This window comes from Butyrivibrio sp. XPD2002, from assembly GCF_000423945.1.
Classification (GTDB): Bacteria; Bacillota; Clostridia; order Lachnospirales; family Lachnospiraceae; genus Butyrivibrio.
The window spans coordinates 115,343-173,013 of record NZ_AUIY01000004.1; the positions used below are offsets into that span (position 1 = coordinate 115,343).

General features: G+C 39.6%; 47 protein-coding genes, 2 pseudogenes and 1 riboswitch (2 of these 50 running past the window's edge). Of the genes and pseudogenes, 38 read left to right on the forward strand and 11 right to left on the reverse strand.

What is annotated here, in order from left to right; translation table 11 throughout:
• On the forward strand, positions 1 to 1,922 hold the 3' portion of the coding sequence (locus tag G587_RS0103450) for a beta-galactosidase (protein WP_026491107.1). It extends 109 nt beyond the left edge of the window; only the last 1,922 of its 2,031 coding nucleotides appear in the window; its start codon lies beyond the left edge, outside the window; its stop codon occupies positions 1,920 to 1,922.
• 9 nt (positions 1,923 to 1,931) lie between these two features.
• Positions 1,932 to 4,106: a glycoside hydrolase family 3 protein gene (locus tag G587_RS21210; RefSeq protein ID WP_051200660.1), complete on the forward strand. Its 2,175-nt coding sequence runs from the start codon at positions 1,932 to 1,934 to the stop codon at positions 4,104 to 4,106.
• An 847-nt stretch (positions 4,107 to 4,953) separates the two neighbouring features.
• Here G587_RS21210 and G587_RS0103460 read toward each other — a convergent pair.
• The 5 genes from G587_RS0103460 to G587_RS0103480 are packed head-to-tail and all read right to left on the reverse strand — an operon-like array spanning position 4,954 to position 10,399.
• The gene (locus G587_RS0103460; RefSeq protein WP_026491108.1) at positions 4,954 to 6,630 is read right to left on the reverse strand and encodes an ABC transporter substrate-binding protein; all 1,677 of its coding nucleotides are present in this window, start codon (positions 6,628 to 6,630) and stop codon (positions 4,954 to 4,956) included.
• Positions 6,627 to 7,502, reverse strand: coding sequence for a carbohydrate ABC transporter permease (locus G587_RS0103465; protein WP_026491109.1), 876 nt, complete (start codon positions 7,500 to 7,502; stop codon positions 6,627 to 6,629). Before G587_RS0103465 ends, G587_RS0103460 begins: the two co-directional genes overlap by 4 nt.
• Before the next feature lie 14 nt (positions 7,503 to 7,516).
• On the reverse strand, positions 7,517 to 8,416 hold the full coding sequence (locus G587_RS0103470) for a carbohydrate ABC transporter permease (RefSeq protein WP_026491110.1): 900 nt from the start codon (positions 8,414 to 8,416) through the stop codon (positions 7,517 to 7,519).
• 6 nt (positions 8,417 to 8,422) lie between these two features.
• Positions 8,423 to 9,553, reverse strand: coding sequence for an ABC transporter ATP-binding protein (locus G587_RS0103475; protein ID WP_026491111.1), 1,131 nt, complete (start codon positions 9,551 to 9,553; stop codon positions 8,423 to 8,425).
• A 27-nt stretch (positions 9,554 to 9,580) separates the two neighbouring features.
• The gene (locus G587_RS0103480; protein WP_035785623.1) at positions 9,581 to 10,399 is read right to left on the reverse strand and encodes a PHP domain-containing protein; all 819 of its coding nucleotides are present in this window, start codon (positions 10,397 to 10,399) and stop codon (positions 9,581 to 9,583) included.
• A 1,219-nt stretch (positions 10,400 to 11,618) separates the two neighbouring features.
• Between G587_RS0103480 and G587_RS21215 the strand changes: the two genes are divergently transcribed.
• On the forward strand, positions 11,619 to 12,407 hold the full coding sequence (locus G587_RS21215; protein ID WP_051200662.1) for a hypothetical protein: 789 nt from the start codon (positions 11,619 to 11,621) through the stop codon (positions 12,405 to 12,407).
• Positions 12,408 to 13,443: 1,036 nt separating this feature from the next.
• Here G587_RS21215 and G587_RS0103495 read toward each other — a convergent pair.
• A complete protein-coding gene (locus G587_RS0103495; RefSeq protein WP_242830027.1) occupies positions 13,444 to 14,358 on the reverse strand; it encodes a hypothetical protein in 915 nt (304 codons plus the stop codon).
• A gap of 286 nt (positions 14,359 to 14,644) precedes the next feature.
• Here G587_RS0103495 and G587_RS0103500 point away from each other — a divergent pair, with 286 nt between their 5' ends.
• From G587_RS0103500 to G587_RS0103515, 4 genes are all read left to right on the forward strand, one after another.
• Positions 14,645 to 15,460, forward strand: coding sequence for a hypothetical protein (locus G587_RS0103500; protein WP_026491115.1), 816 nt, complete (start codon positions 14,645 to 14,647; stop codon positions 15,458 to 15,460).
• A 114-nt stretch (positions 15,461 to 15,574) separates the two neighbouring features.
• Entirely contained in the window at positions 15,575 to 18,100 is a 2,526-nt protein-coding gene (locus G587_RS0103505; protein ID WP_026491116.1) for a glycosyltransferase, read from the forward strand.
• Between the two features lie 87 nt (positions 18,101 to 18,187).
• Complete coding sequence (gene gmd / locus G587_RS0103510; RefSeq protein WP_026491117.1) at positions 18,188 to 19,231, forward strand: GDP-mannose 4,6-dehydratase; 1,044 nt, start codon at positions 18,188 to 18,190, stop codon at positions 19,229 to 19,231.
• Positions 19,231 to 20,361, forward strand: coding sequence for a glycosyltransferase (locus G587_RS0103515; RefSeq protein ID WP_026491118.1), 1,131 nt, complete (start codon positions 19,231 to 19,233; stop codon positions 20,359 to 20,361). The genes gmd and G587_RS0103515 overlap by 1 nt, the downstream gene beginning before the upstream one ends.
• A gap of 49 nt (positions 20,362 to 20,410) precedes the next feature.
• Here the strand turns inward: G587_RS0103515 and pseC are convergent, their stop codons facing one another.
• Complete coding sequence (gene pseC, locus G587_RS0103520) at positions 20,411 to 21,616, reverse strand: UDP-4-amino-4,6-dideoxy-N-acetyl-beta-L-altrosamine transaminase (RefSeq protein WP_026491119.1); 1,206 nt, start codon at positions 21,614 to 21,616, stop codon at positions 20,411 to 20,413.
• 158 nt (positions 21,617 to 21,774) lie between these two features.
• Here pseC and pseB point away from each other — a divergent pair, with 158 nt between their 5' ends.
• On the forward strand, positions 21,775 to 22,776 hold the full coding sequence (pseB, locus tag G587_RS0103525; RefSeq protein ID WP_026491120.1) for a UDP-N-acetylglucosamine 4,6-dehydratase (inverting): 1,002 nt from the start codon (positions 21,775 to 21,777) through the stop codon (positions 22,774 to 22,776).
• A 139-nt stretch (positions 22,777 to 22,915) separates the two neighbouring features.
• Here pseB and G587_RS0103530 read toward each other — a convergent pair whose 3' ends face one another.
• The gene (locus G587_RS0103530) at positions 22,916 to 23,860 is read right to left on the reverse strand and encodes a GDP-mannose 4,6-dehydratase (RefSeq protein ID WP_026491121.1); all 945 of its coding nucleotides are present in this window, start codon (positions 23,858 to 23,860) and stop codon (positions 22,916 to 22,918) included.
• Between the two features lie 181 nt (positions 23,861 to 24,041).
• Between G587_RS0103530 and G587_RS0103535 the strand changes: the two genes are divergently transcribed.
• From G587_RS0103535 to G587_RS0103630, 19 genes and pseudogenes are all read left to right on the forward strand, one after another.
• The gene (locus tag G587_RS0103535) at positions 24,042 to 25,247 is read left to right on the forward strand and encodes a UDP-N-acetylglucosamine 4,6-dehydratase (RefSeq protein ID WP_026491122.1); all 1,206 of its coding nucleotides are present in this window, start codon (positions 24,042 to 24,044) and stop codon (positions 25,245 to 25,247) included.
• 176 nt (positions 25,248 to 25,423) lie between these two features.
• A complete protein-coding gene (locus G587_RS21220) occupies positions 25,424 to 25,594 on the forward strand; it encodes a type II toxin-antitoxin system HicA family toxin (protein ID WP_035785626.1) in 171 nt (56 codons plus the stop codon).
• Positions 25,595 to 25,641: 47 nt separating this feature from the next.
• A complete protein-coding gene (locus tag G587_RS0103545) occupies positions 25,642 to 26,067 on the forward strand; it encodes a type II toxin-antitoxin system HicB family antitoxin (protein WP_026491123.1) in 426 nt (141 codons plus the stop codon).
• A gap of 216 nt (positions 26,068 to 26,283) precedes the next feature.
• Positions 26,284 to 28,167 carry an AAA family ATPase gene (locus G587_RS0103550; protein ID WP_081679318.1) on the forward strand — a complete coding sequence of 628 codons (1,884 nt, stop codon included), beginning with the start codon at positions 26,284 to 26,286 and terminating at the stop codon, positions 28,165 to 28,167.
• 158 nt (positions 28,168 to 28,325) lie between these two features.
• Positions 28,326 to 30,011, forward strand: coding sequence for an SWIM zinc finger family protein (locus G587_RS0103555; protein WP_026491125.1), 1,686 nt, complete (start codon positions 28,326 to 28,328; stop codon positions 30,009 to 30,011).
• Between the two features lie 205 nt (positions 30,012 to 30,216).
• Positions 30,217 to 31,329 carry an AAA family ATPase gene (locus G587_RS24090; RefSeq protein WP_026491126.1) on the forward strand — a complete coding sequence of 371 codons (1,113 nt, stop codon included), beginning with the start codon at positions 30,217 to 30,219 and terminating at the stop codon, positions 31,327 to 31,329.
• The gene (locus G587_RS0103565; RefSeq protein ID WP_026491127.1) at positions 31,316 to 31,885 is read left to right on the forward strand and encodes a hypothetical protein; all 570 of its coding nucleotides are present in this window, start codon (positions 31,316 to 31,318) and stop codon (positions 31,883 to 31,885) included. Before G587_RS24090 ends, G587_RS0103565 begins: the two co-directional genes overlap by 14 nt.
• A gap of 369 nt (positions 31,886 to 32,254) precedes the next feature.
• A complete protein-coding gene (locus G587_RS0103570; RefSeq protein ID WP_026491128.1) occupies positions 32,255 to 32,761 on the forward strand; it encodes an AAA family ATPase in 507 nt (168 codons plus the stop codon).
• 211 nt (positions 32,762 to 32,972) lie between these two features.
• Positions 32,973 to 34,235 (forward strand): AbiH family protein, encoded by a 1,263-nt coding sequence (locus tag G587_RS0103575; protein ID WP_026491129.1) that lies wholly within the window; start codon positions 32,973 to 32,975, stop codon positions 34,233 to 34,235.
• A gap of 70 nt (positions 34,236 to 34,305) precedes the next feature.
• A pseudogene (locus G587_RS26715) lies at positions 34,306 to 34,830 on the forward strand (dTDP-glucose 4,6-dehydratase); the annotation flags it as partial.
• Positions 34,831 to 35,304: 474 nt separating this feature from the next.
• On the forward strand, positions 35,305 to 35,625 hold the full coding sequence (locus G587_RS0103585; protein WP_026491130.1) for a helix-turn-helix domain-containing protein: 321 nt from the start codon (positions 35,305 to 35,307) through the stop codon (positions 35,623 to 35,625).
• A gap of 44 nt (positions 35,626 to 35,669) precedes the next feature.
• Positions 35,670 to 36,479: an ImmA/IrrE family metallo-endopeptidase gene (locus G587_RS0103590; protein ID WP_081679319.1), complete on the forward strand. Its 810-nt coding sequence runs from the start codon at positions 35,670 to 35,672 to the stop codon at positions 36,477 to 36,479.
• Entirely contained in the window at positions 36,472 to 37,155 is a 684-nt protein-coding gene (locus G587_RS0103595; RefSeq protein ID WP_026491132.1) for a hypothetical protein, read from the forward strand. Before G587_RS0103590 ends, G587_RS0103595 begins: the two co-directional genes overlap by 8 nt.
• Positions 37,156 to 37,180: 25 nt before the next feature.
• Positions 37,181 to 37,642 (forward strand): hypothetical protein, encoded by a 462-nt coding sequence (locus tag G587_RS0103600; RefSeq protein WP_026491133.1) that lies wholly within the window; start codon positions 37,181 to 37,183, stop codon positions 37,640 to 37,642.
• A gap of 250 nt (positions 37,643 to 37,892) precedes the next feature.
• Positions 37,893 to 38,201 (forward strand): annotated as a pseudogene (locus G587_RS21235) (VOC family protein); the annotation flags it as partial.
• A gap of 77 nt (positions 38,202 to 38,278) precedes the next feature.
• Positions 38,279 to 38,353, forward strand: a riboswitch (cyclic di-GMP riboswitch).
• Between the two features lie 62 nt (positions 38,354 to 38,415).
• Positions 38,416 to 38,673, forward strand: a complete 258-nt coding sequence (locus G587_RS0103615) for an Ada metal-binding domain-containing protein (protein ID WP_081679322.1) — start codon at positions 38,416 to 38,418, stop codon at positions 38,671 to 38,673.
• 169 nt (positions 38,674 to 38,842) lie between these two features.
• Entirely contained in the window at positions 38,843 to 39,073 is a 231-nt protein-coding gene (locus G587_RS0103620) for a hypothetical protein (RefSeq protein ID WP_026491135.1), read from the forward strand.
• A complete protein-coding gene (locus tag G587_RS0103625) occupies positions 39,063 to 39,617 on the forward strand; it encodes a zeta toxin family protein (RefSeq protein WP_035785628.1) in 555 nt (184 codons plus the stop codon). Before G587_RS0103620 ends, G587_RS0103625 begins: the two co-directional genes overlap by 11 nt.
• 21 nt (positions 39,618 to 39,638) lie before the next feature.
• Positions 39,639 to 40,181: a hypothetical protein gene (locus tag G587_RS0103630; RefSeq protein ID WP_026491137.1), complete on the forward strand. Its 543-nt coding sequence runs from the start codon at positions 39,639 to 39,641 to the stop codon at positions 40,179 to 40,181.
• 70 nt (positions 40,182 to 40,251) lie between these two features.
• Here G587_RS0103630 and G587_RS0103635 read toward each other — a convergent pair whose 3' ends face one another.
• A complete protein-coding gene (locus G587_RS0103635; protein WP_026491138.1) occupies positions 40,252 to 41,118 on the reverse strand; it encodes a hypothetical protein in 867 nt (288 codons plus the stop codon).
• Positions 41,119 to 41,720: 602 nt separating this feature from the next.
• Here G587_RS0103635 and G587_RS0103640 point away from each other — a divergent pair.
• On the forward strand, positions 41,721 to 43,316 hold the full coding sequence (locus G587_RS0103640; protein ID WP_026491139.1) for an AAA family ATPase: 1,596 nt from the start codon (positions 41,721 to 41,723) through the stop codon (positions 43,314 to 43,316).
• A gap of 275 nt (positions 43,317 to 43,591) precedes the next feature.
• On the opposite strand, the gene G587_RS24985 is transcribed toward G587_RS0103640, so the two are convergent.
• Entirely contained in the window at positions 43,592 to 44,071 is a 480-nt protein-coding gene (locus G587_RS24985) for a helix-turn-helix domain-containing protein (RefSeq protein WP_242830030.1), read from the reverse strand.
• On the opposite strand from G587_RS24985, the gene G587_RS26095 reads away from it, so the two are divergent.
• The 7 genes from G587_RS26095 to G587_RS0103680 all read left to right on the forward strand — a co-directional run bounded on the left by G587_RS26095 (position 43,958) and on the right by G587_RS0103680 (position 50,687).
• Complete coding sequence (locus G587_RS26095) at positions 43,958 to 44,509, forward strand: hypothetical protein (protein WP_051200666.1); 552 nt, start codon at positions 43,958 to 43,960, stop codon at positions 44,507 to 44,509. The two genes, G587_RS24985 and G587_RS26095, sit on opposite strands and share 114 nt — an antisense overlap.
• Positions 44,510 to 44,722: 213 nt before the next feature.
• The gene (locus G587_RS0103655; protein ID WP_026491141.1) at positions 44,723 to 46,813 is read left to right on the forward strand and encodes an AAA family ATPase; all 2,091 of its coding nucleotides are present in this window, start codon (positions 44,723 to 44,725) and stop codon (positions 46,811 to 46,813) included.
• Positions 46,785 to 47,945, forward strand: coding sequence for an HNH endonuclease signature motif containing protein (locus G587_RS0103660; RefSeq protein WP_026491142.1), 1,161 nt, complete (start codon positions 46,785 to 46,787; stop codon positions 47,943 to 47,945). Before G587_RS0103655 ends, G587_RS0103660 begins: the two co-directional genes overlap by 29 nt.
• Before the next feature lie 311 nt (positions 47,946 to 48,256).
• Positions 48,257 to 48,853, forward strand: coding sequence for an IS1634 family transposase (locus G587_RS21245; RefSeq protein ID WP_442855748.1), 597 nt, complete (start codon positions 48,257 to 48,259; stop codon positions 48,851 to 48,853).
• A gap of 146 nt (positions 48,854 to 48,999) precedes the next feature.
• Positions 49,000 to 49,839, forward strand: a complete 840-nt coding sequence (locus tag G587_RS21250; RefSeq protein WP_035785630.1) for a S1 family peptidase — start codon at positions 49,000 to 49,002, stop codon at positions 49,837 to 49,839.
• A gap of 40 nt (positions 49,840 to 49,879) precedes the next feature.
• Positions 49,880 to 50,023 (forward strand): hypothetical protein, encoded by a 144-nt coding sequence (locus G587_RS25315; RefSeq protein ID WP_155829411.1) that lies wholly within the window; start codon positions 49,880 to 49,882, stop codon positions 50,021 to 50,023.
• 211 nt (positions 50,024 to 50,234) lie between these two features.
• The gene (locus G587_RS0103680; RefSeq protein ID WP_026491143.1) at positions 50,235 to 50,687 is read left to right on the forward strand and encodes a hypothetical protein; all 453 of its coding nucleotides are present in this window, start codon (positions 50,235 to 50,237) and stop codon (positions 50,685 to 50,687) included.
• Positions 50,688 to 51,383: 696 nt separating this feature from the next.
• On the opposite strand, the gene G587_RS0103685 is transcribed toward G587_RS0103680, so the two are convergent.
• Positions 51,384 to 53,114, reverse strand: a complete 1,731-nt coding sequence (locus G587_RS0103685) for an IS1634 family transposase (RefSeq protein ID WP_026491144.1) — start codon at positions 53,112 to 53,114, stop codon at positions 51,384 to 51,386.
• A gap of 282 nt (positions 53,115 to 53,396) precedes the next feature.
• On the opposite strand from G587_RS0103685, the gene G587_RS0103690 reads away from it, so the two are divergent.
• The 3 genes from G587_RS0103690 to G587_RS0103700 form a co-directional block, all read left to right on the forward strand.
• The gene (locus G587_RS0103690; RefSeq protein ID WP_026491145.1) at positions 53,397 to 54,797 is read left to right on the forward strand and encodes an exopolysaccharide biosynthesis polyprenyl glycosylphosphotransferase; all 1,401 of its coding nucleotides are present in this window, start codon (positions 53,397 to 53,399) and stop codon (positions 54,795 to 54,797) included.
• Positions 54,798 to 54,819: 22 nt separating this feature from the next.
• Positions 54,820 to 56,133: a DegT/DnrJ/EryC1/StrS family aminotransferase gene (locus tag G587_RS0103695; protein WP_196812498.1), complete on the forward strand. Its 1,314-nt coding sequence runs from the start codon at positions 54,820 to 54,822 to the stop codon at positions 56,131 to 56,133.
• 292 nt (positions 56,134 to 56,425) lie between these two features.
• Positions 56,426 to 57,671, forward strand: partial view of an NACHT domain-containing protein gene (locus G587_RS0103700; RefSeq protein WP_026491147.1) — the 5' portion only. 1,310 nt of this gene lie beyond the right edge of the window; 1,246 of the gene's 2,556 nt are visible here — the first part of the coding sequence; the start codon lies at positions 56,426 to 56,428; the stop codon falls past the right edge of the window.

Sequence of the window (57,671 nt, forward strand, 5' to 3'; positions counted from 1 at the left end):
GGATTGACACCGTTACGCTGAACGTCTTTTCATGGGCATCGCTTCAGCCTTCTGAGGATGAGTACGATTTTGAGAGACTTGATAAGATCGTTAAGCTGGTCACTGATAATGGCATGAATATAATCATGGCGACATCAACAGGCGCTCATCCTGCATGGATGGCTAAGCGTCACCCGGATATTTTGAGAACGGATTTTGAGGGCAGAAAGAGAAAATTTGGCGGACGCCACAACTCATGTCCCACAAGTCCCACATACCGCATGTACGCAGGAAGACTTGCTTCAAGACTTGCTGCTCAGTATAAAAATCAGAAGAACATAATAGCATGGCACATTTCCAACGAGTTTGGCGGCGAGTGCTACTGCGAGTCCTGTGAAAAGGCCTTCAGAGAGTGGGTTCAGGACAGATATAAGACAATCGAAGAGGTTAATAAGGCCTGGAATACATCCTTCTGGGGACATACATTCTACGATTTTGATGAGATAGTTCTTCCCAATGCGCTTTCGGAGGAGAGTGTATGGGGCGGAAGACTTCATACGGATTTCCAGGGAATTTCCATTGACTATAGAAGGTTCAATTCCGATGCGATTCTCTCATGCTATTGCCTTGAGAGAGACGAGATAAAGAAGGTCATACCTGATGCTAATATCACCACGAACCTCATGGCATTTTTCAAACCGCTGGATTACCGCAAGTGGGCTAAGGAGATGGACTTCGTTTCATGGGATAACTACCCGCAGCCTACGGATTCTCCCGCAAGGATTGCAATGAGCCACGACCTCATGAGAGGTGTTGGCGACGGCGCACCCTTCGCACTTATGGAGCAGACACCCAGCGTAACTAACTGGCAGCCCTACAACTCACTTAAGAGACCTGGCGTCATGAGACTTTGGAGCTATCAGGCCATGGCACACGGAGCTGACAGCGTGCTCTTTTTCCAGATGAGAAGGAGTATCGGTGCCTGTGAAAAATACCACGGAGCAGTGATTGACCATGTAGGCACAGGTAATACCAGAGTTTTCAGAGAGATCACAGAGCTTGGAAAAGAGCTGTGGGAGATTGGCAGATGCTCTATCGGAATGGAGACAAAGTCTGAGGTTGCAGTGATGTTCGACTGGGATAACTGGTGGGCAACGGAGCTATCAGCAGGTCCCACAAATGAAATGAACTACAGAGAGACCATCACCCAGTACTACGAGTCTCTTCGTAAGCTCAACGTGAACGTGGACATCATCTCTCAGGACTCAGACCTTACAAAATATAAGGTTGTTATCGCGCCTCTTCTTTACATGATAAAGGACGATCTTGATCAGAGAATAAGAGCCTTCATCGAGGGCGGCGGAAGCTTCGTGACAGGTGTGTTCAGCGGATATGTTCAGGAAAGTGACCTTGTTATAACAGGCGGTTACCCCGGAAAGCTCCGCGATATTCTTGGCATCTGGGTTGAGGAGACGGACGCTTTTCCTCCTGAAAAGCACAACCACTTCAGCTATCACGGACAGAGGTACTTCGCAAGAAAGATGTGCGATCTGGTACACCTTGAGGGTGCCAAGATGCTGGATGACTACGGATACCTGGAGGACTTCTATCAGGGAATGCCTGTAATCACTTCAAGAAAGCTTGGCGGCGGAAGAGCTTACTACGTTGCGACCGAGTCTGACGAGGATTTTAGGGCAGTATTTTTATCAGATGTTCTCGGAAAAGCCGGTGTTCACCCGCTTACCTTTACATCAAGCGATGTGGAGGTCACCAGCAGAGAGAACGACGAGGAAAAGATTCTGTATGTTCTGAACCATGGCGAAAGTGAAGGAATCTACGAGCTTCACGAGGATGGTACAGAGCTTATAAGCGGAATAGAGCTTGCATCCGGAATGCATAGAATTGCACCGAAGGATGTACATATTATCAGAAGACCGAAATGAGGATAAGAAATGGAAGGATCAATACAAACACTTAAATACCGTGCAGAGGAAATACTTGAAGCGCTGACACTTGATGAAAAGATCGGAATGATTCACGGTAATGAATTTTTCAAGACTAAGGGCGTTCCGCGTCTGGGAATACCGCCGCTTTCCATGTCCGATGGACCTATGGGAGTTCGTGCGGAGTTTCATCCCTCGGAGTGGATTCCTGTAGGAAACACTGATGACTATGTGACATATCTGCCCTGTAACAGCGCAGTTGCAGCCACATGGAACCGCAACCTTGCTTCCAGAACGGGAAACGTTCTCGGCGAAGAGGCAAGAGGTCGCGGCAAGGACGTGATTCTTGCGCCCGGAATGAATCTGAAGAGATCACCTCTCTGTGGAAGAAATTTTGAGTATTTTAGTGAGGATCCTTTCCTGACCTCTGAGCTCGCCACTGAATATGTAAAGGGTGTTCAGAGCTGGGATGTGGCTGCCTGCCTTAAGCACTTTGCTTTAAATCATCAGGAGACCCAGAGACTTGAAGTGGATGAGGAGATTGATGATGAGGTACTGCGCGGCCTGTATCTTCAGGTTTTCAAGGATGTAATTGATAATTCGAATCCTTACAGTATCATGGTGGCCTATAACAAGCTAAACGGTGAGTACTGCAGCCAGAGTAAGTACCTGCTCAATGACATCCTGAGAAAAGAGTGGGGCTACGAGGGTTTTGTAGTGTCCGACTGGGGCGCTGTCCATGACACAGTTAAGGCAGCAGAGGCTGATATCGATTGTGAGATGTCAGTTACAGATGATTTTGATGACTATAAGCTTGCTAATCCGCTTAAGGAGAAGGTCCTTAGCGGAGAGGTGGATGAAGCGCTGATTGATAAGAAGGTGCTGAGAATCCTTATTCTTATGCTTCGTCTCAACATGCTTGATGATGATATGATGATAAGAAAGGATGCTCCTTACAATTCTTTCGCAGCAAGACAGGATTGCCTCGACATAGCCCGCGGAAGTGTTGTACTTCTGAAAAATGAGGACAACACACTTCCTATTGGACGCTACAATATCAAGACAAAGAAGATTCTTGTTATCGGTGAAAACGCCAACAGAATTCATTCAAATGGTGGTGGAAGTGCTGAGATCAAGGCTCTTTATGAGATATCACCTCTCATGGGACTTAAGTCTCGTATCGGCGGTGCTGCTCAGGTTGATTACCTTCGCGGTTATGCAAGTACAATTGTTGAGAATGTTGCTCCTAACGGAACAAACTGGCAGGCACTCAGCCTTGAGGACGGCGGTGGAAAGACCGCTGATGGTGAGGGTGCAGATCAGGGTAATTGCGGATGCGAGGGTGCTGGTGGAAATGGTAATGCCGGTAGTGCAGGGGTGAATGGTAGTGGCGATGGTACTTGGAAGGATATCGCTGAATATAGGAAGCATCTGCGCAAGGAAGCTCTGGCAGCAGTTGATGACTATGACTACGTTGTATTTGTAGGTGGTCTTAATCACGATATTGATTCTGAGGGAATTGATAGAAAGAACATCGATCTTCCTTATGAGCAGAATGAACTTCTTGAGGCTCTTTTAGATAAGCGCCCTGACACAGTTGTTGCCATGATCGGTGGCGGCGCCGTGGATATGACAAGATGGCTTGATAAGTGTAAGGCACTTATCTGGATGTACTACAACGGCATGGAGGGTGGAAACGCCCTTGCTGAGGTAATCCTTGGCGACATCAATCCCTGTGGACATCTTCCGGAGACCTTTTACTGCAAGGCTGAAGACTCCTCCGCTCTTAGCGTTGGTGACTTCGGTGACCCTGAAATGGTTCATTACCGCGAGGGCTTCCACATCGGCTACAGACATATTTACAAGGAGAACATTCCGGTTCAGTTCCCCTTCGGATATGGAATCACTTACTCAGACTTTGAGATAAGCTCACCTTCCTTTAATCATGCAAAGCACACCGCTAAGGGTAAGCTTACCAACAAATCTGATGTGGACGGCGCTGAGATTATCCAGGTTTACCGCCTCCCCGACGAGCATCAGGACTATCTGGAGCTTGTAGGCTTTGAGAAGGTTTACATCCGCGCTAACTCTGAGATAGAGTTTGAGGTTCCTGTGCGAGACAGGATTGGAGTTGGCAAGTATGCTGTTGGATTTAACAGTAGGGATTTGATAGAGATAGAGTAATGATGAGATAGAGTAGAGATGCTGCCCTGCGGGGCAGCATTTTTTATTCAATAGCTTCCTTCGGATTTCCTATTGAATAAAAAGCGCTCCGCTATGGATGCGACTGGTGCGCAGATGAATTTTGCAAGCTAAAGCTTGCGCGCACCAGCGCGCAAAGAGTCGCAAGCGACTCTTTGTTCTTTTATGGTGGTTTGAGAGTGTGTGGGGTATTGTACGGTATTGTGCCTCGCTTCGCGGGTGGTGTGGGTGGGGTGGAGTTACGTCTATGCGCGAACAATTTTAGATACTGTCTGAATGCGTGTGAAGCTGAGATTTTGTGGTTGCGTCTAGGGGGGATTTGTTCGCGGATTGACGTAACGGCTAACGGTAGGAATTACCCGCGGTTGGACCGGAAGAGTCTAGTGTGGTCATATTGGATGAACTTCTCAGGGGCTTCAAAGGTGGCTGTTCAACCAGCGATGCACAATAAGCGCAAATTGGTTGATGTGCGGGAAGAGTGTCCAGGAATGAGTTACGTCAACCCGCGAACAAATTAGATCATAGGCGTAGTTGAGTCAATAAAGTTGGTATGAGTGTGCAACCGATATTGAGGAAAACAATCCTACCGGTGTAACACTCCCCAAAAAGCAATAAAATAGTTCAACCGGTAGGAAAGCAAGTTCGCGAATAGACGTAACGGCGCCGGAAGATAGCTCCCGCAGAGTAACCAGTATAAAAGCAAGTTCGCGAATAGACGTAACGGCGTCGGAAGATAGCTCCCGCAGAGTAACCAGTATAAAAACAAGTTCGCGAGTAGACGTAACCACCCCCAAAACACTACTCCCGCGTAAAACACAAAAAACAAGGCTCATTCAGCCTTGTTTTTTCTTCCATACACTATATATATTCCGATAATCACCCACACGATGATAAGTATCTCTATGAGCCTTTTGGATTCCTTCGGCAGTGGACCAAGGTCCGTTTTTCCGGTCATGACAGCGCCACTCTGGTTTAGGTGATAGAGATTCATGGTGTCAGAAAAAAGCTGCTCCATGTAGGAATCGTCAACTGTTTTCTTTCTGCGGACGGACTTGGTAACATTTTCAATGAGCTGTCCCGCAGCATCTCGAAGAGAGGTCGATCCGCTAAAGACATTGGTTACAAATGTATACTGTTGATTTTCAAGAAGAAGCTTTGTAGCATCTATCTTCACCTGATAGTGAGTGGTGTTGTCCTCTCCGCCTCTTGATAAGTAATCCTGATATTCCTCGGAATTCTGGGCCTTAGAGGTTACAGGTACATAGCCTTCGGTCTCAGCATAGCCTGTCTGTACGTCATTAGTGAGCATGTACTGTGCAAAGAGCCATGAAGCAAGAACCTCCTGCGGATCCTTCTTATTGAAGATACATATTGAAGGTCCCTGAGAAATCATGGCGTACTGCTTATTCCCTGTAGTCTGATTCTTAGAATCATCAGCGCCAGCATTTGCAGTACCATCACTTCTACTCTGCATATCAGAAGCTCCCCGTTCCACAAACTGTGGAACAGGATAAACCACTGTCTCAAAGTCAACAACCTTATCCTCAGCGATGTCAGAAAGCGGCGCATTGGTGCCCATCCAGGTGGATCCGGCAGTTGAGTCCACTGCAAATATGCACTGCCCCGCATTTAGGAAGTTTGCAGGATATCCCGAAATCTTGAAGGTTGAAAAAGCACCTGTCTTAGCGTGTTCCACGATGGTTTTAAGATCCTGCTTTGTCACATCATTGAAAAGAAGAATGTTGCCCTGGGCATCTGAATAGTCAGCCCCTTGTTGTTTTAGCATCTGAATCATCATATTGTCGGTTGACTTATAAATGAAAGGAATCAAAACCTTCTGTCCATTTAGCTTGAAGGTTCCGTCCTCATTTTTCGCCATAGCTGCCTCAGAAACCTCCCACACAAAATCCCAGGTGAGGGTTTGTGGCATCTCGTATCCCAGCTTCTCAACAAAATCCTTGTTGACGTAGCAGGCCTCTGTGGACCTCATGTAAGGCACAGCGTAATGGTTCTCGCCAATCATGCACTCCATCAAAAACTCAGGAATTATCTCATCCTGCTTTGGTGCATCATACTTTAGCTCTGTTCCGCCAAGTCCATATTTTTCATCCGCGAAAAGATCATCCAAAGGTACTACCGTATCAGCTCCCGTCAGATAAGTTGCGATGTGATCAGGATAAGTAATGCAGACATTTGGCGTAGTATCTGTGGAGATATTTGTAATTACGTCATTATAAATTTTACCGTAATCTGTGTATAGACGAATCTTTACATCGATATTTGGATATAGCTTTTCAAAATTATTGATCGCTTTTTCGTATATCTTTGTCTGGGTTTTATTGGTATCATTTTTAGCCCAGAAGGTAATCTCATAATTTTTCGACTCATCAAAATTTTCGGGTATCTCAAAGCCTTTTGCTTCTTTACTTCCATGACAAGCAGTCAAAACCGTAGTAGAAAATAGTAACGCAAAAATCGTCCCTATAATATGTATATTTTTCTTCATCCCTTCGTGCCTCCTCTTGCAACACCTTCCATAATCTTTTTCCTGAAAATAAGGAACAAGATCATAAGCGGCACAGAAATAGCCACAACCGCAGCCATCATGGCAGGGATGTTTTCACGTCCGAATCCGTTCTCGCGAATTTCCTGGATTCCGTTAGACACAAGAAAATAGTTGGCATCATCAGTTATAAGCCTGGGCCACACATAGGAATTCCAGCACTCGATTACCTTAAGAATGGTGATTGTGATGAGCGTGGGCTTTGCGATTGGAATCATGACGCGGCGAAGATATCTCATATCACTGGTTCCGTCCACCTTTGCAGCCTTGTAGAGCTCATCCGGTATCTGCTCGAAGTTTTCCTTCAAAAGATAGATGTAGAAAACCGAAAGCACAGACGGAAGCACCAGTCCGGGGAAGGAATTGCGCATTCCGAGGTCGGTTATCGTCACATAATTGGTGATAATTACGAGCTCGTTTGGAATCATCATCAGGGATAAAAACATCGTAAAAACAAGGTTCTTTCCTGGGAATTCCAATCTTGAGAATGCGAAGGCAGAGAGCACCACGATGACAAGCATGATCGCCGTTGTCACAACTGTAAAAATAAATGTATTAACAAGATACGTGCCAAGGGAAACTTCCGTAAAGGCACTGATGTAATTCTGCACCGTCGGCGAAGTAATAATGAGCCTTGGAACGTACTCACCGTTGTAGGAGCTGTAGCTTTTGAAGGATGTAAGAATCATCCAGTAAAAAGGAAAAAGCACTATAAGCGCCCAGAGCGTGAGAAGCAGATAACGCGCCACACCACTGGTTAATTTCCTTGCTTTATCATTTGCTTTAATTTTCTCAAAATCCTGATTGTCTGACATTTTTCGTCCTCAAATTATTGGTAATATACCGTTCTCTCGCTAACCAAAAGGTTAATCACAGTGATGGTGAAAACAATCGCAAACAGTATGATCGCAGCTGCCGATGCATATGACGGGTAACCGCCGCTGTTTCCATAGAGCATGTCGTAGATGTAGCCGACTATAGTGTTCATTCCTGCTGCATTAAGGTCTGTTCCGAAAAGTGCAACCTCATCGCTGTAGGCCTTGAACGCTCCTATAAAGCCTGTGATCACAAGGTAAAAGATCATGGGCGAAATCATCGGCAGGGTTATTTTCGTAAATACCCTCCACTTAGGTGTGGAATCAATCTGCGCCGCTTTGTAATAAAGCGGGTCAACAGACGCAAGACTGCTTGTCAAAATCAAAATCTTGAAGGGTAGCACCACCCAGATTGTGTAGAAACACATGACAAACATCTTAGCGGCGTAGGGGCCATCGATGAAATCAATGCTTTTTCCGCCAAAAAGATTTATCAGGGCGTTCACTATTCCGTCAGTGTATGCAGTTTTCCTAAAAAGGATCATGAAAACAAGCCCGACAGCAAGCGTGTTAGTCACATAGGGCAGGAAATAGATTGTTTGAAAAAGTTCCCGAAGCTTCATGATGGAGCTAAGAGCAAGGGAAATAATCAGTGCAATCGCTGTGGAAAGCGGCACTGTGATAAGTACGATAATGAACGTGTTTTTCAGAGCCTGGATAAAATATGGGTCGTGCAGGACATAGGAATAGTTGTAGGTTCCAAGTCCAAAGTAGCTCTGTGATGCGAAGTTGTAGCCCTCCTCGAAGGAATATATGAAAACGTCTATCATGGGATAGACCAGGAAAATTCCTAAAAATATGATCGCCGGCAATAGGCACAGCAATGCGGTTAATGTCTGTTTTTTGTTATTCATTGGTTGTCAAATCCTTATCGCTTCTTCAGTCTCTGCGTCAAAAACGTGCACCTTTGACGGCTTTAATTTAAAGCTCACTTCGCCGCTGATAAACTGCGGTCTGGTGTCAGATGGAATAATTGCGCGGATGACAGTTCCATCAAAGGCTTCATGGGTACTGATAATGCTGGTATCGCGGCCCATGACCTCCATTTTCATGAAATCGCAGTGAAGAAGATTCTCTTCAGAAGACTCCGCTTCCGTTACAGCAACGAATCCTTCAGGGCGCACTGCCACGTAGACATCTCGCTTTTGCGCAATTCTGGATGCCGTTTCCGGCTTAACGTCCATGACCTTATCCTTTCCTATAAAAAGGCCGCCGTCACGGATCTCGCCCTTAAACACATTTATCTGAGGAGTCCCAAGGAATTTCGCAACAAAGAGGTTTTCCGGATGATCATACACATCCTGAGGCGCGCCGTGCTGCATTATGCGTCCCTCATTCATGACAACTATTGTGTCACAAATGCTCATGGCTTCTTCCTGATCATGAGTTACGAAAATTGTGGTAATTCCTGTCTCAATCTGAATACGCTTTAATTCCTCTCTTGTCTGAAGACGAAGTCTTGCATCAAGATTGGACAGGGGCTCATCGAGAAGAAGGACCTTTGGATGCTTTACCAGTGCTCTTGCAATTGCAACTCTCTGCTGCTGACCTCCTGACATTTTAGCGGGTTTTCTCTCCAAAAGATTCTCAATCTGCACTAGCTTTGCTGCTTCCAGGACCTTTGCGTCCATCTGATCTTTTGTGAGTTTATCTTTTCCGCGAAGGTTCTCAAGAGGAAACTTGATGTTATCCTTTACATTTAAATGCGGATAAAGTGCATAATTCTGAAAAACAAGTCCGACTCCACGGTTTTCAGGCGGAAGCTCGGTTACGTCATCCTCTCCGAAAAATATCTTTCCGGAGGTGGGCTTTTCAAGGCCGCTTATAAGATTTAAAACCGTGCTCTTTCCACAGCCTGAAGGACCAAGAAGTCCGATCAGCCTGCCGTCTTCTATTTCATGAGTGAAATTGTTTACAGCAATGATTTCGCTCTTTATTTTTTTATCTATCTTTGGGAATTTCTTTGTGAGATTTTCTAAAACAATTTTCATACTCCCCAGTATCCTTTTTGAATAATTTTACATCTCTGCGTCAAAATCTATTTTCTCAAATCCGGCCGCATAGTACTGTGCAAGGAAGCTCTCGCTGTCGCGGTTCATGATGAGCTCCTGCGGGAAATGTATCTCCTCAAGCATTGATATTGCTGTCGGGAATCTTCCTATATCTGTTGCGATGTGAGCGTCAGTGTTTACGCAGATCGATGTCCCCAGCTCTGCACATCTGACGGCGATTTCCTTGCATCTGTCTGCCACGTCGCCGCTCCAGATTACGCTGTGCTCATTGATTTCTATAGGCTTATTCAGCTCCTTTGCTCTAAGCAGGACTTCATCTGTCTCGAAGGGAATTCCCGCTCTTCCGATGTGACCGAGCATAAGGATTCTTGGATCCTCAAGAACAGTGATATACATCTCTGTTGCCTGATTTTTGCTAATTCCCTGAAGTCCCCATTTTCCGTGAACGCTGGCGATGATAAAGTCCAGGCGCTCCGTTGTTCTTGTGAAAAGGTCCTTGTCATCCTTATAGGGGTCGCCTACAATTGATCTTTTTATGGGAAGTCCCATTCCGAAAAGATATCCCTCGGGTGAAACGATGTCCACTTCGCAACCTCTAAGGAGCTTAACCCCATGCCAGGTGCGTTTCCAGCACCCCTGATTGGTGAAAAACTGATAAGATCTGAGGTCTTCATCCTCAGCAACAACCATAGAACTGAAGTGGTCGGTGCTTGCAAGAAGCTCCAGGCCTATACTCTCAGCCTCTTTGACATTCTCCTCTATCGTGGAGTAGGCGTGAGCTGAGTAAAGTGTATGTGTATGCAGATCGCATTTGATGTTCAGCATATTTCCCCCCTTGGTACAACTGACTTTTCCTATACATGATAGCAGATTTTTCATATTTTTCCATATGTTTAAGGGGTGTGTTTGGTTGACTTATTGGTAGTCTTGGTATTCTTGGAGATGGTTACTCTGCGGGGAGGGCTTTTTTGAGGTAGTTACGTCTGTCCGCGAACTTGCTTTTCTAGTGGTTACCTTGCGGAGGTTACGTTCTGGCGATTGTTACGTCTATCCGCGAACTTGCTTTTCTAGTGGTTGCCTCGCGGAGGTTACGTTCTGGTGACCGTTACGTCTATTCGCGAACTTGCTTTTCTATTGGCTACCTTGCGGAGGTTACGTACTGGGGGCAGTTACGTCTATCCGCGAACTTGTCTTTTTGTTGGTTGAACTGTTTTGTTACTTTTGGGGGAGCGTTACACCGGTAGGGGTTGTTTCCTTAATATAGGTTGCATACTTGTGCCAGGTTTGTTGGCTCTGTTACGCCTATGATCTAATTTGTTTGCGAGTTGACGCAACTCATTCTTTGACATTCTCCCCGCACATCAACCAGTTTGGGTCTATCGAGTACTATCGGTTGAACACCTGCTTTGAAAGTATTTCGCTCGTTCATCCGATATTGCCAAATCCATACATCTTGACTTAACCGCGGGTAATACACAGAGGCTGTCATTGCGGCTATTCGCGAACAATTCTTTCTTTTGGTTACCTCGCGGGAAAAACATAGTGGAAGTCTTTACACCAACTCGCGAACAAATCCTGCCTCAGACTCAATCACAAAATCTCAGCGTCTCAGGTGTTCAGACAGTATCAAAATTTGTTCGCGACTAGACGTAACCCCAGCTTATCAATATATCCCGCAAGGCAGACACAAAAAACAAAAAATCATAACATGAATGCTATTTGCATATTTGACACGCGATATGATTTGTGATATCATCCAATTCTCTTGTATCAGGAAAAAACTAATTAAATATCGGTCTATAACTATCTTGTGATTTCCACATGATTCCATTCCATTTTCAAGACCAATAATATCGTTCATTCGAAGCAAAGAAACTATGCGCATAGTTTTATTTGCTTTGATAGATTGCGCGCAAATTCTGTGAATATGCAATTGCTTATTGCAAAAATATCTGCCATTCGCATCAGGATGGTGTTTTGCAGTGCTCATAGCATATTCAAAAGCTTTGCGAATTACTAAACATACCCAAAGAAAGGATACTATATGAATATAAGGAAAGAATTTGAAAAAAGAGAAAATGAATTAAATGCTGTTCTTACAGAATGCGACAACAGACTTAAAAAGATGCCTGAAGGTAAGCTAAAGGTCATCACCAAGAAAGGTAAGCCTTATTACTATTTTCGCAAGGATGGCAATGATGCAAGTGGTACCTATATTCGTCGCAAGAATCTGGATAAAGCAAGGAAGCTTGCACAGAGGGATTATGAGATTCAGGTCAAAAAGGCTCTTTCTGATGAGATGATGGCGCTTTCACTCTATTCAAAAGCAATGCCGGAAAAGACCTACGAGCATGTTTACGATGAAATGATCTACGGTCGAAAAATTCTGATTACTCCGCATTTTCTTCCGGATGAAGTGTTTGTGGAAAAATGGCTTGCAGAACCCTATGAACCATTGAATTTTGATGGAGACTTAGCTGAGCATTACACAGATTGTGGTGAGAGAGTCAGATCCAAATCTGAGGTTCTGATTGCAAATGCACTAAATAAAGAAGGTATTTCTTATAAGTATGAGTGTCCTTTATTTCTGGGAAACAAGAAGCTTTACCCTGACTTCACTATTATGAAAATGCCCGGACGTAAAGTAGTGTATTGGGAACACCTGGGACTTCTTGATGATGCTGAATACATTGCGAGGAATTTAGAGAAAATTGATTGCTATGAAGAAAATGGAATCTTCTTGGGAGACAATCTGATAATCACAAGAGAGACAAGTGAAAAGCCGCTTAACATGAAGCAGGTCAGAAGACTTATTGATCACTATTTATTGTGATGATTTGAGGGACTTATGGTTGCTGTTACGTCTATCAGCGAGATGGCTTTTCTGCCGGCTGAACTGCTTTATTATCTTCAAGGGGACGTTACACCAGTAGGGATTAATTCCACAACACAGGTTGCACGCTTATGCCATGTTTACTGGCACCATTACACCTATGATCTAATTTGTTCGCGGATTGACGTAACTCATTCCTGGACATTCTTCCCGCACATCAACCGATTATGGCTTAACGAGTGTCATTGGTTGAATGCAGACCTTGATAGCAATTCTGTTGTTCATCCAATGTGGTGCTATACACCTTTTCTGGTCCAATCGCGGGTGATTTCAACAGGTGAGCGTTACGTCTACTCGCGAACAAATTAATCAATTGGTTACCCTGCGGGAAAAACTTTCATTGAGGAGTTGCGTCTATCCGCGAACAATTATAAATCCTGGTTGAAGGCAGGAATAAAAGACAATAATGGAGTTACGTCTATTAGGCGATATTCATAGACACCGGTTAACTAGCCGCCAAAATATAGAGATAGATGTTACGCCGATAGAGACTTCATCAACAATATCGGTTGCACACGGTGCCAGAGTATCCGAGCCCGCTACGTCTATAATCTAATTTGTTCGCGCATAGACGTACTTCCAACTTATCAACATCCTCCGCAGGCCTAAAGCAAAAATAAGTACAATTAAAAAAACATCAATTAGTAAGTCACTAACCAGACTTGTTCGCGCCCAGACGTAAATCCCGCCTGCCAACACCACCCGCAGGAACCAATGCTCGCCTGCCATTACCACCCGCAAGAACCAACTCCCGCCTGCCAACACCACCCGCAGGCACCAATGCTCGCCTGCCATTACCACCCGCAAGAACCAACTCCCGCCTGCCATTACCACCCGCAGGCGTCAACTCTAATCAACCACTACCTCCCTCAGGTCAACATCAACTCCACAAGCAACACCTCTGCAAACAACACTGCCCAAAAGCACAAAAAAGACGCCATCCGAAGATGGCGTCACCACAAATTCAATCAACCAATTACTTTACAGTAACGTTTGTGATGTGAGGGTTAACACCCTGGTACCAGTAAAGGAAACCTTCCATATCAACTGTATCACCAACGTTAAGACCTTCAACAGCCTTGTAAACGTCGGAATCCTTGTCGCAAAGGTAAGACTCTACTGTGAATGTATATGTCTGGCCGTCTGCAGAAACGTTGAAGTAAAGATCATCGCCCTCAGAACCGGATCCATCATAGTTGTAAAGGAAAGCAACATCGTTTCCGTCAGCATCCTTAGAAGCCTCAACTACCATATCCTTGAAAGAAACAAACTCATTCTGGTGCTCGATAAGTGAATCATCAGCAAGTAAAGATGTTACATCTTCAGCGTCAGCAACATAGCTTCCGTCCTCGATCTCGAACTTAGCATCTGTGATCTCAACTTCACCTTCCCACTCTGACTTGTAGCCTGTAACCTTGATCTTTGTGCCTTCTGCAAGCTTGTCATACTCTTCCTGTGAGCAAGGCATATTGTAAAGGAAGTAAGCACCGTTCTCGTCCTGTGTGTAGAATGTAGCGTTACCTACGCCTTCGTTCTCCCACCAGCCCTGCTTAGCCTGAACATAAGTCTCGATTGTAACCTCTGAATCAAGATCAGCAGCAACGTAATCATCGTGGCTCATAACATCGCCTTCAGCAGCGTCAGCAGACTCCTCAGCATCAGCGCTCTCTTCAGCGTCAGCTGTTTCCTCAGCGTCTGTGCTCTCCTCAGCATCAGCAGCTTCCTCTGTCTCAGCGCTCTCCTCAGTAGCAGCGTCCTTTGCCTCAACAGACTCACCCTCTGCTGCATCTACTGTAGCTTCGATTTCTGTGGGCTCAGTCTTTGCGCCACATCCGATCATGCTGAATGCAAGACCAAGAGTTAATAATGTTGCAATAGTCTTCTTTTTCATAATTTTCTCCTCCATAAAAGGTCAGCTGCCGGAAACCGGCTCACTGCCATTTGACATTACCGTCGCCTATTATAACACAAATTAGGAAAATGCAATAAAAAAGAATGAAAAGAAATACAGTTTTTTGTTTGCTATAAACCATATCCATGGTATAATTAACGAGTACGAACTACAACATGTTGTGGTTCGGGCAGGGAGCGAAAATGGTATGTTTTTTGCGACAAATACCTGGTTTTGCTGGGGAGCATAGATGATCAGGTGTTTGAAAGGTTTGTTGGGGTGAGTCATGGACTATGATTATCTGTCTTCTATAGTTTCAAATTACAGTAATTTAACATCCCTGAGTGCGCTTGGGGGAAGTACACTTGGTGGGAATACTGCTTTGAAGGGTGTGTCTACCTTGCTAAATACAGGCAGTTCACTTGATTCGCTTGAGGATACGAGCTCACTTGCGGGAGCTAACACCTTTTCCGCAATTTTAGAATCAGCGATGAAGGCTGGAAGAACTGATGGTTTAGAAGGTGACAGCGCTTTGGGGGATTATACTTCAGTGCTCGAGACCACGACAGGACTGCTGACGAAGGCTACGGATGATCAGTCATCTAATGTAGCAACGAGTCTGTCGGATGAGACTGTTGATAAGCTTGTTGACATAGCCGGAGCAGGCACAGATGCCGCTTTTGAGGGTGAAGCCAGAAGCAACATGATTCTTCAGAATTACCTTTATACGGCGATGATGAAGGATTCTCTTGAGAATTCCCTGACTGAGAAGGCAGATTTTACGTCCGGACTATTTTCAGAACTGGCAGTTGGTTCCGAGGATGAGGATGGCTCATCAACGCTCAGTTCGTTGAAGGACAGCACACTTGGTGCTATCAATAACTACTCAACCTACAAGACTTTACTGGAGAATTCTGATTTCGGCGAGCTTGCAGATGACGTGATCTCGTCCTACAGCGGAACAGGATCGCTTCTTCGCGAGATGCTCACCAGCTTGTCCAGTGAGCTTAAGAGTACAGAGGGTGCTGAGGCGGCTGAGTCACACACCAGGAATTTCGACTCACATCTAAGACTTCGTTCCGCTACGCTTCGTCGTGCGTAAGACAGATGTGATTAAGTGAATAAAGTATACTAAGCTGAATGTTTTTCGCATTCAGCTTTTTTGTGGTAAAATGACGGGAGATTACGCAATTAATATAAGAAGTTGGAGGCATACATGCCATTTGATATACAGCCCGGGGAGGGGCAGGAAAAAAGCAAAAATACAATACTCGAAACAATTCTCGGGTTCTATTTTGTCTGGGGGATGGTCCTTGCGGTAGCACTTAAGGTCATTGACGTAAAAAGGCCCTACTTTGCCCTTGCGGGAATAGCGGTTGTCTTTGCAGCGCTTGTTTTCATATCCCACAAAAAGCTCCATCTCAGGGAATTCATCATAAGATATTGGAAGGTCACGCTTGTCGCGTTTTTGTGCCTGCTGTATCAGTGGGTATACCTTGGACACAGCACCAGATCAGTACTACGCGGCATCACCATTTACCTCCTTATATATACAGGATTTTTATATGAAAAAAGATTCCGCAGCTACATAGGGAAAGCCTTCAGGGTATCATCAATCCTTCTGGGAGTAACCTCTGTGATAGGCATAATCTGGTGGACTCGTGGAATATATCCAATTGAGAAAATTTCAGCAGAGGCAGCAAAATACTTTTATTCAGCGCCTCAGAGAATGGATTCTGTTTTCGTGCATCCCATTCCCGCAGCATGCTTCATGCTCCTTCTGATAAGCCTTGCACTGTTTGCTTGGAAGGGTGATTTAAAAATAGAGGTGGCAAGGTTCCTCTTGTTGTTTTTAGGAATTGCAGGATTATACGCAACCTTTACACGCTCTGCATATCTTGTACTCGTTATGATTCCCGTGGTATGGGCCATTGGAAAATGGAATGAGAGAAGAGCAGAGAATATAAAACAACACATTGATGAGCAGAGTAAACAGGGCATATCTAAAGATGCACAAGTATTTGAAGCAGCAGAGTCTCCTAAGAAGCTGGGACTTTTACACAAAGTACTTATAGTAACAGGAGCTGTGGCATTAGTCGCAGTCATGCTTCACATCACAGGAGTTGCTGGCACAATTTACAACAGATTCTTTGAAACAAACTGGCGTGAAGATCCATCTTACACCTTCAGAATGGACACCTTTAGCATCACAACAAAGAGCATCCTTGGAAGAGGAATCGGAAGATTTTTGTTTGGAATGGGAGCAGGCAAGGGAAACTCAGTCCTTTACGATGTGAAGTGGTTTACTGATAAATATGAGGTGATTCACGGAATAGATAACTCTTACAGCACAATGTTTTTGGAGCAGGGAATATTTGCATTTGTGCTGTATCTGTATGAGTTTTTATATGTTCTGAAAAGATGCCTTGTTCCTATGAATGACGCTAAAGAGAAGTCAGAGAAGGCCCATGCGGTTGACAGAAATTCTCTCTACTACATCCTTCTTCCTCAGCTTGTAATGGCAATAACCTTCGATGCGCAGAATTGGCCGGGAACAGAGTTTGTGATCTTCGTTCTGATCGGAATTGAGATGGCGGGAAGAACATATCCTCATCCGGGATTTAGTAAGGAGCATCCGCTTATCATAAATGGAAGAATATTTGCCCAGAACGTGACCGGTGTTCAGCGTTACGGAATAGAAATAATTAAGCAGATAGATACGATGGTAGAGCCCGGAGAGGTTATACTTGCACTTCCTCAGGGGGGCCTCGTAACGCAGCCGAATTTTCATAATATCAAAACGGAAGTGGTCGGCAAGGGCAATGGTAATAAATGGACCCAAGTTTACCTGCCAATCTATGCATATAAAAAGAGAGGAGTGCTTCTTGGACTCGCGGGAATAGCTCCTGTTATAAAGCCCGATTACATTGCAACTCACGACATATCCTTCATGCGATATCCGGATTCCTACGGAAAAAGCTTTCGTCTCATGTACAGGATTGGATATCTTCTTACTTTATATAGATGCAAGGGAATCATCACAATCTCGGAGTTTAGCAGGGACGAGCTTAGGACATTCTATGATCTTGATGAGAGCAGATTCACGATTGCGGGGAATTCAGCGGAGCATCTGTTTGAGGGAGTTGCCGAGCAGGATAAAGCGCGCACAGGAGAGATTCTCTCTAAATGGAATCTTACGACAGAGACAAAATACTTCCTTAGCGTAGGCAGTAAGAACCTCCATAAAAATCAGATTTACATTAAAAAGCTTGCAAAGAAATATCCCGATAAGACTTTTGTTATAGCAGGCGGCAGCAGTGCAAGGTCCTTCGGGGGATCGGGAGATGCGGTAGATGGCACCGGCGCTTCCAAGGGGGATGGCATTCACAATATAATCCTCACAGGATATATCACCGACGAGGAGCTCAGAACCCTCTATGCTAATGCCTATGCGTTCGTCTTTCCTTCTTTATATGAAGGCTTCGGAATTCCTCCCATGGAGGCGATACTTTCAGGAGTTAAGCGCATAGCCCTTGCCGACATACCGGTTCTCAGGGAGATATACACAAAGGGATGTTATTTCTTTGATCCGAAAAATGAGGATGCATTCGATATGGAAGCTCTTGAAAATGGTAAGGAAACCATAACAGACGCGATCAGAGACTACTATAGAGAGACATTTTCGTGGAGCAATTCAGCCCGGAATATACTCGGTGCAATCCGATGCTCTTTTCAAAAGTAGCAAAATACGTTATGATATTAATTTGTCTAACTATATCATATAGTTTTAACTTAGAAATGTAAGGTTAATTGTTAAAGGAGATATACAATGAAAAAGGCACTAATCACAGGTATCAACGGTCAGGACGGATCATATCTTGCAGAGTTCCTTCTTGAGAAGGGCTATGAGGTACACGGAACAGTTCGTCGTTCTTCTATATCTAATACTGCTAAGATCGATCACCTTCTCGCCGAGAACAAGATCAAGGTACATGACGCAGATATGTCTGATTCTTCATCACTTTTCAGACTTATTCATGAGATAGAGCCTGATGAAATATATAATCTCGCAGCTCAGTCACATGTTCAGGTATCCTTCGATGCACCTGAATATACCGGTGAGGTTGATGCTATCGGTGTTCTCAGAATCCTTGAGGCAGTAAGAGCCCTGGGTCTTACTAAGAAGACCAAGGTTTACCAGGCATCCACATCTGAGCTTTACGGAAAAGTTGAAGAGCTCCCTCAGAAGGAGACAACACCCTTCCATCCCTACAGCCCCTATGCTGTTGCTAAGCAGTATGGCTTCTGGATGATCAAGGAGTACAGAGAAGCTTACGATATGTTCGCAGTAAACGGAATTCTTTTCAACCACGAGTCAGAGCGCCGCGGTGAGAACTTCGTTACACGTAAGATCACACTGGCAGCAGGTCGTATCGCAGAGGGACTTCAGGATCACCTTGAGCTTGGTAACCTGGATTCCAAGCGTGACTGGGGCTATGCTAAGGACTATGTTGAGTGCATGTGGCTCATTATGCAGCAGGATAAGCCCGATGATTTCGTAATCGCAACAGGTGTTCAGCACACAGTAAGAGACTTCACAGAGAAGGCATTCGCAGCAAACGGCATCACACTTCGCTGGGAAGGCACAGGCGCTGATGAGAAGGGCTATGATGCAGAGACAGGCAAAATGCTCGTATGCGTCAATGCAGAGTGGCTTCGCCCCACAGACGTTGATAACCTTTGGGGAGATCCCACCAAGGCTAAGACAACACTTGGCTGGAATCCTCAGAAGACAAGCTATGAGCAGCTTGTAGAGATCATGGCTAAGCACGACAGAGAGCTTGCAAAGCAGGAAAAGAAAGCGAAGGCATAATGAGAGTAGCTATAGTTCACGACTGGCTCCCCTTCATGGGAGGCGCGGAAAACGTAATAATAAATATGCATGAGGTCTTTCCGGACGCTCCCATCTACACATCCATGTGTAACCGAATGAACATGTCGGGAGCCCTTAAGACTGCAGACATACGCACAACTCATCTGCAGAAGACCAATAAAAAACAGCTGAACCATAGGAAACTCTTCCCGTTCATGCCTACAGCAATGGAGAGCATAGATCTTAACGGATATGACGTTGTAATAAGCAGTAGTACAAGTGTCGGAAAAAGCGTAATCACAGGTCCTGACACGCTTCATATCTGCTATTGCAATACCCCTATGAGATACGCCTGGGAGCAGAGGTTTAACTATATAGGACCTCTCACAGGAAAAGGTGCTTTTAAGAACAAGCTGATATCTTACTTTATGACGTTTATGCGAGTGTGGGATTATGCGACTGAAGCCCGCGTGGACGTTTTTGTTGGTAATTCAGTGAACGTTGCAAGACGAATCCACAAGCATTATAGAAGAGACGCTTATGTTATCCACTGTCCTGTTCGTATGAGAATGTTCCACACCTCTCCTGAGGATGGCGGATATTATCTATGCGTATCAAGACTTCAGGAATACAAGGGAATCGAGCTCGCTGTTAAGGCGTGCACCAAGGAGAACCTGCCTCTCTATGTAATCGGTACAGGCCCCATGAAGGAGAAGCTTGAAGCAATGGCAGGTCCTACAGTTAAGTTCCTTGGCTTTGTTCCGGATGATGAACTCCTTGATTACTATGCAAAATGCAAGGCTCTCATATTCCCCGGAGTAGAGGACTTTGGTATCACACCCCTTGAGGCTCAGGCCAGCGGCAGACCGGTTATTGCGCTTGGTAAGGGCGGAATCCTTGAGACTGTTGTCGAGAACGAGACCGGCGTATTCTTTGATCAGCCCACACCTGAGTCACTAATAGATGCCATACATAGATTTGAGAAAATGAGTTTTGATAAGGAAAAACTGAGAGCTCATGCAATGGAATTCGACGAGAGTGTATTTAAAGAAAGACTCAAGAGATTTGTTGATGAGCAGTATGCAATATTTAAGACCAAACAGCTTGAAGGCGTGACGGTATATAAATAAAGAAAAATATAAGCCTCAAGGCTGCGAATTCGCAGACTTGAGGCTTATATTATTTCTTATAGTAATTAACAAGCTTTTTAACAGCTGCGATTACGTCTTGTACATCTTCATCAGTAAGCTTAGGATACAGCGGAATACTCATTATTTTGCTGTATATTTTTTCGCATACGGGGCATAAGCCCTTCTCATAACCCATCTGCTGATATACAGGCATCCAATACACAGGAATGTAATGAACCTGACACTGCACGTTCTCTGCGCTCATAGCCTCGAAGAACTCGCGGCGTGTGCATGTGAGCTTATCAAGGTCAAGCTGAATCACGTACAGATGCCTTGATGAATCAGATTCCGGAATATCCTTCTGAACTATAATCTCCGGAACATCAGCGAATGCCTCGTTATACATTTTTACGATTTCTTTTCTTCTCTGAACAAATCTATCAAGCTTATCTAGCTGACTTGAAAGGAGCGCTGCCTGAATATCAGTCATTCTAAGGTTCATGCCGAGAAGCTGCTGTTCGTAATACCAGATTCCTGCGTTATCATCATCGGCAGGCGTCATGAATTTTGAGTGATCATGCTCCATGCCATGTGAACGGAACAGATACGCTTTTCTCGCATATTCCTCATTATCAGTAAGGAGAGCACCGCCTTCACCTGCTGTAACAGTTTTTACAGGATGAAATGAAAAAGTTGTGATATCAGCAAAAGAGCCAACAGGCTTACCGTTATACTTTGAACCGATGGAATGCGCTGCATCCTCGATGAATACGAGATTAAACTCGTCACAGATTTTTCTGATCTCGTCAGCTTCAACCACCTGACCTGTATAATCAACAGCGACAATGGCTTTAGTCTTGTCTGTAATCTTTTCTCTGATGCTCCTGGGGTCAATCTCGTAGGTCTCGGGATTGATGTCTGCGAACACAGGCTTAGCACCGCAGTACAATGCGCAGTTAGCGCTGGCCATGAAGGTGAGAGGCGTAGTGATGACTTCATCTCCTGGACCAACACCTGCTATAAAGCAAGCAGCATGTAGTGCTGCGGTGTCATTGGTCATAGCGATGGCATATTTTGCTCCCGTGATTTTGCAAAGCTTCTCTTCAGCCTCGTCAACTTTAGGACCGCAGGTGATAAAGGGACTCGTCAAGGTCTCTGAAACTGCCTCAACATCCTCCTTAGTAATACACTGAGATCCATAATATATCTTGTCCTTGCGGATTGGTGTTCCGCCAAGTATAGCCGGTTTATCCATAATATAATGTCCTCTTTTTTATATAAATTGGTGGCAGATACAGATTAAGTATCTGTCAAGCTTTTCAACATATTTTATCAAAGTATGGAAAGTGATTCAAATTATGTGCTACAATAATTTAGATTTAGTTTAATCAAGATATATAAAAGAGGTAGAAAATGAGATTAGATGATAAAACAATACTCGTGACAGGAGGAACAGGTTCTTTCGGACATTGCTTCACAGAGTATTTACTTGAGCATTACAATCCTAAGAAGATAATAGTATATTCTCGTGATGAGTATAAACAGTTCACAATGGCCAACGAGAAGGTATATAGAGAGCATGCAGATCAGATGAGATTTTTCATCGGTGATGTAAGGGATGCAGCCCGTATGGAGCGCGCTATGGAAGGTGTAGATTATGTCATCCACGCAGCTGCTCTTAAGCAGGTTCCCGCCTGTGAGTACAATCCGGATGAAGCTATCAAGACTAATGTAAACGGAGCTCAGAATGTTATAAATGCAGCTCTTAACACAGGTGTTAAGCGTGTGGTTGCGCTTAGTACTGACAAGGCAGTTAATCCTGTTAACCTCTACGGTGCCACCAAGATGGTATCTGATAAGCTCTTCATCGCAGCTAATGCCTATGCTGGCAATAAGGATATCAACTTCTCAATAGTAAGATATGGTAACGTAGCAGGAAGCCGCGGCTCCATCATTCCGTTGTTTAAGAGACTTGTTGAAAATGGAGAGAAGGAGCTTCCTATAACCGATTACAGAATGACACGTTTCTGGATCAGCCTTCCCGAGGGTGTTGAGCTTGTTCTCAAGGCACTTGATGAAGCTAAGGGCGGTGAAACCTTTATCAGTAAGATTCCTTCCTTCAATGTTAAGGACCTTGCAGAGGCTATGTGTCCCGGAATTGCCACAACCGAAGTTGGCATAAGACCCGGTGAGAAGCTTGATGAATGCATGGTAACAGTTGAGGATGCACCTTTTACCTACGAATTTGATAAACATTACATCGTTTATCCTCAGGTTGTATTTAACGACAGACAGCAGCCTGACCCGAAGGGTAAGAAGGTAGCGGATGACTTCTTCTACAGCTCAGGCAATAACACTGAATGGATGAGCGTGGAGGACATTAGAAACAGACTTAGCGAAGCAGTAGATCATTGATAAGGCAGATTTTGAGAAGTTTGTGAGGTAAGAATTGTCTTTGACAGCATACTGGAAAGGACAGAAAAAATAACGCCAAAAGCCAAGTTATTTCATTGTATCGGGCTTTTGGCGCTATTTATATGGCTATACATGAGAACTACTTATTTCTGCTGCGCTCTATTTCTAAATAATAATCATAAAGTTCTTTGGCGGTTTCAAATATATTATACTCAGGATTCCAACCCAGTTCTCTGGTGATCTTACTGTGATCACACCAGATCACAGGATTTTCAACAGGCCTTACAAGCTTTGGATCTGTCTCTATAGTGATGGGCTGATCTGAGAGGCTTGTTATATACTCTAATAATTCTCTCAAAGGAATAGATTGTCCGTTTCCTACGTTATAGATTTCCTTGCAGTTATCACTTTCAATGATCATTCTGTAAGCTCTGACAACATCCTTAACATTACTGAAGTCGCGACTTACCTCCAGATTACCAACCCGCATTATACCCGGCTGGCCACTGCAGGATATCTCTGCAGCCTGTTTGCACCAGGAGGGAATTACGAAGTTATCACTCTGGCCTACGCCGGTGTGATTGAACGCACGAACGTGATATACCTTCATGCCATAATAGTCGCGGTATACTGCTGAAAACTGCTCAAGCATTACCTTGGATATTCCGTAGGGATTGGAAGCATTGAGCTTGGTATCCTCATTCATAGGACCATCAGTGATGTCATATTCTTCACTGGAACCTATGAGCAATACCTTGGTATCAAGGTCATTATCACGGACTGCCTCAAGTATGTTGAGGGCGCCACTGACGTTTACTTCAACTGTAGTGCGTGGTATCTTCCAGGAAAGCCCGACATTACTTATTGCTGCGAGGTTCACTATATGCGTAGGCCTAACCTGTGTAACTATTGATTTAACCCTGTCTGTATCAGAAAGGTCGCATACATAGGTTCCGTCCATGTCCGGGGAATCCTGTATTCCGACGCGGTCACTTCCATATACATCATATCCGTGATTTTTGAATTCGGCTGCAAGATAGCTTCCTACAAAACCACCTACGCCAAAGATTAGTACTTTTTTCATACGATACTCTCTTTTTCTGAAATAGTCTTTCTAACAATAATACCACAAAAGAGCGCTAAAACAAAAAGCAGAGAAAAGAATTAGGCTTTAATACATATCATGGTGTATAATTGGAAGGTGACAAAGTAGAGGTCGACCACCTCGCTACGATATTTTTATAGAAAAGGAATTACAAAAAAACATGGCAGACAATATACTTTCTATGGTGGGCAGAACCAAGCCCTTATTTGAAAATGACATATTTGCAAGAGAAAAGGAACTCTCAGAAATCATAAAGAATTCCAGATTTCTTGTAATCGGCGGAGCAGGAACAATCGGCTCAGCTATCTGCAGAGAGCTTTTTGCAAGAGATCCCAAGGTGCTCCATGTAGTAGATATATCTGAAAACAACATGGTAGAGCTTGTCAGAGATATCAGATCCTCTAAGGGCTACGGCACAGGTGAATTTGCAACCTTCGCGCTTGACTGCGGAAGTGATATCTTCAAGGCGTTCATCGAGGATCAGAAAAAGCGCATCGGTGGCTATGATTACATATTCAACACATCAGCCCTTAAGCATGTGCGTTCTGAGAAGGATCCTTACACTCTCATGCGCATGATTGACACCAATATCTTCAACACAGATATCACAATGAAGATGGCTCATGAAATAGGCGCAAAGAAATATTTCTGCGTATCTACTGACAAGGCAGCTAACCCGGTTAACATGATGGGTGCAAGTAAGCGCATAATGGAGATGTTCCTTGCAAGAAGAAGTGAAGAAATGCCTGTATCAACAGCAAGATTTGCCAACGTTGCTTTTTCAGACGGAAGTCTGCTCTACGGTTTCAACAGAAGAATTGAGAAGAACCAGCCCATTGCAGCACCTAATGATGTTAGAAGATACTTCGTAACTCCCAAGGAGTCTGGTGAGCTGTGCCTTATGTCATGCCTTACCGGTGAAAACAGAGACATTTACTTTCCTAAGCTTGATGAGGAGCTTAATCTTGTAACCTTCAGCAGCATTGCTGAGAAATATCTTGAGAATCTCGGCTACGAGCCTGTGCAGTGCGCAACTGAGCAGGAAGCAAGAGAAAGAGTTGCTGAGCTCAAAGCGCTTCGCAAATATCCTGTATATTTCTTTGCCAGCGATACCACAGGTGAGAAGGACTTCGAGGAGTTCTATACAGACAACGAAGTACTTGATATGGACAGATTTGAATCCATCGGAATTATCAAGAACCAGCCCGGATTCGACGGCGCTAAGCTTGACATGTTCTCTGACGCTATAGCTAAAATGAGAAGCAGAGGATCCTGGGACAGAGCAGAGCTTATTGATCTGTTTAACGAGATGATTCCTAACTTTAATCATAAGGAGACTGGTAAGTTTCTGGATGGAAGAATGTAAGTGGGATTGGATCGATAGTTATGCCAATAATATGAGATAAGTAAAAGGTTTTGAGAGCAGTGCTTTCAAAACCTTTTTGTATAATATACGGATAATTGGTTTGGAGAACCGTATTGACAATGCGCATTCTATGCGTATAATAATTATTGAAGTTAATATCATTTTCGAGGTGCAGCATGAAAAGACAAATTTTAATTAAAAGCCTTGAAAATGCTGGCTTTTATCTCTTGAGGCATGGAGGAGAGCACGATATATACACTAATGGTAATATCATTATTCCAGTTCCCCGACACAAAGAACTCAATGAGATAACTGCCAAGCAGATCATCAAGAAGGCAGGGATTTAATCCCTACCTTACTTGATATTTCTGTTTTTGGGGAAAGGAGCGTCCATATGAAGGTTACTTATCCGGTATTTATTAAGCAATCAGGCAAGGATTTCTTGGTATATATTCCAGATCTCGATGGATATACTGAAGGGAAGGATTTGGCGGATGCTATAGAAATGGCAAGAGACTATATCGGTCTTGTGGGAATTGATCAGAATAAAAATATGCCAAAAGCATCAAGTTATAAGGAGGCTCTGAAAAAGGCAAAAGCAAATAAGGATATATTTGACTACTCTGATGGACTTCAGACAATTGTTGATGTGGATTTGACTGAATATAAGAGGCAGTATGATAACAGGGCAGTTAGGAAGAATTGTACAGTGCCATACTGGATGACTGTAAAAGCTGATGAGGCAGGATTGAATTATTCGAGAGTGCTTCAGGATGCTATTGCGAAAATGCTTAATTTAAACTATAATTCAAATAATTAAAATTTGTCTTTTTAAAAGAGCTAGTCAGGAGATAATCCGGCTAGCTCTTTTCATTATTCCATCTCCAAATATCATTTTGATATTGCATTTGCAATAGCAAAATGTTAATTTTTATATATAAATTGCAATTATATAAACAAAAATTGCAATTTAGAACCACAAAATTGCAATTACTCTCAAAACTAATTCTCGTAATCAAATCGGAGTACACATCATATGAACAGTAAAAGAATAGAAAATCTCAAAAAACTGAAAAAGGAACAGAAGTTAACATATGAGGTCATTTCGCAAAGATCAGGTGTTCCTCTTAGCACTGTTCAAAAAGTGATTGGTGGAAAGATACCAGCACCAAGAGAAGATACTCTGCTAGCATTGGAGAGTGTATTATTCAATAGTACGTCAGACAAAAACACTTTGGCTCAACCTGAAATATCTATAGGGAACCAGGATTTTGCTGCCATTATAGAAAATGGTTACTTTTATATTGATAAAACCTCCTTTATCAAAAGATGGTGGGAAAGTGCTGATGTTGTTACTCTTATCACAAGACCCAGAAGATTTGGAAAAACACTCAATCTCAGTATGCTTGACTACTTTTTTTCTAATCGTCACGAAGGAAGTAGTGAATTATTCACATCATTATCCATATGGAACGATGAAGAATATAGACTGCTTCAGGGTCAATACCCGGTTCTGTTTATGAGCTTCGCATCGGTTAAGGGAACAGATTATGAAACATCTCGCAGTCAGATAATACAGGAAATCGTTAGTCTTTACCGAAACAATAGCCATCTTATAGAAGCACCATATATTACAGAAATGGATAAGAAATTCTGGAGCATGGTTACATATGATATGACAGATGCAACTGTTGCAGATTCGATAAGATTTCTCTGTGAAATGATGCACCGATACTACAAGAAAAAGGTACTTGTATTTCTGGATGAATACGATACACCAATTCAGGAAGCATATACAAATGGTTTCTGGGATAAAATGACCGGATTTATTCGGAATCTCTTTAATTCCACTTTCAAGACCAATACACATCTTGAGAGAGCAATAATGACAGGAATTACCAGAATCAGCAAAGAATCTATTTTTTCAGATCTTAATAACCTAAAAGTAGATACTATGACAAACGCAAAATACAATACTGACTTTGGCTTTACAGAAAACGAAGTCAGAAATGCTTTGTCGGCATATGAACTGAATGACAGCGCTGTTGATGTAAAGGAATGGTATGACGGATTTAAAATAGGAGAAGCTATAGATATTTACAATCCGTGGTCTATCACTCAGTTTCTTGATACGGGGACACTTGATGATTATTGGGCGAACACAAACGAAAACTCTTTAGTTGAAAAACTAATCCGTGAAGGTAGCGTAGATGTAAAGAAGGCTATGGAAAGTCTCTTGGTAGGTGATAGCATTGAAGCACTTATAGATGATGAAATAGTTTTTAATCTTATAAATACTAATGAATCGGGTATTTACAGCCTTTTACTTGCTGCCGGTTATCTTAAGATAGACCACGCTATAGACAATCAGGGAGTGCGCAAAAAGTGCAGTGTCTCCCTGACAAATCTTGAGGTCAGACATGCATTTGAGGATATGATAAAGCGTTGGTTTGAAGGCGATAGTGTGAGATACAATGACTTTATAAAAGCGCTTCTTTTAAATGATGTAAAGTACATGAATCGCTTCATGAATGATATGGCCCTTAACACCTTTTCCAGTTTTGATGTTGGTAATAAACCGTCTTCCAACACTGAACCAGAGAGATTTTATCACGGCTTTGTCCTTGGGCTCATAGTAGATTTAGGAAATAGGTACAACATCATTTCAAACAGAGAGAGCGGATTTGGTCGCAACGATGTATGTCTTGAGCCCAAAGACAATGATTCTCCGGCATATGTTCTGGAATTTAAAGTTCATGATCCGGAGGATGAGAAGACTCTCGAAGAGACAGTTCAAAAAGCTTTAAATCAGATCATAGAGAAAAATTATGATGCAGCTTTATTAGCTAGAGGGATAAAGCAGGAAAATATCCATCACTATGGATTTGCATTTGAAGGAAAGAAAGTTTTGATTGGATGAAAAAGAAGTAGAAGGATCAGTCAGTATAAACAACTGATTAACCCTGGTTTTTCCTTTACAGAGTTATATCGAGAAAGAGAGATGTCTATGCGGTATAATGGTCTGTGTAAATACTCTATGGGTTCTTCGCAGGGAACCAAACAGAAAGAGGGACTATTATGCTCAATTGGAAAGGATTGTTTCGTTCTCATATATTGGAAAGAGGCTGGGATTATGCCAGTGATGGTTCTGTTACAAATCTTGTAAAGACTGATGACTGTATATCTGCAGTTGTTCAGGGGAGTGAGTATTATAAGGTAAAGATAAGGTATTCGGGGGCTGAGATTACTGACGGATATTGCTCCTGCCCGTATGCTGCAAAGGGCGAGTGGTGCAAACATATGGCAGCTGTACTATACCTGGCAGATAATGGTATGACATCAGGCGGAGCTTTAGCCATGTCTGCTCATGGTGCTGAAATACAAAACATTAAAGAGATTATTGGATCTGCTGACCGTAAGAGCATTGAAAAGCTTCTGATTTATCTTGCAAATCAGGACGACCGGACAGAGAGCTTTATCCGAGCGCATCTCGGCATAGGGATGTTTTCTGATGTAAAGCAGATAGAAAAGGAAATAGATTCAGTCTTTAACGCCTACAGTGGCAGGGCTGGGGATATAGATTACTATAGCGCTATGTCTTTCGAATCCGACCTGAACAGCCTTCTTAGAAACAGAATTGGAGAACTGATCGATAATGAGAGCTACATGGATGCTTTTAATACCTCCATGTATGCTTATACCAAGCTTGGAAACTGGGACATTGATGATGATGGGGAGATAGCATCAATCTCAAGTACCTGCTATGAGCTGTGGCAGGACATAATCAAAAACTGTGAGTCCAGGGAGCGTGAGCGTATTAAGGAATGGTTTGAGGAGCATTCTGATGATGGCACGGTGATTGACTATATGGAAGACATGCTGCAGGATTTCCTTGAGTACGAGCTGGCGTCGGATGATGAACTCCGGGAAATAATAAAAGGCCTTGAGGGGAAGATAGAGAGCAGCAAAGGCCAGACACAGTGCCCTGGCATTTTTACCTCGTATTACGGATACAGCTGTGATGCTATTGAACTTCGGAATATATTTGCAAAGCGCCTTGGCGCAACGGATGAAGAAACTGAAGAATACATGCGTGGTTACATGAGCTTTAAGTCAGTCCGGGATTACTTTATTAAGAAAGCCAGGGAGCAGGGGGATACCAAGGAAGAGATCAGCCTCCTTAAACTTGGCAAGGAATATGATAAGGACTCTGAGTATACGGTGCATTCATATTCCAAAAGGCTCATTGAACTATACGCCCAGAATAAGGACAAAGAGTCAGAGAAACTTGAGAGAAGAGCAGATATTTTGGCCAATCAGGGAGCATCACTGGAGGACTTTAGGGCATATCGCGCCATGTGTACTGATAAGGAATGGTCAGAAGAACGCCTTAAGATAATCGGTTTCAGAAAGGACATTGATAAGAGGTGTGAATTCCTCGCAGATGAAAAGATGCAGGAAAAGCTGTTTGATACCATATGGGCGCAGAAAGATAAGTTGAGACTGGTAAACAAGTATGGTTTTGCATTGGCGGATAAGTATTCAGAGCAGATCCTGGATTTTTATTCTGAGTTTGTTTCCAGATTGGCAGATGCAGCCTGCAATCGCTCACGATATAATGATCTGAGCAGATACCTGATGCGCATGTCCCAGTTTACCGGCGGGAAGGCACGTGTAAGGCAGCTCGCGCTAGAATGGATGGAGATGTATCCTACAAGGAAGGTTATGTGTGAGATGCTGGAGGGGTATCGATGGTACAGTTGAAGTTATCTTAATCGAGTAAAGATACGGATCGGCAGTGGCAATTTCATATCGATAGGCAATCAGCAGGCTTATCAGATAGGGTGCCAATCATACGAGTATATTGTACCTTTCAAAAACGATATTCTGATTATATAATTATGATAAGCTATTATTTTGAGAGTTTGATGGATGGCTATATTGGATATGTTGAAGGGAAGAATAAACTATGATTGATTATTTATATGCCAATAATTACAAATCATTCGTGAATTTTAAAATAGAATTTAAGCAGGTGAACCTTATTCTTGGGAAGAATGGCAGCGGAAAAAGTAACATCTTTTCGCTGACGTTTTCACTTTTGGAACTGATTAGGGGAAATAAAGAAGCTATGCGTTTATTCTTTTCACCTCTAACATTGACAAGGTGGACAAATAGCAAGATTCAGACATTTGAATTAGGTCTTTCTGATACTTCGCATAAGTTTACTTATGTTGTGGAAATAGAACAGGATATATATAAGAACCAAAGTACCATTATATCAGAAAAGGTTACTTGTGATGGGAAAACATTATATCAACTTAGTAAAGGAAGTGCTGTTCTTTTTGATGACGATTATACCGGGATATCTGTGCTTACTGATTCATCAGTATCAGGCGTTAGCTATGCTCCGTTTGATAATAATCATACATTAATCTTCGGATTCAAATCTGTTGTAAATAGCATAATATTCTGTTCTCCAGATCCTAAGGCCATGGTAGATATTGTTATGAATGAAGAATTAGGAGCTAAGGTTAATTTTTCTAACATAGCATCGGTTTATGCATATGCTGTTCAGTCTGATCCAGAGGTATACTCTGAGCTTATGGATACACTTAAGGAAATATATCCTGATTTAAGGAAATATCGTATTAATGTGAGCCAATTTGGAAGGCGTTTGGAAGCAGAATATCAACATAATGATGTTCTTTGTTCATACAGTTTTAGCGAACTGTCGGATGGGGAAAGGATGACATTTTCGCTTTATTTACTTCTTTACGGATTCATAAAGAAGGGGTACACAGTTTTGTTGGATGAACCTGATAATTATTTATCCCTTAGAGAGATACAACCCTGGTGTACTGAAATAGAAAGTGAGATATCAGACAATGGACAATGTCTGATGATTTCACACAACCCGGAAGTCATAGATTATTTTGCAGTAGCAAATGGGATTTGGTTATCCAGACTATCTTCCGGTGAAAGTACAATAGTTGATGATCCATTAAAAAATAAGGACAATAAGGATTTATTTACCTATTCTGAACTGATAGTAAGAGGTATGTTAGATGAAGTTGAGTAATCAGCATCAATACACAATTCTCTGTGAGGATGCGCAGATGAGAACCTTTTTGGTTGCTTTTTTAAAGTGTCTGGGTATTAATACACATAAGATTTCTGTTGTACCAATACCTGCCGGAGTAGGTTGCGGAGAGGCACATGTAAGAACAGGATTAACAAAAGAGCTGGAGTTGCTTCATAGGAATAAACACTTGAGAAAAACTTTGTTGGTATGTATAGATGCTGACAAATATTCTTACGATGAAAGAAAGCAGTTTCTGCATAAATCATACAGTGAGTCCTTTCCTGACGGTGATATCGATGATGAAATGATGCTTATCTGGATTCCAAAACGAGAGATTGAGACTTGGATTGCCTACTTTAACGGGAAGAACGTTGATGAGGACATGGAGTTTAGACATGGAGGGCAACCAGTTTCGTGTAAAAAAGAGGCAAACAAGATGTATATTTTTCTTCAAAATGAGGAGGAGAATGTGGAGACTGCTCTTCATTCATTGCAAAAAGCGAAGGAAGAGTATGTAAGAATATGTAAAAAGCAAAAATCAGCGGAGAAATGATATGTAAGGATTTACAAAGAATAAAAAATGATATCAATATCTATAAAAGATTTGTAAAAGGATCAAATAGTTAATGATCACTGTATTAAAAGAATCAGGATTAGACAGTTTAGTATGATTCCCCTCAAGTAGACAATGGAATATCGCGAGTCTCCTTGAGGGGATTTTTGACACATGCTCTTATAACAATGAGGATATTTCCAACATATAGCAGAGGTATTTCCGCATATTTATAAAACTTGTTGCTGATTGGTGTAAATGATGAGCCGAAATATTTGGATTTTACCAGGCTATACATGCCAAAAGCTGTAGAGTTGTTGTCAGAAGGGGCGCATTTCTGACATTTAACGATAACTAAGGAGAAAAAATATGGTTGAAGAAACTAAATCTTTATTGTCAGCTATACAATTTGATCGGTATAAGAGTTTTAAAAATAAGGGACCATATATCATTAGTTTTGATCCAAATATAACCTTAATAATTGGGAAGAATAACAGCGGTAAATCAAATTTAATTGATGCTTTAGAAAGCTCTTATGGGATAAAGGCTAATAAATCAAATAGAATTATCGACAAGGTGGAAGGAGAACGTTTAATTTATATTTTGGATGAAGAACATCTAAAATATGGGTTTACAGAGGATACATATTCGAGTCCGCTTTCTTTAAATATAATGGTTAGCGATTATGACTATTCGAGGAAATATATAGGAAGAAGTCTTATATGTTGGATTACAAAAGGAAAAGAGATAGAGAACTATTTACCAGCGGAAGCAGTTAATAAAGTGTTTCATTGTAAGCTTCAACAGATAGACCAATATACAGAGTTTCCCCTATATATAAAAGATAACTGTAATGATTTTCACAACATAAAGTAGAATATGCAAGAACAATGAGTAAGTATATTACCTATGACAATTCTGCTGATATACTGGATTTAAAAAGTAATATAGAAAAAATTTATAAGGAAATATCAAGATGGAATAGTTATGGATAAAAGGCATGAGACTATTGGATAACGTAAAGGTAGTTTACTTTTTCTGTGAAATGAAGAATATACCTATGTAGGAGGAATTTATTAAAAGAAATATGTCTGTATTGAATAAAGAGATCATATTAGTTATTGGGAATGGTTTTGATATAGCACATGGGTTACCAACAAGATATAAAGATTTTCTTTTGTTTGTAAATTCCATGAGGGCTTTAATGAATTTTGATCAAGTGGCCGGAAAAGATGAAGGTGCTTTTTACGATTCATTAAGCTTTTTGGATTACAAGATTTCCGATAAGATCAGTGAAAACATTAAAGCTGGAAAAAATGACAATGAAAACCTGTTAGCACAATTGCCAGTATGGAAATCATTGTTAAACAATAATTTCTGGTTGGATTATTTTGAAAAACAAAGCATCCATGGTGAAAAATGGATAGATTTTGAGGAGGAAATTCAGGCAGTTATAAAAAGAATAGACAATGCCATCGAAAATAAGATACTCTTAAAATCTATTGGAAATCCTATTTTTGATCGATGCAACAGTTATTTAGTTGCAAGAAAGTATAGTTTTAACATTGGAAATATCATAAGAATGCTTTTGGAAGATTTGAGCAAGACCAGACGGGCATTAGAATTATATTTATCATTATGCATAAATGAAATAAAAATAGATGACAGGCTCACGGAAATAGCGAATTTGAACCCAACGAAAGTTATCAGTTTCAATTATACTAATACTTATGAAAGGGTTTATGGGAAGAGGAATGCTTTAATAGAATATGATTATTTGCACGGGAAGGCAGATGCATCAAGAAATCTAGAGAATAATGATATAGTTTTAGGCATAGACGAATACTACCATGATGATCGCAAAGATAATGACTTACGATTTGTAGAGTTTAAGAAATACTATCAAAGACAATTGTTTAATTGTAAAAGGCTGTCTGATGACTGGGCGTTTAAAATAAAGCAAGATGCGGAATATGAGAAAAAAGCAAGAGATTTTTTATATAATGATGAAATAGAATATGAATTGATTAATAATTCACCAATTTCAGATGAGCGATATAACTATGAAGATTTTGAAAAATCACTCAGAAAGAAGGTCAAAATTTTTGAAGATAATCACCCCAAACATGAAATATTTATTTATGGTCATTCTCTGGGCGTTACAGATAGAGATATTTTGCGAAAACTTATATTGAATGAGAATGTTAATACGACCATTTACTATCATTCAAGAAAGTCGTATGCAGATCAGCTAAAGAATTTGATTAGAGTGATTGGACAGAATGAATTTATAGTACGTACAGGTGGAGAACATCCAAATATTAGATTTATACAAACGAAAACGGTTTGATTGGAGTAATTACAGAAAATAATTAGGAAGTGTGACACAAGGATATAAATCAATAAAGATACAAACCAACATGTTAACCTACCTTGTAACAGGCGGTGCCGGATTTATCGGTTCCAACTACATTCATTACATGTTTAAAAAGTACGACAAGGATATCCGCATTATCAATGTGGATGTCCTCACCTATGCAGGTAACCTTGAGAACCTAAAGGATGTAGAGGGCAGAGATAACTATACATTTGTTAAGGCTAATATCTGCGACAGAGAGGCTATTAACAAGATTTTCGAGGAGAACGACATCGACCGCGTGGTACATTTTGCCGCTGAGAGTCATGTTGACAGATCTATCGTTAATCCCGAGATCTTCGCAGAGACTAACGTTCTTGGTACAGCAATAATGCTGAATGCAGCCAAGAAGGCATGGGAGCTTCCCGATGGCTCTTATAAGGAAGGTATGAAGTTCCTTCATGTAAGTACAGATGAGGTTTACGGTTCACTTCCTGAGGATCCTGATGCATATTTCTACGAGACAACTCCTTACGATCCCCACAGCCCGTATTCAGCTAGTAAGGCAAGCTCAGATATGTTTGTTAAGGGGCTGTCGCATTTTTGTGCGTTTAATTTGAGTGGAATTACTATAGTTGAGAATCCGCTTTGGGGAGGCAATGACTGGATGTATTCAGCTACGGTTGATGATGGGACAACCGGAACGTTAAGTGCCAATCATTTTGTTTTTATAATGGAAAGAATTACAGATAATGGCTTTGATAGAGAGCCAAATTGGAATGGTGGCCTAGTAAAGTATTGTTCATTAGATCAACTTGAAAACTTTGATTTGGAAAACGAATGGGGAGTGAGCACTAGAAATGTTCGCTTCTTTGGCGGAGATGTGGATTAGTGATTGGAAAGGTAGAGATTGCTAGAGGAAATGAAAATTAATGATTTTTTTAGAATGTGCTTGAATCTACTATGATATATTATATATGGGGTGGTTGCAATTCAGTAATTGTTTTGTTAAACTATCAAATATGTGTTCAATTCGAATTATTTATAGATAGGAGGATGCGTTATGGCTAACTTTGGCAGAATACTTGGCGATAACATAGGCGAGTTGATGCGCAAAGAGGGCATAAAACCTATAACTATCGCTAATAAGTTAAATTGTTCAGAAAGAGATGTTTGGAGAATTATAGAAGGAAAGTTGTTGGTAATTCCAGAAATGTTAGATAAAATTGCTGAGATTTTAGGGACGACTCCTAATAACTTGCTTCAACTAGATTCTGAACTGTCTATTCCTAATTTGGAATGCATGGAAGGATTTTCAAATCCAGATAATCTAGACAGAATACTAGATTTAATTGATGAATATGTTGAATTAGTAGAATCATAAAGGTGAAGGCTGTACAAAAGTGCAGCCTTTTTTGGTATTGAAATATGGTATGGGATGAAATTGTGGCATGTATGCCGAAAATGATTACAAAGCTTAAGAAGGATTATGTAGTAAAGAACGATGTAATAAGGGATGATATTTTCGCTGTTCTAGAAAAACATTGCTCTGTTATATATTATCCATTAGTAAATGAGGATAATTGCGGGTTTCATGTAAAGCGAATGATGAATGGAAAATTGACAGATTTTGTTTATATCAATACTGCCAAACCACTTTCTAAGCAGGTTTTCACGGCTGCTCATGAGCTGGGACATGTATGGAATGTAGCTCAAAAGATAGCTAAGTATTTAAGAGATGATAGTATAGTTGGAATGGAAGAAGAAATAGTTAATCGTTTTGCAGCAGAGCTATTAATGCCTACTAATACTTTTGTTAATACATTTAATAAACATGTAGAACAAATTGAAGGCGATAAATCGAGAATAAGACTGGACGATTTTATCAAAGTTATGGTTTTGCAGATGAATGATTATATGGTTACGTATGAATCTGTAAGACGAAGGTTAGTCGAAGTTGGTATTATTAGCGAAAAAACAGCAGAAGTTCTTAAGAACGATCGAAAAGAAGTTGATGAATTGATAAAAGCTTTTTCAGATGACATTAATACGACTTTAGATACATGCACTAATAAAAAAACAATTCCTGGTCTAAGAGACTTGATTGAAGAAAAAACTGGTAAACCAGGTGTGAGTAAGTATGTAATTTTGAAGACTGTAAAAGACTTTGAAGTTGCTGATATTATTCCTTCGGATGATGTTATAGATTTGGAATCTGGAGGAAATGTGGATGTGTAAACGCGAAGCGGTTGTTGACACATGTTTTTTGGAGAAAATTTCTAATTCAGCATGTGATATAGATAATTTAAAGCGTGTAATTAACGAATACGAGATCATACCAGTTGTTCATCCATATATTGCTAAACATGAGTTGTCTCTTAAGGCAGCGTATGTAAATCTTTTGGATGAAGGCTATATTTTTAAAAAAGAATATTCTGATTTCATAAAGGATGAGAGTAGTAAAGTTCTTTATGAGGGATATTATAAGCTGTTGTATGAGGAGTTACGTAGGATGTTGGAAGCGGAACATAATTGTAAAGCAGAAAGAATGCTTCTATCATTTGATGGAATTGATATTTATGAACATCATAAGCAAGGAAGTAGTTTGGGAGATGTTCATATGATATTGATGGCTGCATACATGCATTTACCGATTATATTAACAGAAGATTCTGATATTGAAGCTTTGAGAGATATAGCAAATCGACATATATCTTTTCGGAATAATAAGCTGGAGATATATGACTCAATGGATGTAATTGTTCAAATTGCATCAAATCCGAATTGTGGTCTTAGTTGGAAGGATATGAAGCATGTTTTGGATGTTATGCAAGAGCGATCCCGCCGCGAAGAGATACATAAGATATGGAATAATAGAACATTGTATTTAGAAACTACACATAAGACAAAATAGAGTGTAACTGAAGATTTTGGTACTAATGACGAAATATAGATTTTGGAAAGAACTTGATAGACTAGTAGCTACTTTTCATACTTCAGATCTTTCCCTCACAGAAAAGTTAATAGAGTTTTCAGTTCTTTTGAAACATGCATATGATGATGACCTTAGTGTTGTTATTAAATGTGAGCTTGATCCACTACGCCTGGGGATGGTACATCATTTATTTGTTCCGACAGAGATGGGCAGGTTATATATGTTTTATACAAGCATGAAAGCTGCTAGAAACAGTAATAGTCCTGAAGATTATTGTGAAGCATCTGCTAAGGATATTCTAAATAATATTTTTAATAGAGAAGAAACGGCAGCAATAGCTTTTGATAACGGTAATGATTCAGTGGTGATTCCTATGGAATGTTTGCGAATGATTTTTTCCGGGGATATGCCAAGGCCAAATGAGTTTGTGCCTTCAAGACCTGGAGGGTGGAGACCATTTGAATAAAACTAATAAGAAATAGGTGAAAGTTTAAGCACTAACGGAGATATGAGCATAATCGGCTATAGACCCCAGGTTAAAAAGCAGTATGAAAGCTACCGCCCCGAGGTTAAGAAAGCAATGAGCAAATGCAGACCCGGACTTAGCGGCATCTGACCCATAGTATTCAGATCTGAAGAGCAGATACTCCAACGCTTCAAGACCCAAGAGGAACGTGACGGATTCTACAAAACCGTAATCCTCAGAGAAAAGTGTAACATTCTATGAAAAGCTCGGCTTTTCAGTAACCTTTCGAAAAGACAGGCCAACTGACACCATTATTCTTATGGAAGGCTACGGAATGCAGATAGAGATGTTCATAGATACAAGTCATCCAGCCAAAGCAAATGATCCTGAAAATTTAGGCCTGCGCCATTTTGCATTAAAAACACTAAATATCGAAGAAACCATTTCAGCTTTAGCAGAAAAAGGTATTCAGTGTGGAGATGTAGGAAAAGACTGGACTGGTATCAGGTACTGCTATATGAAGAATCCGGACGGGCTGCCAATAGAGCTACATGAATAATGGGTCCATTAGATTTATTGGCGGAAAAATTTAATGTAAATTTTATTGTATTGTTAATGCTATAAAAATATAATCATAATAAGAATTAGTAAACCCAGAGCGATCTGGCGACACAAAGCTATAGGGACTCTATGAGTCAGCCAGCTGCAACCTTTAAACACTGCAACAATGCGGTGTTTTTTCTTTACAGAGTTATTCTGAGAAAGAGATGCCTATGAAAATGATTATTAGGAAAACAATTATGACACTTGCAATAGTAACAGTAATGATTGCTGGAGGACATGCTGACACAATATCGGTCATTGCTGCGAACGGAGATACTGTGGTCTATATTACAAAGACGGGAGACTGCTATCATAAGGATGGATGTTCAAGTCTTAGCCACAGTAAAATTCAAACGACTCTTAAGGATGCCGTAGATAATGGGTATCGACCTTGTAAAAGGTGTAAGCCGCCAATATTTGATAATTGATGAAACTTATTATAATTTTTAGGTTAAAATGGATTTAAATTGCGTATCTGCATCTTGTTAGTTACTTTGGGGAACGCATTTTCTGTTGGTATGTTGTTTTTGTGATATAATTTTTATTGATTATTACTGAATAAAAGTCCCATTTTGTATATTGTGATGAGGTACACAAATGAAAAGCATAGTGATTGGTGATATGACTGTAAAGGTTGCTGATAGTAAATGGAGTTCATCGCGAATTATCAGTGACAGAGATAGAGAGATGGACAAAAGAGCAAAAGCAGCGGTAAAGGCAGCTATTCAGAAGGCGAAAATATGTAAAAAACCTATAGCAGGTTATGATTTGGAAACAAAAAAAGCTTTTGTAGAGAATCCTGACGGGACAAAGACATATGTTGACTAAAAAACCAATGATTTTAGTATTTGCTGGTCCCAATGGGTCTGGCAAAAGTACAATTACTCCTTATTTTGATATAGTTGGTGAATACACAAATGCTGATGATGTTGTAGCATCTACAGGTGGAGATCCATTTGAAGCAGCAAAAGCTGTGGATGAGAGAAGGTATGCATCGATAGATGATAAGAGAGACTTTACGTTTGAGACGGTTCTATCATCACAATACAAACTAGACATACTTAAAAAAGCGAAAAACGAAGGTTATTTTATCAAATGTGTTTTTGTACTTACTGTAGATCCATATATTAATGTAGCAAGAGTTGAAAGTCGTGTAGCTCAAGGTGGACATGGAGTTGATAAAGAAAAGATAATTTCGCGCTATGATAAATCTCTTTCGAATATAAAAGAGATGTTAAAGATATGTGATATTTTGCATGTTTATGATAATACGATAGAACCTGTAAGGATTATTCGTAAACATAAAGATGATATTTCTATTTTTCCGAATGAGTTGTGGAGCGAAGAACGCATAATTGCTTTAATGGGATAGTGTTTTAAGTGTGAAAGAGACATGAAGACTTTTCTAGTAGATCATTTTGATACGATTATTACCGTATTTGTTACAATAATGGGATTTGTAATAACATACATTATGACATCGATAAATTTTCATAATGAGATCCAAAAAGATAAGATGGCGTTAGTAGCTCAAGAAATACAAACGTTACCTTATGATATATGTCAGTTAATGGATGACATGATTAAAAATACAAGAACAATGAATGAGGACTTTAATAAAGAGTATAGTGCAATTCTATCAAGAGTTCTTGCTTATGGTAGTAATGATGCAATAAAAATTGCAATAAAAATGCAGCGTATGTCATATGAATATGAATCCCAAAATGTTAAAGAACGGAATTATCTCCCTATACTTGCTTCTTTTTCGCTGTTGATTACGCAACTGAAGTATGATATGACCTATGAAATTGTAAGTCCTGAAAGTTGGTGTAAACTACGTTTGAAAGATTATAATTCTGCCCTTCAGGCTGATTTTAAAAAGCAAGTAAATAGTCTTGTTGAAGAGGTTGGCTTATCTGTCTCGTTCAGAGTTTAATGGTAATTGGTATTATTAAGGGATAATCTTGGTGGTGTGACTAAAAAATGAATAATAGAAAATAGGATAATCAAACTTTTTGAGGGTTTGCCAAAGTTTTTGAGGGTCTGACTTCACTACCCTTAAAATCATATCCCCTGCGAGAGGAATTGTTTATCACCAACCCGGCATCGTCTGACACCACTTCCGGGATACTTTTTGTCAGCTCCCTATCAGTATCGGTAAGACCATACTCTATGAAATATAAATAATGATCAACATTATCGACTCCCACATGTCGCGCACTATCAGCCTGAAGATAATAATCATTCAAATACCAGGTGCTCTGGAAAACAGTAATGAAAACAGCTGATGCCATCAGTGCTGCTTTCACAGATCTATTTAAGTTCCCATTAATCGACATCAAATAAGCGAACAAAACAACAATAGGATAGGCCGCTTTCGGTACATGCTTATCTTCAGATATCAAAACTGAAAAAGTAATGACAAGTATTATAGCGACCAGTGCAACAACAATTCCAAGGGGCATCTCATTTGGCCCATGTAAATAGGGTTCGCTGCCACCTTTTGAATACCCAAACCAGGATATAAGCTGTGAGAAAAATGCGCCCTGATTCTGTATAGTAGTAATCCCGCCTGAAGTAGCGCTCATTGGAACAGAAACATAATAATCAATGAAAGGAACCAGGAATCCGGCATTTATAAAAATAGTAAGCAGAGCTGATTTCAACAGAACAAAAATAGTAGTCTTATTAAAGGTTTTCTTAAAATAAACAAGAATAAATATACCAAAGAAAATAGAAATCATCAGTGTGCTTAAGACATGGGTTTCTATTAAGCCTGTAAAACCTGTGACAAGATATACAGGGATAAGCTTATTTTTATTATCTACTAGAAGCTCAAAAGCAGCGAGAATAATAAGCGGAATAAATCGCATTGCGCAGAATTCTTGCTGATCCTGGCAAAGCACTTATATGAAATAGTGGCGGTCGCCAGCGTGATAATAAAAATGAAGATCTTATATGCTTCGCTCAAAGGAAAACCGATTATATACAATATCGCGGGGATATATAGCAGAATACCACCATAGCACATACCGGTGGCATAACCGTAATTATTGACCCATAGAGACTCCAGACGAACTGGGAATTGCATGCATTTTAAACCATCAGCGATTGAAGCGATTCGCATCAGATGGAATGAAATATTGTGCCCAAGAACAAGATCATACTTGAAAAACGGAAAACACACTACAATAGAAGTTGTGAGGATAGACAAAATTACTAATCGGCGCTCTTTGTCAATCGAACTCCAAAAAACTGAGAATTTAAATAAAAAGAAATTCAGAATAAGATAAATGAAAAGCAGATAATGTCGTAATTGCTGATATGAAAAAGGCGTAAAGATCATGCATAGGAGGAATGTTGAAAATTAATTATATTTATATTCTTAACAGGATTTCAATAATATGGTTTGGCGTTATAATCATTACGGTAGTATTTGTTTAGCGGTAATTATTTTATTGGTGTGAGGAAAATAATGTATAAGATAAAAAGTGTAGAATTTCATAAGCATCCTATATTGAAAGACTTAAAGTTGGATTTTTGTGATTTATCTGGAAATCCGGTGGATACAGTTATTATTGCAGGCGAGAATGGAGTAGGTAAGAGCACGGTCTTAGATGCATTGTATAAGGCGGTAGGATTTAGTTCATATTGTGAACTAAAGATGATTGTAGACAAAGATGGGGATGAAATAGTTTTACAATATTATAAAATGGATGATGCTATTTATATTAGGGACCAAAAGGGTATTTCAACTTTTCAGGGTGCTCCGAAAGTTCTGAACATATATCCATTTAGAGCTATTTTTTCTGATGTAGATATAAATTTCAATGGTGGAAATATACAAACTATTACAAGTTCAGAGCTAGATAAAAATGAAGAAAATCGTAGATCAACAAATAATCTACCTAAAGAGATTAAACAGTTAATTGTAGATATTCAAAGTATTGATGATGCAGAAACGGCGGAGAGTTATAGAAGGGCTATAGAGACAGGAGAAAAAACAATAGACCGCATTATTCCTGGAGAAAGGATGAATAGGTTTACGAATGCATTTAACAAGATGTTTGATAAGCTTACTTATTGCAGGGTAGAAAACAGGAATAATAGCAAAGCAATAGTATTTGCTAAAGGAAAAGATGAAATTGCAATAGATTATTTGAGTTCAGGTGAAAAGCAAATAGTATACAGAGGTTGCTTTTTGCTGAAGGATATAAATGCAATTAGTGGAGCATTTGTTTTTATTGACGAACCGGAAATTAGTCTACATCCAGAGTGGCAGAAAAAAATATTAGATTATTACAAAAATATTTTCACAGATAATGATGGTATACAGACATCACAAATTTTTATTGTTACTCATTCTCCATTTATTATTCATAACAAAACCAGAAAAAAGGATAAAGTGATAGTTTTGAAAAGAGATGAGGACGGTAATATTGTGGTTAATGATAAACCAGAATATTATGAATGCAATTCATTAAGTCCTATACAAGATGCTTTCAATATTGACGATTTTGATGCAGATACGGGTAAGTCTGTGATTTATGTAGAGGGAAGGACAGATGAAAAATATTTTAAAAAGGCATTGGAAATATTTGGATTCAATCCAGAAGAATTAAATATAGAGTTTCAGTGGATAGGACATCTTACGAAGAAGGATAAAGAAGAGTTTACTGGTGCTGAAAGCCTAAATTATGGTATTAAATTCATGAAAGGGAGAAATCTAGATAAGCCACAATTTTTTTTGTTTGATTGTGATACAAAGCGGCAGGAGCATGATGAGGGGAATATTATAATAATGGTTATGCCATACTATAGTGATCATAAGATTATGAATAAAGGAATAGAAAATGCATTAGAGTTAGATAATATCTCCTTGTTAGACAATTTTTACGAGACACATACATATCAAAAGGATTATGGACAAATTGAAACAAAAAAAGATTTTTTAAAAATGAAATTTTGTGATTATATATGCAATATGGATTGTGAAACTCAAAAAAGAGTTTTGATAAATCTTAAGCCAATTATTGAAAAAATTGTTGAGAGGGTAAATAAGGCTAAGTGATTTTTATATCCATGGGATGGCATGACAGTTATTAAAAATAACAATAGAAAGTAAAAGATAGGATGGCTTGTTAAAAGATAGAGAAATACGAAATAGGTATTATATAAGAGAGGTTATTTGCTGTTAATTACACTAAGATACATATGAGAGATATAGAGTTAGTGATAAATAAAAAACATGGAAAACTATTAACATGATAATAAAAAAATGAGTAATTATGATCAAGAAAAATGAAAGACAACGAGATATATTAAGAATAATTGAGAGCTTGGACATCACGCCATCAATGTACAAGAATGCTGATGAAAAATATCATGCTTTGGCAAAATATCTGTCACATCATACAGATGTATGTCTTGTTTGGTTGTAGTTTTCATTTCAAGAGCAAGCTGGTTGACGTAGCGGTTAACTGTTGATTCGGAAACGGTACCTGCTTTTATGCTTCCATTATCCTGAAGCTGTCTGTGTATTGATGCTGCGGACATGCGGGGGTAGTTGGTTTTGAGATATCTGATCTGCTCCTGAAGATCTGTATCCAGCTTTCGGGGCAGACCCTGATCCACACGGCCTGCAGGAATGAGAGCATCAAAACCTCCTTTCTTGTAGTTGCGGTACCAGCGTTCAATGGTCTGTGGCGCGACATGTTTAAAAGATGTAAAGAACCAGGATTCAGCGGTTTTGATGGGATAGGAAAAATCATTGATTATCAGACACCATTGAAGGATAAACAGATTAGTAAAGCTGGAAAAATAGATTTGCTTTCTGTAAATGAAGATATTATGTATATTCTCGAATTGAAAAAACCAGATAATAGAGAAACCATGCTTAGATGTATTCTTGAGTGCTATACATACTATAAAATAGTAGATCAAAATAATCTGAAGAAAAGCTTTAATTGTGGTGATGTAAAGGAAATAAAAGCAGCCCCATTAGTATATTTCAAAGGTGCTCAATATAATGAAATGCAACAGACTAGAACTAACATGAAGATGCTTATGAAAACGTTGTTGGGAATAGATAATCCATTTTATTACGATATTTCGTATGTAAAAATGATGAATAATATCAGGTATTTTTCTTGTACAAAAGTGCCACAAATCCAGTATTCATCTAGGATCAAAGTACTTTTATGGTATAATAGAAGAATCAAAGTTGGGGATGGGGACAGCCTATATGATGACTTCTATTACTGAAAGAAAAAGAGAACAGCTGTCAGAGGTAAAACCTACAGTTACAAAGAGGATGCAATCCGCAAGGCTCATCATCTGTTTGAGATAACAATGAAACAGCGTGAGCTCTATGAACTCATGGGGGTGATGTACCAGCATGAATAACCATTGGTATAAAATGACGGGACTTCAAGTAATAATCATGAAATTAGTGATACGGGGAGACAAAAGGAAAGCATGTCAAAAGCAAAACTGATCTATTTAAATACTGGAAATATTGATAGAGGACTTAACGATCTCGAATTCAATTTTGATCGAGAATTTATCGTAAGTTACGACAAAGAGACTGGGCACCTCAGTATAAAGAAGAATGTTGTAGATGAACAATCGCTTGAATCAAAAGTATACGGTAAAAATATTCTTGGTATAAATATGATTATTGGAAATAACGGTTCAGGAAAGTCAACATTATTTAGGCTATTGGGGCAGACTCAGCAAAACAGGATAAGAGAGTTTAGTCCTTTGGTTTCTGAGCAAAAAGGCGGAGAAAAAACAGTAAAAATTTTTTGGTTTGCTGTATACCATATTATAGATGATGTATTTGCAATGGAGGGATATTGGCCAAAAAAACTGGATTTTATGAGGGAAGATTTGCCTAGTAAAGTCAAATATACTTATTCTTTATGTTTCAGATACGATTACGATAATAATATAGCTAAGTTTACTAATTTATTGCAGTATTATCATTCCTCTGGCAATAATATACAACGACCAAATGACGAATTGTTTTTTTGCTTATACAGGAACAATATTAGGCTCCCGTGGTATAGTGGGAACAGCTATATTACAGATGAGGATAGTGGTGCAGATCGAACGTTTGAAAGGATACCTGTAGAAACAATTAACTATTCTGGAATTATTAAATTTATTTCAAAATCATATGTTGATGATGACTTCAAAAAGCTGATGGAGACTAAACCAGGTGGTAAAATTGAGATAAAGTTATTAAAGGTATTTCAGCCTAAAGCAATTAACATCTTTGATTATGGAGATGAGGATGACATTATTAAAACTATAAATGATAGTGAGAAAAACGAGGAATTAAATGCTGCAGAGAGAATATATGGCAAAGGCTTTCTTCTTGTGAACACTTTGGCGGCTGAAACTACAGAAGCATTCATAATGCAAAATAATGTGCCAAGAGAAGCAGCAAAATTAAACAATGTAGATGCATTTAGAATAGCATTTCTTGAAGAGATAGCATATATATTAGTGAACCAAAAGGAAAAACTTATAGATACTTATGATTTCAATGAAACATATGAAACTATTTCTTCTGATGATTATTATTCTGTTGAGAAACGCATCGTATATTTGCTGAAGTTTATAAAGAATGAGTCGAAAGCGATAGTAAACTTGAAGGATGGAATACCTAAAAGTGGAATCGATTATGAACTGTCTCAAAAAATAGTCGAAGATATCAAAAACATACCGGAACGCTACTTTGTCGGATGGGATCGAATAGAGATTCCTTATTCTGATATTACTGTTTCGTCAGTCGAAGCATTAGTAAACTTAATCGATAAGGACATAAAGGATAAGTATGAAATAATGCAAGAATCCTGCATTAAAATTATGTTTGATGGTATGAGTACTGGCGAAGCATATTTTCTAAATCTTTATGCGACTTTATGGAGTGGGGTATTGGGAGCAAAACAAAGATCTGGCGCCACATGTCTCCTTCTTTTGGACGAGCCAGATTTTGGTTTTCATCCTGAATGGAGTCGAAGACTTATAAAAAATCTGTGTTCATTTTTGACTTCAAAAGAAATGAGTCAGTACAATTATCAGATTTTAATTAGTACCCATTCACCTATAATGTTATCAGATGTTATGAAGGATAATGTCATATCTATGAAAAAGGAGAGTGGAAGAACCAGAGTGAAAATAGGAAGCGAGTATGGCTTCTTGAGTAATATAAATGACATTCTAGATAATGATTTTTTTGTGGATTCTTTGTTTGGAGAATTTGGTGAGAATTATGCAGACAATATCATTTCAGAAATATGTAAAATCGAGGATGATATTGATAAATTGTGCGAGCATCTGATGGAATATGATATAGATTGTGTTGATAGGAAGAAGATACTTGATGAAAAACGTTATGAAGTTATGAATGAGCTACGAAAAATATCAGAGAAGGTAAGCGTAATAGGAAGAGGCTTTATTAAGACCAGTTTACTGAAACGCCTTAACAGATTAAAAATAACCTTGGATTATATTATAGGGGAGAAAATCGATGATACATCTAAAAATATCAAATATTGATGAGATCAATGATTGGTATACAGATGAGATAGTGAAAATAGTAAAGAAGAATGCGACTATTAGTATAATTCCGCATGATCATCCTTTTGTAATCAAACTGGATAATTGGCTAACTGATTATGATAATGTTAGGCAGTTAATATCAGTTCCGGTAGATATATTACGAGAACGCTATGATGTAATCGAAGAATATTGCAGAATTATCGAGCTTTTCACAGAAGGAATGCTTTATGAACGTCGTATAAGAAGTATAAAATCTAACCGTAATAATAAAGCTAAATATTTAGAAAAACGAACGGAATATATTGAGGATCATATAAGTGAACTGCTAATAATATATGAGAAGCTGAATACTGTGAAGCAAGAAGCAAAAATTTCGGATGCTAAACAGTCATGGAAAAATTTTGAAAACATGTTAAAAGATGCAAAGAAATATATTGATTATAGCAAATTATTTATTGAAAATCATATTAGTTGGGCTTGGCTCGATAAGGACTCATATTTAAAAGGCGAATTGGTATCTCGCCTTAACATCAAGGTTTGCCCTTATTGTAACAGACAGTATATCCAATCAATAACAAAATATGGCAATAAGAAATACCTTGGTGATATTGACCATATTCAGCCTAAAAGTGACTTTCCTCTCTTTGCACTTTCTTTTTACAACCTTATTCCAGCATGTAAACCATGTAACCAGTTATTCAAAAGAGATAAGAAATTGAAAATTCTAAATCCATATCTGGAAGGATTTGATGATGCTGCTATATTGGAATTGAGATATGCATCCGTTAAAGAACTAATAGGTGAGAAACCTGTAAGTGATTTAAGATGGACTTTAAGCGGTCCCCAGAGAGCTCTTTCGGAGGAACAGAAGAATCTGATAAAGAATAACATAGAATTATTTGGGCTTAATGAGGTGTATAAGTCAGATGTTGATGAGTTTCAGTATGTTCAAAAGAAGAAATACTTGTTGGAAAGCAGGTCGCTTCATTTATCAGTGAAAAAAATAATGGCAAAGCTTGTTCACTGGTACTTGGGGGATAAAATGTATTATGGTGTTAGCCTTGATAGTGATATGTTCCAAAATGAAATCTTATCCAAAGCGATATATGACATTGTGAAATATAATTGAAGATACTAACAACCATGAATTTTGCAAATTTTATACTAAAAAGTCCTGTATCAAACTTCACGTTCCAATAACGGCTTGCGTGGGCGACCACGTCGTTTTGCGAGCTTTCTCTTAGACGTGTAGTCCGGACTGCAGCCATCAGGCATTGCTACATCAAATGCTTTCTGAATGTCAAGCAGAACTTTACATCGTAAGGTAAGGTCTTTTTTATATTGGTATATTAAATTGTCTAAAAACGGATATTCTAATAGCTCCAACACATATACAACGTAATAATTTATATATACCAACAATAAGAACAGGACTATGGGATCAGGGGCAAGCCGTTCTACTATAATGACCAGAAGGCAACTGATGACAAGACGAGATTCAATGGAATGCTTGATCGTCTTGAATACAACCTGGTAAATGGAACTCCTGATCCTGCTGATGAAAAGCTCTATCAGAAGTACTTTACAATAAACGAGACACCTGTCAGAGGTAAAACCTACAGCTACAAAGAAGATGCAATCCGCAAGGCAGAGAAGAACTTCGGATACTTTGCTCTTATGTCCAACGGAATCAAGGATCCCGTGGAAGCCCTGCGCATATACTGCCTTAAGGATCTTATTGAGAAATCCTTTGGCAACCTCAAGGAACGACTTTCGATGCGACGCATGTCCGTTGCATCAGAAGAAAACTTTGAAGGCAAGCAGTTTGTACAGTTTGTAGCCCTTCAGATAGTGTCTTATATCAAAAAACAGATGGATGAAAATGGCTTATTCACTAACTACAAAATACAGTCATTACTTGATGAGCTGGATACCATTGAGTACTGCCAGCAGCCTGGCAAGGCGCATCATCTGTCTGAGATAACAATGAAACAGCGTGAGCTCTATGAGCTCATGGGGGTTGATGTCCCGGCATGATCAAACCTTGGTATAAAATGACGGGACTTTGGGCTTGAAGATGGCGTACACATTGCACCAGGAGCTGTGGTTAAAGGAATGAACAGAATAACAAGATGTATGAAAGTTGAATCAGGCACAGTGGTTGAGAGAGGAGTGACTTAACTATGGCATTATTACCACAAAATTATGTTACTGCGGTTGTTTCTATTGGGAGAAGAAATCCATTAAACAAAAATGATCTTAGATGGTTTGGGACAGGATTTTTTGTACTAAGACCTGAGAATGGTTCTGAGGACAGAGATGCTGAGGAGAGAGAATATACACTATACTTAGTCACGAATAAGCATGTTTTAGAAGGCGAGAATACAATTGTAATAAGACTAAAGCGGAAAGATACAGATGAATTAGTGATAATAGATTTGCCACTTTTAATAGATAATAAAGCATGTTTTTCAAATCATATTGATCCAAATGTTGATATTGCAGCAGTTTTTATCAATCCTGAGATTGTACAAAAAAACAACTTGAATTTTTACGGCTATGTTCTGGACACGAATGTCATGGAATCTGATGAATATATCAAATATGTTGGCTATGAAGGTGGCTCCGTATTTATGATAGGATTTCCGATTCCGCAGATGACGGTTGGAAAGTATTCAAATACGCCTATTTGTAGAGGCGGATGCATAGCACGGATGGATCCAGATTTGATGAAGGATGAAAAGAAGTTTTTAGTAGATATTCACAATTATCCGGGTAATTCAGGAAGTCCGATTATCGCCAGACCAGAAATAGGATCACTTAAGGGAACAGAAGCACTTAACAGAGCAGTATTGGTGGGGATTGTTAATTCGTATATTCCATATCGTGAGAGATTAATAAACGAACAGACAAAAGAGGCAGTAGAAATCAGAAGTGAGAATAGTGGCTTGGCATTTGCGAATCCGGCAGAATATATCAAGGAAACAGTAGAACTTGAAAGAAAGCGGATTGACATTGATTGATAATGACGTGGAAGCGTAGAAAGTATGAATGAGGTTTATCATGGCAAATGCGGAAAACAACGATTTTTGCGGAGCAGAAGAAGCTGTAAAACTTCTTAAAGAATATGGACTTAAGGATCGTGCTGATTATGAGTACAAGAAAGCAGTTCCTTTACCGCCGCTAGATATGAAAAAAAGGGAATGAAATATGGAGTGACCTTCTTGGTGAGCCTTGGCGTGAGATGAAACGGCAGCTTGAAGGAAGAGATAATAATTCCAATTGCATCATAGAATTTCTCTCCTAAGTTACTTAGTAAATATAACAAAACTGCAGAACTAAGGCTAATCACGGGAGATTAGGGCATGGGCAAAATGCCTAATAATAGGAATTACTCAGAGGCGGAATAAGACGTCCTATGTTACCTAAAGTCCCGTCATTTTATCATTATGATGTTGATTGTATTAATAGGGGACTTGAGGAAGAATATGTTAAGGTAGAGAAATGGTTTGAAGGTGTGATGCGTGCTATGCAGGATAAAATGCTTGAAATAATCGCTGATAAAGGTATATCCATAGAGTGTAATCCCTCATCAAATGTGCTAATAGGACCGTTTAATGAATACTGTGAGCACCCTATAACTAGATTTAACAACTATATATTGGAGGATAATGAAAATAATCCTGAAGTAAAGGTATCAATAAATACAGATGATTTAGGCGTTTTTGACACATCTCTTGAAAATGAATATGCGCTTATGTATGAAGCTATCTATGAGATGCGAAAGGATCAGGGGAAAAAATCTCGTGCAAGAGTATATGAGTATTTAAAGTATATTAAGGATATGGGATACGAGATTTCATTTAAATAATGGATAGAACGTTGTAATAATATTTGAACATATCTGAAGCTTAAGTGAGAAGAATAAAGGAAAGTATTATGGGGGAATAGATGAATCTCGGCGCCACCCTTGACACAACTGATAATAACTGCTCCACTTTCCACACCGACGGTGAGGAACTCAAGAACAATCAGACTCTAAGAACATCCAGCAGCATCCGCTACCGGAGAAATCAAGACATTACATACCCGCAATAATATGATTTCATAATTCCTGCATGGGCGGAAACCGCCCATGCAGGAATTGCTTCAATATGCCATATGTTCGAACAAATTAACTTGAAGGCAACTGACTACACTACTAATACTCAAAATTGCCCTGAATCATTACCTATGCTATAATCCCATCTTTGACACCTAAAAAGCCGCAATCCCAGTATACATCTAGGATTCCGGCTTTATTTTTGCCTCGTGAAAAGCGTAATGCTGCGTAAACTTGTTAGAAAAGGAAGCCTTGCCTTCGGCAAGCCTCTGAATCTACGGTGCAGCCGGGCATCTATGCCAGGCCTAAGTTCATATCCGCTTGATTACCTTTTTATCATGAGCCATATATCTGTCAAGGCTGCGAAGCACCGCTGCGCGGCTACGGCCTTGACAGATATATGACTCATGAGGACTGTTTGACAAGCGGATATGAACTAAGGGTGTCCGACTAGCGGACCATTTGTCATAACCCTTTAGTTCTTCTGATTATTCCTGCCATTGACTTAGGAGTTATCAGTTCATAGTCAGTCCTGAATCCTGCATTTTCGTGTAGAGAGTCGGTCAGCTGTGTTCTTGTATAGCTTGGTATATATCCGTGTTCTCCGACTTTTCTCATATCCATTTCTCTTAGAGTTTTTATTATCTCTTCACAGGTATATTTATCACCGAGTTTCTTTTCAAGTATCCTATAGATCATAAGCGCTATGAAGCAGGTTAGGAAGTGAGCTTCGATCCTGTCATCACGCTGCAGATATACAGGCCTTGCTTCGAACTCAGATTTCATTATTCTGAAGGATTCTTCGATTTCCCATCTGTCATGGTTTATCTTTGCTATATCGGCAGGATCGTCATCTAGGTTGGTGCATACTGCATAGAACCCGTCATACCTTGCTTCATCAGCAATGGCTGCTTCATCAAGTTCATAAATGGCCCTGTTTGCAATCTCTCCATCGTTTGTAAATGGAGTTTTCTTTATGAATCTCTTTGCATCATTCTGTGAGCGTTTGTCAGCTGATGATGGCTTTTTGATGAGCTTTTTTGCTCTTTCTATCTGGCGGCTTCTTACAGTCTGCTGGTATTCTTTGTACTTAAGAGAGTAGGTGACAATAATGGTCTGGTCGAAGGTGATGTCACGTTCTTCGTCATAGCCCTCAATCAGTTTCTGTTTATAGAAAATCTTTTTTCTGTTTTCCGGAGTGTCCTCAAGCTCAGATATATCATGTTTTTTCTTACTACCTTCAAGCTCCCAGCCTGTTGGGGCGAGACACCAGTCCTTCAGATTTGCTTTAAGTTTTTTTATTGACTGGGTAGTTATGAAGTTTCTTTCGCCATAATTGTTGAATTTCCTGTTTGCATCAGAAGAAAGCCCTGCATCGGTACATACGATAAACTTTGATAACTCAAAGTCACGCATTATCTGTAGCTCAAGAGGCTTTAAGGATAACTGTTCATTCTGATTTCCTGGATTGATGCAAAACGCGAGAGGTATCCCTGACTTATCCATGAACAATCCCATCTGTACTATGGGATTGGGACGGTGTTCTTTGCTGGGACCGTACTGCTTCAATCCACCTTCATGCTCCATTTCAAAGAAGTAGTTCGTGCAGTCATAGAAGAGGACACCGGTCTTTCTTTTCACAAGTTTCTTAGAACGTTTGTAAAGCTCTGCCTGTATCATGTCTGAGTTTTCAGAAAGCGTGGTGAGGGCACGATAAACCTGGTGGAGGTCAAACTGAGGCTCCTCAATGAGTTTCTGAGACTGCTCATAGCAGGAAAGCTTTGATGAGGGGAAGAGTATTCTTCCATAAATAAGTCTTGAGAGTATGTTATCGAGATCATACTCGAAAGAATTCTCTTTCTTTATCTTCCTGCAGATGGAAGGCAGACCAAGCTGATAATATATCTGCTGCAGGAAGAGGTAACCGGCATTGAATGAGAGTCTTTTATCTTTATCGATTACTGCGCTGGTGTTGTAAGAAACAAGGACTTTATGATCTTTGGAGGCAGCCTCTTCACGCTTTCTTTTAATGTAATCAGCAGCCCATGCATCAGCATCAGAAACATGATATTTTTCGCATATTTCTGACGCACTTCCAAGATTTTCAATTATCTCTGTGCTCCTTTTTCCATTCCTTCTTACATCTTGTATCACATGGTAAGTGGGATTTGAGGATTTACCTTTCATTATGCGCATCTGTGATACCTCCACAACACTTAATAGTATGCTAATATTTTACCACTATATACGCATATACGCAATACACAACATTCAAATTTGTGCAAAAAATAAAGCCATCACTGGCTTCTGAGGATTTTGGGTGTCAAACTTCCGTGCCATATGTTCGAACAAATTAACTTGAAGGCAACTGACTACACTACTAATACTCAAAATTGCCCTGAATCATTACCTATGCTATAATAACTCCTTAATATGGCATGTCTATGTCGTGCCAAATAATCGGGAGAGCCACAACTTATGAGTAAAAATGTGCCCAGCACATCTAGAAAAAATAGCAAATACATATACAGATTTGTATGCCAGGTTATACTTACTGCAATAGCAGCAGGTATTTTCTTTGTCTTTTGGCGAAATTTTGCAGAAACGCATAATAATACCGGTTATCTTATGGGCCTAGGTAACTTGGGAATGGCGGTTGGAATATATCTGATTTTATATACAGTTATAGGTAAATGGCTTCATGCATTTACAATCGGAGTTGAACGTATAGCAAATATTATGGCTGGTCAGGCCCTTGCATTGTTCACTGTTGATGTTATAGAGATATTTGTATCTTGTGCTATTTCCGGACAGTTCAGATTCTTTTTTCAGTTTATTTTGCTATATGGAGAAACTTTTTTTATTCAGCTTGTGATTAATTGTATTCTAATATTCCCCATGGTGAATTTATATAGGAAGACATTCCCACCACTTAAAATTATAGAGATACATGGTGATTACCAGAATGATCTTGATAGTAAAATAAATGGTGTACACTATAAGTATAGCATTGCAGATAGTATATCTGATAAAGAGGATGAAAAGGTAATAAGGGACAGAATTGTGGGATTTGATGCTGTCTTGCTAAATGATCTTCCTGCACATAGAAAAAACAAACTCTTGAAAATTTGCTATGAACTTAATAAAAGAGTGTATTATGTTCCCAAGATATCAGATATTTTAGTTAAAAATTCCGAGGAACTTAACCTTATAGATGCACCACTATTTTTAAATAGAAATAATGGGATTACAGTTACTCAGCGTTTCCTTAAAAGATTGTTTGATATTCTTCTTAGCTTTATAGCACTCATAATATTCAGCCCAGTTTTTTTGATTACTGCTATAGCTATACATTTAGAGGATGGTGGACCAGTATTCTTTAAGCAGGAGAGAGTGACATATGGTGGCAGAAGGTTTATGATTCTCAAGTTCAGATCCATGATAGTGGATGCAGAAAAGGATGGAAGACCACATCCTGCGGGTGAAAAGGATGACAGAATCACTAAAATCGGAAAAGTCATCCGTGCCTGTAGAGTAGACGAATTGCCTCAGCTTATAAATATTTTAAAGGGCGACATGTCCATAGTAGGACCAAGACCTGAGAGATGGGAACATGTTGAAAAGTATTGTGAGGAGATTCCGGAATTCAACTATAGGCATAAGATGAAGGGTGGCCTTACAGGATATGCTCAGGTATATGGAAAGTACAATACCACAGCGCTTGATAAACTCAAATTGGATCTTCTGTATATAACAAATTATTCTTTGCTCTTAGATTTGCAGATAATATTTGAAACTGTGAAAATTCTTGTACAGAAAGAGAGTACAGAGGGATTTACAGAAGAAGCAAGCAAGAATATGCATGATGCTGATTTATAAAATAAGGTAAAGGACAAAAACTATGACAGACTTTAGTAACGATTCAAGATTTAAAGGAATACAGAAAATGGAAGGTAAATGCCTTCTCGCTTCACCCACAATGCATGGCGACGAAAAGAAATATATTGACGAGGCAATAGAAACAGGCTGGGTTACAACAGCAGGGTCTAACATCAATGAAGTAGAAAGGATGATCGCTGAATATGTTGGCGTGAAATATGCAGTTGCACTTTCTGCAGGCACAGCTGCGTTGCATTTAGCTACAAAACTTGCAGGTGAAAAGTTGTACGGTCAGGCAAAACCAGATACAGGTACATTGGCTGGACATAAGGTATTTTGTTCAGATGTAACATTTGATGCATCTATAAATCCTGTTGCGTATGAGGATGGCGAGGCTGTATTCATAGACACAGAGTACGAGACCTGGAACATGGATCCCGAAGCACTTGAAAAGGCTTTTGAGATTTATCCTGATGTTAAGTTGATTATATTAGCTCATCTGTATGGAACTCCTGGAAAAATGGAGGAGTTAAAGAAAATTGCAGATGAGCACGGTGCATTAATTGTTGAAGATGCCGCAGAGTCTCTTGGTGCAAAGTATAAGCTCAATGGCAACTGGGTAGAGACAGGATCACTTGGAAACTATAACTGCATCAGCTTTAATGGAAACAAAATTATAACCGGATCATCAGGTGGAATGTTCCTTACAGACAGTTTGGATGATGCGAACAAGGTTAGAAAATGGTCCACACAGAGTCGCGAGGATGCACCCTGGTATCAGCACGAGGAAATCGGTTATAACTATAGGATGAGCAATATCGTTGCGGGTATTGTAAGAGGACAGTTTGGATATCTGGAAAAGCATATTAGCCAGAAAAAAGCTATATATGAACGTTATAAAGAAGGTCTGAAGGATCTACCCGTATCTGTGAATCCATATGATGCGGAAAAATCTGAGCCTAACTTTTGGTTGTCATGTATTCTTGTTGATGAAGATGCTATGGCGCCGTTTGTACGTGGAGAGAAGGATCAGCTTTGGCAACATGAAAGTGGAAAGAGTAGCCCTGGTGAGATCCTGGCAGTGCTTAATACGTTTGGCGCTGAAGGGAGACCGATATGGAAGCCTATGCACTGTCAGCCTATCTACAGAAGCAATGCGTTTATTACGAAAACAGGAAACGGGAGAGCACGTAGTAATGCCTATATACAAGAGAGTGGTATGGTAGATTGCGGAGCGGATATCTTCCGTAGAGGTTTGTGCTTGCCGTCAGATAACAAGATGACAGCAGAACAGCAGGAGAAGGTGATTGAAATAATCCATAGATGCTTTCAGTGAATAGATGCATTACTATGGCGTACAAGTTATATTTTTACAGAAATATGGGACCTATTGAAATAAATAAGTTTTTATGCGTACACTAAGTTGTCTTGGGGTACGCATTTTATGTTAATATGACATATTTGTGATATAATTTTTGAAAAGTATTGATTAAAAGCTATATTTTTAATAGTAAAAATACGCAAAATCAGTTAGATACAAAGATAATGTCAGATTGAAGTAAGCGAATTTGTGATGAGACTTCTTGGGTTATTGTAAGTACTTACGAAAACTAAAGGATGGATTGAATATGGGTGGTGCAGTTTCTAATGTAGTATGCAGTGTTTTAGCTGCTATAATATATGATATTTGCAAGGTTTGTGTCGGTAAGATAAATGGGATAAATAATAGTCATAATAGAAAGTCTAGTGAAGAAATAGTTAAAGAAAAACTTGGTGATAATTATGAAATATTGTATATGTCAAGTGAATTCCACGATTTCTTGAAAACCCCATTTTTTAAAGATACAATAGAAAATTACATTATATATAAGATAACAGGAAATTGTAATAGTAATTTGGGGATGGTAAAAAGGAATAACAGTATAATTGTTGAAAAGGATATAATTGAATTTCTTTTAAGTAATTTATTTGATAACTATTATTCTGGTGCAGTAACAAGGCCAGAGTCGTCATTAGTGCGTACTTTTTTTGAGCATTATTTCAAGGTGGCTGCAGACTTTGTTGCCGCTAATATGAACGAAGAAAACAAATTAAATGTTTTTTTTATAAACAGAAGGATTGACTATGCCCAGGAACAAATTCTTCTGAGATTCGAAGAAACAGTTGAAACAATTAAGCGTACTATAAATTGTGAAATAATACCTGTGAACAAAAAATATGAGGATAATGTTAAAGAATATCATAGATTATTAAAAGCAAATCACTCACAAGCACATATATATCTTTTAGATACATTTGATTTTGCTGAGTTTTATGTACCGCCAATGCTGAGACTCATATCGCCTGGTCATGAGATAAAAAGCAACCTAAAGGTGCTCCGTCATGATTTATTATACATTCATGAAGAAGAAACTATTGGAGGAAAGGTATATTTTGATGATTGGAAACATATATTTGATGAAAATGGAATAGTTTATGTGACTGGTGGAGCGGGATATGGCAAGTCTTTGTTTTTGCAAAAATTGATTAATGATTTTTGCGAAATAAATATTCTGAACAGTTCGGAGTATTTAGTTATATATGGAGATCTTAAATCTTTTTATGTGGAAGGTGATCAACCAATTCCGGTAGTTAAATTTCTTCAAGATAGTATGGTTAAAGAAACGTTAGTTAGTGAGAAGAAGTTTTCTATTGATATGATAGAATATTATATTAAAATGGGAAGATGTCTTATTTTACTTGACGCATTAGATGAAGTTGAAAAACAAAAACGTGAAAAATTACATAAATTGATAATATCCTATTTTAAAAATCAAAATCCTAATAACAAAATATGCATAACATCTAGAAATAGAGGTTTTATTCCAGAGAAGG

What these genes read in the sequence shown, in the direction of transcription:
- G587_RS21210 (WP_051200660.1), top strand. Translation starts at nt 1,932, where the DNA reads ATGGAAGGATCAATACAAACACTTAAATACCGTGCAGAGGAAATACTT.
- G587_RS0103460 (WP_026491108.1), bottom strand. Translation starts at nt 6,630, where the DNA reads ATGAAGAAAAATATACATATTATAGGGACGATTTTTGCGTTACTATTT.
- G587_RS0103465 (WP_026491109.1), bottom strand. Translation starts at nt 7,502, where the DNA reads ATGTCAGACAATCAGGATTTTGAGAAAATTAAAGCAAATGATAAAGCA.
- G587_RS0103470 (WP_026491110.1), bottom strand. Translation starts at nt 8,416, where the DNA reads ATGAATAACAAAAAACAGACATTAACCGCATTGCTGTGCCTATTGCCG.
- G587_RS0103475 (WP_026491111.1), bottom strand. Translation starts at nt 9,553, where the DNA reads ATGAAAATTGTTTTAGAAAATCTCACAAAGAAATTCCCAAAGATAGAT.
- G587_RS0103480 (WP_035785623.1), bottom strand. Translation starts at nt 10,399, where the DNA reads ATGCTGAACATCAAATGCGATCTGCATACACATACACTTTACTCAGCT.
- G587_RS21215 (WP_051200662.1), top strand. Translation starts at nt 11,619, where the DNA reads ATGAATATAAGGAAAGAATTTGAAAAAAGAGAAAATGAATTAAATGCT.
- G587_RS0103495 (WP_242830027.1), bottom strand. Translation starts at nt 14,358, where the DNA reads ATGAAAAAGAAGACTATTGCAACATTATTAACTCTTGGTCTTGCATTC.
- G587_RS0103500 (WP_026491115.1), top strand. Translation starts at nt 14,645, where the DNA reads ATGGACTATGATTATCTGTCTTCTATAGTTTCAAATTACAGTAATTTA.
- G587_RS0103505 (WP_026491116.1), top strand. Translation starts at nt 15,575, where the DNA reads ATGCCATTTGATATACAGCCCGGGGAGGGGCAGGAAAAAAGCAAAAAT.
- gmd (WP_026491117.1), top strand. Translation starts at nt 18,188, where the DNA reads ATGAAAAAGGCACTAATCACAGGTATCAACGGTCAGGACGGATCATAT.
- G587_RS0103515 (WP_026491118.1), top strand. Translation starts at nt 19,231, where the DNA reads ATGAGAGTAGCTATAGTTCACGACTGGCTCCCCTTCATGGGAGGCGCG.
- pseC (WP_026491119.1), bottom strand. Translation starts at nt 21,616, where the DNA reads ATGGATAAACCGGCTATACTTGGCGGAACACCAATCCGCAAGGACAAG.
- pseB (WP_026491120.1), top strand. Translation starts at nt 21,775, where the DNA reads ATGAGATTAGATGATAAAACAATACTCGTGACAGGAGGAACAGGTTCT.
- G587_RS0103530 (WP_026491121.1), bottom strand. Translation starts at nt 23,860, where the DNA reads ATGAAAAAAGTACTAATCTTTGGCGTAGGTGGTTTTGTAGGAAGCTAT.
- G587_RS0103535 (WP_026491122.1), top strand. Translation starts at nt 24,042, where the DNA reads ATGGCAGACAATATACTTTCTATGGTGGGCAGAACCAAGCCCTTATTT.
- G587_RS21220 (WP_035785626.1), top strand. Translation starts at nt 25,424, where the DNA reads ATGAAAAGACAAATTTTAATTAAAAGCCTTGAAAATGCTGGCTTTTAT.
- G587_RS0103545 (WP_026491123.1), top strand. Translation starts at nt 25,642, where the DNA reads ATGAAGGTTACTTATCCGGTATTTATTAAGCAATCAGGCAAGGATTTC.
- G587_RS0103550 (WP_081679318.1), top strand. Translation starts at nt 26,284, where the DNA reads ATGAACAGTAAAAGAATAGAAAATCTCAAAAAACTGAAAAAGGAACAG.
- G587_RS0103555 (WP_026491125.1), top strand. Translation starts at nt 28,326, where the DNA reads ATGCTCAATTGGAAAGGATTGTTTCGTTCTCATATATTGGAAAGAGGC.
- G587_RS24090 (WP_026491126.1), top strand. Translation starts at nt 30,217, where the DNA reads ATGATTGATTATTTATATGCCAATAATTACAAATCATTCGTGAATTTT.
- G587_RS0103565 (WP_026491127.1), top strand. Translation starts at nt 31,316, where the DNA reads ATGAAGTTGAGTAATCAGCATCAATACACAATTCTCTGTGAGGATGCG.
- G587_RS0103570 (WP_026491128.1), top strand. Translation starts at nt 32,255, where the DNA reads ATGGTTGAAGAAACTAAATCTTTATTGTCAGCTATACAATTTGATCGG.
- G587_RS0103575 (WP_026491129.1), top strand. Translation starts at nt 32,973, where the DNA reads ATGTCTGTATTGAATAAAGAGATCATATTAGTTATTGGGAATGGTTTT.
- G587_RS0103585 (WP_026491130.1), top strand. Translation starts at nt 35,305, where the DNA reads ATGGCTAACTTTGGCAGAATACTTGGCGATAACATAGGCGAGTTGATG.
- G587_RS0103590 (WP_081679319.1), top strand. Translation starts at nt 35,670, where the DNA reads ATGGTATGGGATGAAATTGTGGCATGTATGCCGAAAATGATTACAAAG.
- G587_RS0103595 (WP_026491132.1), top strand. Translation starts at nt 36,472, where the DNA reads ATGTGTAAACGCGAAGCGGTTGTTGACACATGTTTTTTGGAGAAAATT.
- G587_RS0103600 (WP_026491133.1), top strand. Translation starts at nt 37,181, where the DNA reads ATGACGAAATATAGATTTTGGAAAGAACTTGATAGACTAGTAGCTACT.
- G587_RS0103615 (WP_081679322.1), top strand. Translation starts at nt 38,416, where the DNA reads ATGAAAATGATTATTAGGAAAACAATTATGACACTTGCAATAGTAACA.
- G587_RS0103620 (WP_026491135.1), top strand. Translation starts at nt 38,843, where the DNA reads ATGAAAAGCATAGTGATTGGTGATATGACTGTAAAGGTTGCTGATAGT.
- G587_RS0103625 (WP_035785628.1), top strand. Translation starts at nt 39,063, where the DNA reads ATGTTGACTAAAAAACCAATGATTTTAGTATTTGCTGGTCCCAATGGG.
- G587_RS0103630 (WP_026491137.1), top strand. Translation starts at nt 39,639, where the DNA reads ATGAAGACTTTTCTAGTAGATCATTTTGATACGATTATTACCGTATTT.
- G587_RS0103635 (WP_026491138.1), bottom strand. Translation starts at nt 41,118, where the DNA reads ATGCGATTTATTCCGCTTATTATTCTCGCTGCTTTTGAGCTTCTAGTA.
- G587_RS0103640 (WP_026491139.1), top strand. Translation starts at nt 41,721, where the DNA reads ATGTATAAGATAAAAAGTGTAGAATTTCATAAGCATCCTATATTGAAA.
- G587_RS26095 (WP_051200666.1), top strand. Translation starts at nt 43,958, where the DNA reads ATGTTTAAAAGATGTAAAGAACCAGGATTCAGCGGTTTTGATGGGATA.
- G587_RS0103655 (WP_026491141.1), top strand. Translation starts at nt 44,723, where the DNA reads ATGTCAAAAGCAAAACTGATCTATTTAAATACTGGAAATATTGATAGA.
- G587_RS0103660 (WP_026491142.1), top strand. Translation starts at nt 46,785, where the DNA reads ATGATACATCTAAAAATATCAAATATTGATGAGATCAATGATTGGTAT.
- G587_RS21250 (WP_035785630.1), top strand. Translation starts at nt 49,000, where the DNA reads ATGGCATTATTACCACAAAATTATGTTACTGCGGTTGTTTCTATTGGG.
- G587_RS25315 (WP_155829411.1), top strand. Translation starts at nt 49,880, where the DNA reads ATGGCAAATGCGGAAAACAACGATTTTTGCGGAGCAGAAGAAGCTGTA.
- G587_RS0103680 (WP_026491143.1), top strand. Translation starts at nt 50,235, where the DNA reads ATGTTACCTAAAGTCCCGTCATTTTATCATTATGATGTTGATTGTATT.
- G587_RS0103685 (WP_026491144.1), bottom strand. Translation starts at nt 53,114, where the DNA reads ATGCGCATAATGAAAGGTAAATCCTCAAATCCCACTTACCATGTGATA.
- G587_RS0103690 (WP_026491145.1), top strand. Translation starts at nt 53,397, where the DNA reads ATGAGTAAAAATGTGCCCAGCACATCTAGAAAAAATAGCAAATACATA.
- G587_RS0103695 (WP_196812498.1), top strand. Translation starts at nt 54,820, where the DNA reads ATGACAGACTTTAGTAACGATTCAAGATTTAAAGGAATACAGAAAATG.